This is a genomic window from Flavilitoribacter nigricans DSM 23189 = NBRC 102662 (genome assembly GCF_002646595.1).
GTDB classification, from domain to species: domain Bacteria; phylum Bacteroidota; class Bacteroidia; order Chitinophagales; family Saprospiraceae; genus Flavilitoribacter; species Flavilitoribacter nigricans.
This window is the reverse complement of record NZ_PDUD01000030.1, coordinates 115,344-173,014: the sequence shown is the minus strand read 5'-3', so window position 1 is coordinate 173,014 and position 57,671 is coordinate 115,344. Positions and strand designations below refer to the sequence as shown.

Here is a 57,671-nt window from a genome sequence, read left to right as displayed (position 1 = left end):
CAAAAATAGGATTTGCACTATATAAGTATCAATGGATGGCAATACTAGTCTGCAAATAGTTGCTGAGGCCTATCACAAAAAGATCAATAAATTCAAATAGTCTGACTAAACAGATAAATAGAAAACTGCGCTACCACCCATAAATAGCTCAGTATAGGTTTTAGAGGCACTTAAACCTTCACGCCTTCGTTTTGTTTTCAAACTAATTATTCGCGATCAGAAGCCTTGTGCTAGAGAATAATTACCTTAATTTTGCAGAGCTAAAGCATAGAAGGAAATTCCTTCAAAAATTAAACCTTCGAAAAAACGGTCAACTGGAAGTTGGCAGCTATCAATATGGATTACACAAATTCACGTCTGGTAATTGAAACGACTAAGATTGAACCCGGCTCCGTGAGCTGGCGTAGCCCTTCCAATATCGCCCTGATTAAGTACTGGGGGAAACACGGTCGGCAGTTGCCCCAAAACCCCTCCTTCAGTTTTACCCTGGATCAGGCCTTCTCCGAAACGACTCTGGAGTATACTACCAAAACCGGAGCCGACCAGGGGATAGCACTCGAATTTCTATTCGAAGGAAAAGAGAACGATGCCTTTCGGGAAAAGGTAAAAAAGTACCTGGAGAGCATCACCGATATATTTCCCTTCCTGCGTCAGTTCAATCTGAAGATCCGTTCTTCCAATTCCTTTCCCCATTCGGCGGGTATCGCTTCTTCCGCGTCGGGAATGAGTGCACTGGCGCTCTGCCTGTGTAGTCTTGAATACGAACTGTTCGGCACGCTGGAAGACGATCTGGCCTTTCGAAAGAAAGCATCCTATGTAGCCCGCTTAGGTTCGGGAAGTGCCTGTAGATCGATCTACGCCAAAGCGGCCATCTGGGGAGATAATCCGGAAGTTGAGGCTGCATCCGATCTCTACGCGATACCTTACTGGGAAGAGATCGATCCCGTATTCCATTCCTTTCACGATGATATCCTCATCGTCAATAAAAGTGAAAAGAAAGTATCCAGTCGGGCCGGCCACGGTTTGATGGAGGGCAATGTCTACGCCGAAGACCGGTACCGGCAGGCACGACAAAGATTCCGTCAGCTGATCGGTGCGTTGAAAAAAGGAGATCTGGAAACCTTCGGAAGGATCACGGAAGGAGAGGCCCTGACCCTCCACGCCATGATGATGGCCTCACCAACTCCTTACCTCTTACTGCACCCCAATACGATCAATATCATTCAACGCCTGCAGGACTACCGGGCTACCAGTGGACAACCGATCTATTTCACCCTGGATGCCGGACCAAATCCCCACATCCTTTATCCGGATTCCATCGCCAGAGAAGCCCAGCAATTTATTCGGGGAGAGCTCAGTGAGTTTTGTGTAGACTGGATAGAGGATCAGGTAGGCGAGGGGCCGCTGCAATTGGAGGAAAATTAGAGCTGGAAATATTTTTACGGTCCCTGTAACTTTTCTCATTAATCCCGTCCAATAGATAATTGCCTATGATAAAATACATTCTTTCCGTAGTGATCTCATTTCTGACGATGGCCTTTGCCTGCGGACAGCCGGCTCCGGCAGATCGTCCTCATTTGGAGAATCCGAACTTTGATAAGAAGGTCGAAAACCTCCTTCGATTTTCGGTGCCCTTAATTGGAGTGAAAGAATTGAAAAATATTCAGTCTGAAGTTCATATCTTTGACACCAGAAAAGAAGAGGAATATGAAGTAAGTCATATTCCGGGTGCGACTTATTTAGGATTTGATTCGTTCGATGCCAAAAAGCTGGCGGACATTCCCAAGACGGATACGGTTGTCCTGTACTGCTCCGTAGGATACCGCAGTGAAAAGATCGGCGAGCGGCTCCAAAAGATGGGTTACACCAATGTCTTCAATTTGTACGGTAGTCTTTTCGAATGGGCCAATCAGGAATATCCCTTAGTGGATAAAAATGGAAAGCCTACGAAGAAGATACATACCTACAATAAAAATTGGAGTCAGTGGGTAGATGACGGAAAGGCTGAGAAAGAATGGTAGTATAGATGAGGTATCAATCAGTTCCCTAATATTTTATATTGGGGCTTCCCTTCTTTATGCTATCGGTAAACGGGCCAAATAGAAAGTAAGGTAAAACCAGACCGGCCCCAAAACCCAAAATCTCTCCTCAAACTCAATATCCAGGAATTTTTTAAGTTCGAGAATTAAAACCATTATCATATGGATCTGTACGCTAAATTTAAAGACGACCGGGGCCCACTCGGTAAATATTCGGATGTAGCACACGGCTATTATGCCTTCCCCAAGCTGACCGGTGAGATCGGTCCGCGCATGACCTTCATGGGGAAAGAAAGAGTAATCTGGAGTATTAATGATTACCTGGGATTGGCCAATCATCCGGAGGTTCGCGAAGTTGATGCCCAGGCGGCTAAAGACTGGGGTCTGGCGTATCCGATGGGAGCTCGTATCATGTCCGGTGAATCCGACTACCACGAGCAACTGGAAAGTGAACTGGCTGATTTCATTCAGAAAGAATCCGTTCTGCTGCTGAACTTTGGTTTCCAGGGTATCATGTCTATCATCGATGCACTGCTGTCCCGCCGGGATGCAGTTGTTTACGATAAAGAAAACCACGCCTGTATCTACGACGGTATCCGTATGCACCTCGGATCTCGTTTTGCGTTTGAACACAACGATATCGACAGCTTTAAAAAGCAAATGGAAAAGGCAAGCGCGAAGGTTGCCGAAACCGGAGGCGGTATCCTGGTAGTTACCGAAGGCGTATTCGGTATGCGCGGTGAGCAGGGGATCCTGAAAGAGATCGTTGAACTGAAGAAACAATACGAGTTCCGCCTGTTGGTAGACGATGCTCACGGATTCGGTACCATGGGTGAGACCGGTGCCGGCGCCGGCGAAGAGCAAGGCGTTCAGGATGAGATCGATCTTTACTTCGGTACTTTCGCAAAATCTATGGCGAGCATTGGAGCGTTTGTTGGTGGCGACAAAGATATCATCAACTACCTGCGCTACAATACCCGTTCTCAGCTTTTCGCAAAGACACTGCCGATGCCGCTGGTAATCGGAGCACTGAAGCGCCTGGAAATGGTACGGACCATGCCGGAGCTTCGTGAGAAACTGTGGGAGAATGTACACGCCCTGCAGAACGGTCTGCGCGAGAATAATTTCGATATCGGCCAGACTACAGCCTGTGTAACGCCGGTATGGCTGCACGGTACCGTAGGGGAGGCCGGAGCGCTGGTACAGGACATGAGGGAAACGTATGACGTTTTCTGCTCAGTGGTACTCTACCCGATGATCCCGAAAGGAACGATCATCCTTCGTTTGATCCCAACCGCTGCTCACTCTTTGGAGGACGTGAAATACACGATCAATGCCTTCAGTGAAGTTCGGCAGAAACTGGAAGATAAAGTTTATTTAGAAAAGGGTGCAGAGATCACGACTGACTAGTCTTTTCTCAACCTGATAAGTCATCAAAGAGCCGCTCCTGGTTTAGGAGCGGCTCTTTTTTTATGAAATCCACAAATGTGGAAAACATGTTAGTACATCCACTTATTCACAAGCTTATCCACATCGTTTTACACCTTTCCGGGTCGCATTTGATAGCGTACAAATAACACTATGGTCAGGAGTAATAATGCGCCGGCCTGATGCATAACTCCCAGACCCACAGGTACATTACCCACACAGTTGATCAGGGTAAAAATACCGAGTAGCACCTGAATTATCAACATACTTACCAACAGATATATACTCGTTCTGAAAAGTTTGGTTTCACGGACCTGAAAAGCTCGGTAAGAAAACCATAAAACAATGATTGTCAGCAAGTAAGCTGTATTTCTATGCAAGAATTGAATGAGTGCCGCCATAAAGGGTCCCGAATCGTAATGCACAAAGTTATCCACATTCCATTCGGCACTGTTTAACAGTACTGCCGGTAGATAGGAACCGTTCATATCCGGCCAGGACGGATAGAATAACCCGGCCTTCATTCCGGACATAATTCCTCCCAATATGATCTGCACGGAGAGAATAACAATAATTAGCCCACTTACACTTTTCAACAGCTTATTGTGGATAACTCTTTTTTCGGGAAAAACAACCAGATAAGTAGTCCACAATAAATAACTGAACAGGATGAGTGCCAGCGATAAATGGATCGTCAGCTTGTAGGCATTCACCCAGGGCCGGTCTACCAGTCCGCTGGCAACCATGATCCAGCCGAAGGACGCCACCACGGCTGCCAGCAGCACCGTCACGCCCAATCGGCGCATCAGGGGCTTATCGATCCATCCTTTGGCCCAAAAGAACAGAAACGGGAAAAGGAACACAAAACCCATACTTCGCGCCCAGAGGCGATGAAAATACTCCCAGAAGTAAATAAACTTAAAATCGGACAGACTCATCCCTTCGTTGATCTTCTGGTATTGCGGGGTCTGTTGGTACAGTTCAAACTCTTCCTGCCACTGGGCGTGGTTGAGCGGTGGAACCGTTCCGGTAACGATCTCCCATTTGGTAATGGACAGTCCGGATCCAGTCAGGCGGGTAACCCCGCCGATCACTACCTGGAAAAAGATCATAACTAATCCAATGATCAACCAAACTTTAACGGCCTTTTTGTATTTAAAAGAAGTGTGCGCCATGAGTAGTTCCTATTGCATTGGAGAAGGACCAAAGGTTTTGAATGTAACAGATTATTTTGTTTCCGGCCCCGCAAACAAAATAGATTGTTTCGAAGGCGAAAACGGGATTTCAAAACTTCTGATCTCCCTTAATAGATTATAATTAAAAATTTTTAAAAAAACCTTATCATCATCAGTGCTGTGGATTTGTAGATAAAATTCCGTGTAAATTTTAGGTTAACTCAGTATTAAGATATCTGTAAGGGATTTCCACAATTTATGCACTCCTGAAATGCTTGTTTCCCAGCTTGATGCAAACTTATTCACAGCCTGTGGAATTTCTTTACACAGGAAAACTTTTTTCCTCAACACCCTTAAAATTTTACTTTTTGGTGTCAATAACTACTGTGGATATCCACGAAATCGAGTTCCGGAGATCGATGCGTTCACAATTTTCCGGATGAATCTTGGTAAGTGTTTAAAAGTACCGCCTTAATTCACAAGTTATTCCCAAATTGATGTGGAAAACGGATGGAGGTAAAAGCCTCATTTTTATAACTTTACAGAAAATACCGTTTTACCCCTGTGGAAAAACTATTGGGCCCGTTCCAAAAGAATTTGTTTCTTAGAAATGGCTGGCTTTGTTTTGAGTTTATTCGGGAAAATGGTTAGTATAGCGTTAGTTAGCTGTTAATTGGCTGAGCCTTAACCGGAACGAACTCCGGACTGCCATCAAACAGTTCGTTAAAACTGAAAAAACATGTGTGGCCGATATTCCTTTGTAGCATCGAAAGAGAAAATACAGCAACAGTTGGGGCCGGAAATGGAGACCGGCGCCAATCTACGGATCAACTTCAATGTGGCACCCACCCAGCACAGCTATGTGATCACCGATGAAAAGCCGAATGCACTGCAGTATATCACCTGGGGACTGATCCCGTATTGGTCGAGGGACAGCAAAATTGCCGGTAAACTGATCAATGCGCGCAGTGAGGGTATCGAATCCAAACCTTCTTTTCGCGTGCCCATCCGAAAAAAGCGGTGTCTGATTTTAGCCGATAGTTTCTACGAGTGGAAAAAGATCGGCACCAAAAAACAGCCCTACCGCATCATGCTTAAGAACGGAGATCTGTTATTGATGGCCGGTATCTGGGATGTCTGGTATGACGACCAGTACGCCGTAAAAAGTTTCTCCATTATTACTACGGCGCCCAACAAGGATGTGGATAGCGTGCACGATCGGATGCCCGTAATCCTGCACAAAAGAGAGGACCAGGAAAAATGGTTACAGGAACAACCGCTGGAAGATGTCATTTCCATGCTGAAAACACCGGAAGACGGTATACTGGAAATGTACCGGGTTTCGGATAAGGTCAATTCGGTGAAAAACAATTCGCCGGACCTGCACCAGCGGATCCCGGAGTCCCCTACCTTATTTTAGCACCAACCGGCCGGATCCTTCCGGATTCTATTTTTTGATTTGATCTGACTCTGACCGCGGGTCGGAGCCTAATAAGTGTATATGAGAATTGTAATACAACGAGTGAGTGAAGCATCAGTGACCGTAGAAGGAAAGATAACCGGTGCTATTGAGAAAGGATTATTGATCTTTTTGGGGATCGAGGACGAAGACGATCAGGAGGATGTTGACTGGCTGTGCCGCAAGATCGCAAAACTCCGCATTTTTAACGACGAAGACGGAATGATGAATCTGTCGGTACAGGATGTAGGCGGCGGCCTGCTGGTGGTAAGTCAGTTTACGCTGCACGCCAGTACCAAGAAAGGTAACCGGCCCTCCTTTATCCGGGCTTCCAAACCCGAGGTGGCCATCCCGATGTACGAAAAATTTGTCAAAATACTGGAAATCCGCTCCGGCATCTCGGTCGCTACCGGTGAATTCGGTGCGGATATGAAAGTTCAGCTGCTCAATGACGGTCCGGTAACCATTACCATGGATTCCAAAGCCAGGGAATGATCTTCACAAGCAGTTTCTCCGAAGAGGATTAGGGACTATTGCCAGGTAAAAAATGGGTGAAACAAGGTAAACGGCCTACCGGCTGCAATGGTTAGTACCAGATCCAGGAACATAAGATCGTGGAAATAGGCAGATAGGATCTGGGGATAAATTTTTTCACGCCTAATGTACTCCAAGGCCAGCCGAATCAACGTCTTATAGCCGATAGATATTTATCTTACATCGCCGGGTTTCCTGAAATGGTAAAATCGGGACTCGCAACTATTACCAATTTGCACGATATGAAACTGCCTACCTTATCCTGTTTTTTCAGTTTACTGCTGTTATTTTTTGCTGCCTGTTCATCGGAGGTCGACGTGACGCAACCGTCACTGGCGGACGAAGATGGTGAAGAGGAGCAGAAAGAGATCGTTTATAATATTCCCGAAGGGTTCGAACTGGAGATCCTGTTTAGTCCGCAGGAAAGTAACCAGGGATCCTGGGTATCGCTGGCCGAAGGCGAGAACGGTACCTTTTATAGTAGTGACCAAAACGGAGATCTGTATCAATTCAAGATACCACCGGTCGGATCGGTACTGGATTCTACCCAGGTGGACAGCATTGATCTGGATATCGGGCACGCACAGGGTTTGCTCTGGGCTTTCAACAGTTTGTACGTCAGTGTGAACGATCGCTGGGAAGATAGCGACGGCGAACAACTTACCGAAAACGGCAGTGGAGTATACCGCTTGCAGGATACCGATGGGGACGGCGAACTGGATAAGATCACCCCTCTGATCCGGCTCGAAGGGGACGGCGAGCACGGTCCTCACAGTCTGGTACTGGCTCCGGACGGCGAAAGTATCTACCTCATTGCCGGTAACCATACGGATATTCCCGAAAATGTGGCTAAGAACAGCCGGCTTCCCAACAATTGGGATGAGGATAACCTGTTCCCTCCATTTCTGGATGCCCGGGGGCACGCCAATCATGTAAAGGCTCCCGGCGGCTGGATCGCCCGTTTTGATCCGGACGGAAAATCCTGGGAACTGATCGCCGCGGGATTCCGCAATCCCTTTGATATGGCCTTTAACGAAGCTGGAGAATTATTCGCTTTTGATTCGGATATGGAATGGGATATCGGTATGCCCTGGTACCGGCCCATCCGCGTTTGTCATGTAACCAGCGGCGCTGAATTCGGCTGGCGGACCGGCTCCGGAAAATGGCCGGATTACTATCCGGATAACTTACCCGCTGTGGTCAATCTCGGGCAGGGCTCCCCAACCGCTGTGCTGATGGGAAAACAACTGGATTTTCCCGCTCGTTACCGCAATGGCCTGTTTGTTTTTGACTGGAGTTTCGGCACTGCCTATTTTGTAGATCTGCAGGAAGACGGCAGTACCTATTCCGGCCAGGTGGAAGAATTTTTCTCCGGCACTCCTCTGCCGCTGACGGACGCAATTGCCGGCTCCGACGGCGCACTGTACTTTGCCACGGGCGGCCGCAAACTGGAATCCCATCTGTATCGGCTGCGGCATACCGGCCCCAGGGACGGAGAGGCCAAACTGATTGCTTCCGAAGGAACATCCGAGGCCCGCGAATTGCGCCGGCAACTGGAGCAGTACCACGGTAAAGCATCAGCTTCGGCTATTCCCACTATCTGGGAACAATTGAATAATGCCGATCGCTTTATCCGCTACGCTGCCCGTATTGCTCTGGAGCACCAGCCCTTCGCTTCCTGGAAAAGTAAATTAAGTGCCGAAAAAGATACGGATCGGATCATCCAGTCCAGCATTGCTGCGGCGCGCAAGGACGAAACTTCCGCAAAACCACTGATCACTCAAAAACTGCTCGGCCTGGACTGGGCCGGATTGTCCGAACGTCAGCAAAAAGATTATTTGCGGGCAATTGAATTATTGGCCATCCGCCTGGGATTGCCGAAGAGCGCCGAGCAGGCTGAATTTATCAATAAGCTCAGTTCGAAGCTTCCTTCCGGAGACTATCAGTTGGATCGCGAACTTACTCAGATACTGATCGCTTTTGGCGATGCGAGTGCGACGGACAAAGGCCTGGCCCTGCTGGAAAAACATACGTCCGAAAAAAGTTCGACCCACCCCCAGATGCTCAGTGCTGAGGTGAGTAACCGTAGTGAACAATACGGTAAGACCATTATGGCGGTATTGGAAAATATGCCGCCGACGGAGGCTATATTTTACGGTACCCTGTTGAGCCACGCAGAAAAAGGCTGGTCAGAGCCGGCCTGGGAAAGATATTTCAACTGGTTTTACGATGGTATGAACGCTAAAGGTGGAATGAGCTTCAAACCCTTTTTGGAGAACATCCGCAGAACGGCCATGAAGCAGGTACCGGATTCCCTGCAGGCCTATTACGAGGAACTTTCCGGTATCTACCAACCCGGTGCCGATCTGATGAACCTCCCGCAACCCGAAGGGCCGGGAGCAGAATATAACTCCAGTGATATCAGCCGAATATTGCGGGATGGCCTGGAGGATGAAGACAATGAATATAAAGGGAAGATCGAAACCGGCCGTAATATCTATTCCGCCGCTCTTTGCGGTACCTGTCACCGCATGCTGGGTGAAGGAGGATCCTCGGGGCCCGATCTCACTCAATTACACACACGTTTCAAACGCAATGAGATCATCACCGCTATTTTCAGTCCGAACGATGAAATATCCGATCAGTACGCTAACACTTTGCTGCATCTGAAAGATGGTAAAAGGACGGCCGGTAAGATCGTATCCGAAACGGACGACAAGATCATCCTGCTGCCTAATCCGTTCGATCCGACTTTTAGAACGGAGATCAATAAAGCAGATGTAGCCAGCCGGGAATTATCCCCGGTATCTCCTATGCCGCCCAATTTGTTGAATCGTCTGAACAAGGAAGAGATCATCGACCTGTTCGCATTCATTCTTGCCGGAGGTGACGAGGAACATTATTACTACGGTGGAACCAAGGGATTGGAGGAAAAAGAAAAGGATTAAACTTCGATCTTGCAACCGATAAAATCAACTGGTGGTAATCCACTAAATTCTATCCATCCGAATGGTCCGGTACCATTCGGATGGATCTGCATAACCGGCATTAGGTTCCTATCTCTTCAACTTCAGCTCTGATTTCTTTTTCTAAAAGAATACCTTTACGTTGCATTGGCCTCCACCTCACCGGAGCGCCCGGGATCATTACATCTTATCAGCAATATCACCAACGCATTATGACGATTAAGGAAGCGCAGCAGACCGTAGATCACTGGATCAATACCATCGGAGTGAAGTATTACCACGAGCTCACCAATACCGCTATTTTGATGGAAGAAGTAGGCGAAGTAGCCCGGCTGATGGCCCGGTTGTACGGCGAGCAATCTTTTAAAACCAAGGAAAAAGAAGCCAGTGCACGTACCGATCTGCCGGATGAAATGGCGGATGTATTGTTCGTGCTGATCTGCCTGGCCAACCAAACGGGCATTGATCTGGAGGAAGCGCTGCGAAAAAACCTGGAAAAGAAAACGGTGCGTGATAAAGACCGGCACGCTAATAATGAAAAATTACGATGAATTTTCGTCCCTTCGGGAGGTGAGAAACTTTATCTTTAATTGGAAGTACACGCACCTGTTCCGATCAGTAGGCTAACTTTCAGCATCAAACACCGGTAGACATGAAAAAATACTTTCTTCACGGCAAATTACAGGCTAAAGCCGGCAAAGGGGAACAACTGGCAGAGATCCTGCTGCAAGCCGCAGCTTTATTATCCGATGCGCCGGGCTGTCAGATCTATCTGATCGGAATGGATCCGGATGATCCGGATGCCGTTTGGGTAACCGAAGTGTGGGATACTAAAAAGGACCACGATGATTCCCTTCGGGTAGACGGTGTCAGAGCTTTGATCGGTCAGGCGATGCCGATCCTGGATGGTCCGCCGACCAAAGGCCAGGAACTCGAGATCCTGGGAGGGCAGGGGATCGGGTAATTACGACCACCAACGCCTCACAAAATTTCTTCATACTTACTTTGATCTTATTTTTCCGCTTGCTGGAGGTAAAGCGGGAACGGGCCTATCCATGGTGGAGCGCTAGAGTTTTTTAACTGCGTATTACCAGGATTAATACACAAATGATTATATTGTGTCATTATGACGCATTGTAATTAATCGGATGAAGCCAATATGAAGAAACAAGACATACAATCCTACCAATTTTTGTGCCTGGGCCTGTTCATTGTAATGTTGTACAGCTGCGGACCCAAATGGACAGAAAGTGAAAATGCTTCAGGGTTTCAGATAGTCCATAATGACGGCGGAAAAACGCTGGGCTACTCGTCGGGTTCAGGGGTAAACATCCTCACGGTAGACCGTTTTGCTTTCAAGGACCTGAATAAAAACGGTACGCTCGATCCCTACGAGGACTGGAGATTAAGCGCTGAAGAAAGGGCCGCTGATCTTGCCGGCCAAATGACGATCGAGCAGATCGCCGGATTGATGCTTTACAGCGGACACCAGCGCATACCCGGCGGTGGATTTGGCCAGGGAGGTACCTACGACGGTAAAACTTTTGAGGAAAGTGGTGCAAAAGCTTCCGATCTCACCGATCAGCAGGTCAAATTCCTAACGGATGATAATCTTCGGCACGTATTGATCACCTCGGTGGAAAGCCCGGAAGTGGCGGCGACGTGGAACAACAACGCCCAGGCTCTGGTAGAAGGGCTTGGATTGGGAATACCCGCCAATAACAGTTCCGACCCACGGCACCAGGCTGACTCCGATGAAGAATACACGCTCGGAGCCGGCGGAGATATTTCACGCTGGCCGGGACCGATCGGCCTGGCCGCCAGCTTCGAACCCGATCTGGTGCGCCGATTTGGAGAAGTCGCCTCCCGGGAATACCGGGCTTTGGGGATCGCTACGGCGCTTTCGCCGCAGGTGGACCTAGCTACTGATCCACGGTGGTACCGGTTTAGTGGCACCTTTGGCCCCAGCCCGGAACTGGGTACGGATATGGCCCGGGCCTACGTAGATGGTTTCCAGACTTCTTCGGCGGAAGGTGGCTGGGGATTCGAAAGCGTGAATGCAATGGTGAAGCACTGGCCGGGAGGCGGTACCGGTGAAGGTGGGCGTGATGCCCACTACGGTTTCGGTAAGTTTGCCGTTTTTCCGGGAGAAAATATTCAGACCCACATGAAGCCCTTTATCGAAGGTGCCTTTGCCCTGGAGGGTGGAACCGGTATGGCTTCCGCGGTGATGCCCTACTATACGATCTCTTTTGAACAGGATCCCAATGGTGAAAATGTTGGTAATGCTTTCAGCAAATATATGATCACGGACCAGTTGCGGGGCAAGTACGGTTTTGACGGAGTTATTTGTACCGATTGGGGCGTTACGCGGCCCGACGAGGGCATGGCGGTTTTCGGTAGAACCCCCTGGGGCGTAGAAAACCTGACCGAAGCGGAACGCCATTATAAGATCCTCATGGCGGGTTGCGATCAGTTTGGCGGCAACAATGAGGCCGGGCCGGTGATCGAAGCGTACCAGATGGGGGTAAAGGAACACGGTGAAGCCGAAATGCGCGCGCGTTTTGAAACTTCTGCGGTGCGACTGTTGAAAAATATCTTCCGGGTCGGATTATTTGAAAATCCCTATCTGGATGTAGAGGCCACCAAAACGCTGGTAGGCAATGCAGACTTTATGACGGAGGGTTTCGAAGCGCAATTGAAGTCGATCGTACTATTGAAGAACAAGGATGGCGTGCTGCCGGTAGCCAAGGAAAAAACGGTTTACATTCCCCAACGATATGTCCCGGCTTCTGAAAACTTTTTTGGGGCACCGATCCCCGCGTATTGGGAAAAACCGATCAAACCCGAAATTGCCGCCAAATATTTCAATACCACGGATGATCCGGCAGCCGCTGACCTGGCTATTGTCGTGATCAATAATCCGGAGAATGGCCGCACGGCCGGATACAGCGAAGAAGACGCAAAAAATGGGGAAAACGGTTTTCTTCCGATCAGCTTACAGTACGATACCTATACGGCAACCGAAGCCCGTGATCCCAGCTTGGCCGGTGATGCCCGCGAAGGGGACGTGCTGAACCGGACTTACAAAAACAAGACGGTCAAAGCCAATAATGTCTCGGATCTGGAAGCGGTGCTGGAGACCAAAAGAAAAATGGGCGATAAACCCGTATTGGTAGTCCTGCGTATGTCCAATCCGACGGTAGTGGCCGAATTTGAAAAAGAAATTGATGCACTACTGATCAACTTCGGGGTGCAGGACCAGGCTATTCTGGATATTGTTTCCGGAAAAGTTGAACCTTCCGGTTTACTGCCGCTGCAAATGCCGGCCAGCATGTCCACGGTAGAAACACAAATGGAAGATGTGCCTTTTGATATGCAACCGCATGTGGATGCGGAAGGCAATGCGTACGATTTCTCCTTTGGTCTGAACTGGAAAGGAGTGATTAGCGATACAAGAACCGACAAATACCTCAGAAAAAATATGTGATAATTGCGCATAAAACCGACTTACGGTCGGTAAACGTTTGCCGACTGGCTGGAAGCCGGCACTACGTTTTCTAAAGATTTCCGATTAAATTCATTTTTGATGGCGCCATCTGCTCGTGGGGAGTTAGATGGCGTTTTTTGTTGAGGGTGAATAAGTCCTATTTATCATCAGTAAATTTCACCAGCTGGTAGTGCCGGTGTATCGGCGGTCAGTCATCCAGTTCTTCAATTTCCTCTAGGCTGAAACTGGCTACGTGCTGATTGTGTTTCAGGAAATTGCACCAGGGGCAGTTCTTCTCCCCGCATCCATCGTAAAAATCCTGGGCCATAATGCGTTCGTAAGTTTGCTGAATATAAGCTTTGACCTGCCGCACATCCTCCGCGGTAAAGGTGATGTGTTTGGTTTGGAATTGACCTTTCGTATCGGGATCCAAATAGGCGATACTGCCTTTATCCACTTTTCGGCCGGATTTATCGTAGCTTTCAAAAAGGATTTTATAGAACACGAGCTGTCGCCAGTAATTACCGCCGTATGGATAGGTTTTGTTGGGACGGCGCAGTTTCGACGCATCCTTTGATCCCGTTTTATAATCCACGACCTGGGCGTGGGCCGAACCGTGCAACTCCAGTTTATCGATCATCCCATTGATCGGAACGCCCTGGATCTCCGTATTGCGAATGGTGAGTTCCACGCGTACGGCCTTATGCCACTCTCCGACGTGCCGGCGATAGTAGGCACTTAAATTTTGCCGGCCGGATTCGAGTCTGCGCTTATAATCTTTGGGAGAAAAGAAGGGACTTTGTTTTTCCATTTCCCAGTCGAACAGTTGCAGAAACTGGGCCTCGGAGGGAAAGCGTTTTTCCTTGCTGAGCTGCATTTGTTCGAACAGCCGTTCGAGCGCATTGTGCATAGCCAGTCCGTAGCTTGCAGCCTCGCTCTGCAGCACGGGTACCCGCAGAATATGTTGGTAGTAAAACGCCAGTGGGCAGCGCAGATAGCTGTTCATGGCTGAAACGCTCAGCGAAAAATCTTCCAGCAGCGTAGCGACGAGTTGGGGATCCTGGGCCGGCAACTGCGGCCGGGTATTGGACGTCATCTGCAGGACTTCGGCCAGCTCCAAAATTTCGGGTTCCGCCTCTTTATCTACTTTCTGGATGATCTCTTCCAGAGGTAATTCATCAATGAATCGGCTGCGCTGCAGCGGCTTGCTCTGATCTTCCAGGCTGTAGGAAATTTGCAGTTGCGTACGTGCCCGGGTGATCGCCACGTAAAACAGACGCCGGCGCGCTTCCAGTTCGTCCTCTTCACCGGAGAGCGTCAGGGTATCCGGCAGGCTAAAGCTGTAACTACTGCGCCGGCTGCCCGGTTCCCAGTGATCTTTGACGACATCGAGCAGAAAAACGTGTTCAAACTCCAGTCCTTTGGCACTATGGGCGGTCAGGAACTGGACTCCTTCCGTCACTTCCAGCGTTTTGCGGAGCGGAACCGCCAGTCGGTTGGCATCCATACTGCGCAGGATCTCCAGCAAACGGTGTAGCTGGAGCCGCGGGCGGCGAGCGGCTTCCTCCCGGACGAAATCAAAAAAAGTTTTGACCACCTGCAAATGCCAGACCTTATCCGGATGACTGAGAATAAAGCGTAGTAAGCCACTTTGATTGATGATGAGTTCCAGTAGATTTGGCAATCCGGTATTGTGGACGGCCGCGATCATCGATCTCAAAAATGCGGATAATTGCAGGACGGGTGCGCCGTCGACACCGATCTGTTGAAGCAATGCTTCATCCGCGATAGCGTCCCGCCAGTGTGGGCGGTCTTCCGGTGGAAGGTTGGCCAGCTTCCAACTCAGCTGAGCAATTGTTTGCGGATCTATGCCCAGAAAATCGATATGGAGAATGCGGAACAAGAGGTGCTCCGCCCGGTAGGGGCGCTGCGATTCCTGGGAAATATACTCGAGCAGGATGCGCAGATTTCGGATCATTGGCAGATCCAGCACGTTGATTTTGCGTCGGGTCGTGTAGGGAATATGTTTCTTTTCCAGTAGCGAAAGTAGTGCGGCGGCCTGCCGGTGGCGGGCGTAAATGACTGCGATCTCCCGGGCCGGCACTCCGTTCGCCAGGAGTTGCTCGATCTGTCCGGCAATGTCGGCTTCCTCGTGTCGCCGGTTCGGATATGCCACCACTTTGGGCGGATGGGGAAAATCAGCCGCAGCGGGATTACTGGCCGTAAGGGATTTTTCCAGACCGAGTTCCTGCAGGTTGTTGATAATCCGGCGGTCGTTGTATTGGATCAGTTCGCGCGAGCTGTCCAGTATCATCTGGGAAGAACGGTAGTTATTTTTGAGCACAACCAGATGCAGGTGTTGTTCGTAGCGATAATAGAAGTCCGTAAGATTTTTCAAACGTGCACCCTGAAACTCGTAAATGGACTGGTCATCATCCCCGACAATAAAGAGGTTGGGATTCTCCCAGTAGGCAGTCAGGTGGTTCAGGATCTCATTCTGAGCTCCATTCGTATCCTGAAATTCATCGACCAGAAAGTACAGGTACTGTTCCTGGTAGGTACGCAGTAAAGCCTCGTTCTCCTCAAAAGCCCGCAGTACCCAGAGGATCATATCGTCGTAATCATAGCGATGTGCATCCCGCATGGCTCGCTCGAAGCGAGGGTAGAGCGCGGCCGCGGCCCGGAGTTTCTCCATTTTTTCCACCGCTTCTTCGTAGCGGGCTTCCTTGAGGTCGCCTTTTTTGAAATCTCCGCGGGATACCTGGTAGATGAATTCCCGGCGCTCGGGTAATCCAGCCAGATACTGATCGATGCTTTGGTGAACCGTTTCCACGCTCCAATCTTCCGATTTCATTTTTTTAAAAAGATCGTACAGATGGTTTTCGTAGAAATAGCCATCCAGTCGCCCGCGTTTGAGTGGGTGATTATTATCCAGTTCATCCAGTATGGTGCGGATGATCTCTACCCGTTCCAGATCACTGATGGGTTCGAGATCGTGCCGCCCGAAAAATTCGAGATTTTCCTGGATGATGTTATTACAAAAGGAATGAAAAGTGAAAATGTGTACCCGGTGGGCTTCCGGGCCGATGAGGTCCAGCAGTCTCTGGCGCATGGCCTTTACCCCGGCATCCGTGAAAGTTAGGCAGAGTATGTTCTGGGCCTGGGTATCGGTCTCCAGCAGGATCCGGCCGATCCGCGCGCTGAGGATATGGGTTTTCCCCGTACCGGGGCCGGCGATCACGAGTACCGGTCCTTCCAGTTGCTCTACGGCCTGGCGTTGCTCGGGATTGAGCCTTTCCAGCTCCTTTAGAAAGGAGGCATTATACTGTTGCAGAACCGATGACCGGGAGTCGGACATGGAGTTTGATCGTTTTAAAAACAGGTCTCGGTCGGATAGCGGAATAAACTATCTCCTATTCCGTTATCCACATTTCCTGCCACTTTAAGTAATTTCCTGCCGCAGCGCATCCAGGTCTCGGATCAGCAGACGACGGCGGTCAAAGGTAAGGAGATTTTTGTTGCGAAGCTCGTTCAGGACGGTAGTAACGGTTTGCCGGGAGGTAGCGGTGATGTTGGCAATTTCCTGATGTGTGATGAATTTTCGAACGACGTACTCGTAACCGACCCGCTGGCCGCGTTTTTCGGCCATTTCCAGAATGAACTCCACGATGCGGGTGCGGGAATCTTTAAATACCAGCGATTCGAGGCGTTGTTCCATTTGCAGGACGCGCGAACCCATGATCTTCATCAGGAAAAGGTTGAGGCCTCCGTGATCCCGCATCAGATTTTTCATTTCATCTACCGTCAGCACACAGCAACTGGTTTTTTCCATCGCGTAGGCAAAATCGCGCCGTTCCGTCTGGCCGATCAGGGAAAGCTCGCCGAATACCTCACCCGGTCCCAGAATGGTCTTGGTGATCTCTTTACCGGAATCTCCGTAGTTGCCGATCTTGACCCGACCTTCCGTCAGAAAATAGACCTTATCGGCGTGCTCCTCGGGCAGGTAGATGTAATCTCCCTTTTTGAAAGTCTTGTGCGTTTGTGCTTCGTGCGCCGAGTCCATCTTTTTAGGACAGAACAGCCCGGAGATGTCAATATTTTCTAAAAACCACAGAGATTTTGGATCATTCATAGTTTGGTTGTTTTGCGGGTACGGGGCCCAAAGGCATGGAGCGGTTCATTTATACCCAGGTCACTTTCTCTTCGATCGGACTTCTCCTTCCCGGAAGATCCGGCAGTGCGTGGTAACCCATGTAGAATAAGCCCAGACAAAGTTCACCATCCGCTAGATCCAAAAATTCCCGCGCTTCGATGATGGACCGGGGCGAACTCCAGTACGAACCGATGCCGTATGCGGTGCAGGTCAGCCACATATTTTGTACGGCACAGGCTACTGCGGCCACTTCTTCCCACTCGGGCAGGCTTTCTTTCGGATCGCGCTGCATGCAGATGGCAATGACGCAATCCGAACGCAGTGGTTTATTTTGGGTCTTTTCGTATTTCTTGGCTGAAAACTGCTCGGGAGGGGTGTTTTCGCGGTACCAGTTGGCCAGGTAATCCGACAGGCTCTGCAGCGCTTTTCCCTGGTAAATCCTGAATCGCCAGGGTTCGGTAAGTTTATGGTTGGGGGCCCAGTTCGCATTTTCCAGAACCTGCTCAATGATCTTTTTTTCAATCGGTTTTTCAATATAGGATTCGGGAAAAATTGACCGGCGTTTCCGGATCAGATCATTCAAAAGTGCTGCGTCCATAAATAACTTATATTATTTTCAATATTTATTGAAAGTTTTGATTTTATAATGTATATTTGTCTAGCAAGCTACCGTATGAACCGCTGATCAATGCTGGTGACGGGTAGCTTCCCAAAGCATTTACAGTTACCGAACTGTATGACCCTGAAAGCCCGAGACTATGAAAATCATCAAAACCTTCCAGTTGCTGGATCTGCTGTTGCAGTCAGCTTTGATCGCTGCAGTTACTTTTTGTTCGTTCTTTTCCCTGATCGGACCGGATAATAACCTGATAATGGGATTATTCTTTTTACTGCTGCTGGGGGGCTGGCAGTTATTTTCAGCCCTCTTACTGGGATTTGGACTGAATGATCATTACCGGCGCATATACTTGATAACAGCTATTACCTTCAGTAGTTTATTTTTTAGCGTAGGTTACATTCTGAACCAGTTGGATTTGGGTAACAACAACGATTTTATTGAAATAGCTTTTTTTGTAGCTATCTTCATTAGCTTTGTTGCCGGGGTCATTTATATGATCTATTCCTATAAAAACTATTGTTTAGCAGGCAAGCAAGCAACACATGATATCGCGTAATGAAATGAAGGTCGATCTGACCGGGCAGATCATTTTGCTCCTCCTGGGGATCCTGCTGCTGATATTCAGTCAGAGTCCCTTCGAAAGCGCCAATTGGGGACTGGGTCTGGTATTAGCCTGGCAGGCGGCCAGTGCTGCTTTTTTCTGGCGGACCTACAAATACCGGCAGCGCGGACCGGTATTCTGGACATTACTGATCGTATTCATCCTGATCTTTTTTATCGACTTATCCCTGCTTTCCGCCATATTACTTTCCGTACCGGTACTGGCTTATCTGCTGATCACGCTGAGGGATACCTTGCGCGTTTACCGTCGGCCGCGTTCGTTTTGGGATCTGGGGCAATAAGTTTTTGTCTCTGAAAATTGGTATTTTGCTTTATCATAAAATACCTCAAACCCATGTCCCAAAAATGGACCAATGAATTACTGGACCGCAAACGCCTGATCGGCGATCCGAAAGCCGATGCACTCATTGCCGAACTGGTCACCGAACAGGGCCCCGCGGGTGCCCGGAAGATCTTCGAGCAGTTGATCACGAATGTCGAGATCCCGGTCCGCGAACTCACTCCAAAATTACAGGACTTCATCCATGCCCACCGGGAATTGCCCGCCCATGCGAATTGGGAACAGGTGCGCAAAGCCAGCGAATTATTCATCGATCACGGTCCCAAGTTTTTGCTTTTCCTCTACTATAAATCATTGCCGCAGCTGTATCTCAATGCCAAAGGAGCCGTTGTGCTGGAAAAGACCAGCCGGCTCACGCATCAGGGCAGCGATATGAAAATTTTTGCCCGCCGGGTTGCGGAAACCGGCCAGTTTCTGCTGGATGTAATGGCTCCCGGTAATCTGGCTCCGGGGGGCAAAGGATTGCAGGCTATTCAAAAAGTCAGACTTATCCACGCTTCGGTGCGTCATTTCATGCCGGCAGACCAATGGGATACCACTGAGTTGGGAGTACCGATCAATCAGGAGGATCTCGCTCAAACCCTCATGACATTCAGTATCAGCCCACTGGATACGCTGACGGATTTCAATGTACCGGAATCCGAAGAGCGGTTGAAGGCCTACCTGTTTACCTGGAATTACATCGGTGAACTATTAGGCGTAGACGTGGATCTGCTTCCCACGGATCTCGAAGACGCGCGAGATCTGCTGCGGACCATCATGAAACGGCAGGCGGCTGCTTCCGAAGCCGGCCAACTCCTGGTGAAAGCCCTCATCGAATTTACTAAAACCAATCTGCCCACTGATTTCGAACGGACTCCGGAACTACTGATGATCCATATGATCGGACGAGAGCAGGCCGCGCTGCTGGGCGTGACAACCGAAACCGGATGCCTGGGCGCCCTGATCCCCGAATTCATCAAAGCCTATTTTAACTGGGGAGAACGTCTGGAGGACAAACTCCAGGGGCCGCTCCATCTATTCATTCAGCATCTGGCGCGGCGGACCACACAGGCTATGGTCAACTATTTTGACAAGTACAAGGGCCGGAACTTTGAGATCCCCGAATCTTTACAACGGGCCTGGGCGATCCGGGAGTAGGGTTTTAAGACAATTTTAACGGAGCGGCAAAGGGGGAGCCGATCACTAAGCAGCATCTAATGAGTAAAACCACTACTCATGAAGATCAATATGTTTCTTATCGCACTTAGCCTGCTCGTATTTACCATCCCTTCCTGCCAAAGACCACTGGAAGACGATGAGCTCATTTTTTTGGGAGCCTGGAGCTCCAATAAACATTTTATCGAGATCGCTGCCAATGGTTTCGGGTTTTACCAGAGACGCAACCGCGAACTGCAGGACTGCCGGGTCAATATCACCAACCGTCGGATCATCTTCGACTGGGACGGTGGTCGCAAAAGTTTCCGGATCGACACGCCTCCTTCCATCGAGATCACTACCGGCCGGGTGTACATGACCCTGGATGGCCGGGATTTCTACCGACATTAGCGCTTATTTTGATTAAAGTGCGAATTTTTTCACACTTAACTTGCTTTTTCAATTATTATCCCTGATATTTGAAATGTGAATTTTTTCACACTTTAAATATGTTTTGATGGAAATACCCGATCCCCACCAGCTTAGCCGCAGAGAGCGGCAGATCATGGACCTGTTCTTTCAGCACGGAGAACTCTCCGCGCAGGCCGTACAGGAACAACTACCCGACGCGCCTGGATACGCCACGGTACGTTCGCTGTTGCGCATTCTGGAAGAAAAAGGGCATCTGAGTCACTCCAAGTCCGGCCGGCAGTTTATTTACCGGCCGGTTGCCGGGGTGGAAAAGGTAAAACACCAAAGATTGAACCATCTGCTGCGCACCTTTTTCGGAGGTTCCATTTCGGAAGCGGTAGCCGCTTTTATTCAGGATCCGGATAATGATCTTCGCCCCGAAGAGCTGGAAGAACTGGATAAGATCATCCGCGAAGCCAGAGATAAGTAATACTTCTGTTGTTAAGTCCGAGCTTTTATCATTTCTCAAAATCCACTGTGTCATGGAATTTGCGCTGGAAATTATTGTCAAAGCAAGTCTGATCCTATTGCTGCTGATCAGCCTGTTATTCATTTTCCGAAAGGCTTCGGCCGCCCTGCATCACTGGGTGATCAGTGTGGGGATGATCGCCCTATTGCTGCTGCCGGCATTAAATGTATTGCTGCCGGCGTGGCATCTCCGAATACTACCTCCTGCAGAAACGCCTACGCGATCGGAGGCAATACCTACACAATTATGGCTGGAGGTTGCTTCGATTAAATATACTGCGCCGGTGGAGGTACCAAATCCGGTAGCATCCTTCAATAATTATGAACCTTACCCGACACCGACAGCGGAGGCCGCTCCGCTTACCGTAGAAAAAGCCACACCCTGGACAGCCATACTGTTTGCGATCTGGCTGTTGGGAATGGCCTGGGTCATTATCAGAATGTTGGTGAGTCTCTTGCAACTGGAACATTTTCGGCGGGAGGCTACCCTACTCAGTGCAGCAGATACTCCGCTAATTGGGGCGATAGCTAAAGGATTGGGTATTAAAACCTCTTTGTCCATCTACCAACATCACTCGATCCGGAGCCCAATGACGTGGAACAATCCGGAGCCCATCATTTTATTACCGGCTGGAATAACTGCCTGGAAAACCGAAGAATTCGAAACCGTATTACTGCACGAGATGGCGCATATCCGCCGCAATGATTTTTACTTTCACCTTTTAGGTCAGCTCGTTTTGGCTGCCTATTGGTTTCATCCCCTCTTATGGTGGATAAATCGTCGCTTTCTGCTGGAAAGAGAAAAGGCCTGTGATGAGATGGTGATCCACAGCGGAGTGGATCGGGCGGACTATGCCGCAATCCTTTTGGCTGTAGCCAAAAGATTAGTCAGGACTTCCCGGGCGCGAACGACCCTGGCGGTGACCATGGCCCAGCCATCTATGGTAAAACAGCGGATAATTGCTGCTCTGGGAGTATCAGCTTCCGGGAAAAGTTTGTCCAGCCGGTGTCGCCTTGGAATTCTGCTTATTGGTTTGCTGGCATTACCCTTGCTGGCCGCGGTCAATCCCCGCGAACTTCCGGTCATAGACCACTTCCCTATTCTACAAAAAATTAGAATGCAAATACCACAAGAGTCAACCACCGCTGTTTTGGAAACGAACGCGCCGGTAGAAAATGGGGCTCACTCCCCTATCCCTGCGGAAAGCGAAACCACTACGACGCGGGAATGGGATGACTCACCAAAATCGTCTGTCGAAGGAAATACCCTGCCGGACATCAGTATAGCCAGTCTCGCTACAGTTGCTTCGTACGGGGTACGATCATCCGAAGTAAGAGCGCTTGAATTCGCTCCGGTACCGGTTTCCCGGCCCCAAGGTTTGTACGGACAATGGCAGGAAGGCAGAAGTCAGTTTACCGTCTGGGTAAAAGGGGATTTTGATCTGTACGCCGCCGACCCGTATATAGCCGCCCGTACGCCTGAGGATATGATCATTATCCAGGAGGTAAAAGGTGGTAAAACCTACAGATTGGTGATCTCAAGAGCAGCCTTTGATGGTGGACTGATCCAGACCTATCTCAATGGACAGCCCAATTCGTGGTCGGGTATACCGGCGGGAGAAAACCTGTATCTCTGGACGGTAGATGGGGAGTGGAAATTCCTGGCTAAAGGGCTGGACCGCTGGAAACAGGAAAAACTGGAGGCCGTTATGATCAGACTAAGAGATAAAAAAGATACTGCCTGGCAGTCGATCGGATCCGGTGATGACCAGTGGTCACAATTCATGGCATCCCAGGAGGCATTTATGGCCCGGCGGTTTGTACCACGGACGGAGCTGCCAAAATGGGGATCGGAGGATGATAAATTGTCATCGCCGGTTGCAGTTCCGGTTCCGGAATTGCAACTGCACGAATTGCCGGTACGAACCCCACATCAATCCTCAAATGCTACAAATGATCCGATAGAAAGGATCGGAAACGACCGCGTCTCGCGGGTCAACAGCGGCTGGAGTGGAACTCACGGTAAGGGAATGCGCTATGGAGTATTGATCAATAAACCAGCCGGCATCGATCAGCTGACCTCCTTTCAATTTCATCTGGCTCATAACCTTTGTCGCAATGCTACGCTGCAACTGTTTTTTTACGAGGTGGAGCAGGGGCGTCCCGTTTACCAATTGTCCACAGATCCGGTCTATGTAGAGACCGGCGACCGGACCGGCTGGATCAGTAAGGATCTGCGGGATCTGGATCTACATGCAGAAGGCGACGTACTGGCAGTGATTGAAGTGATCAGCTACGAAGGAAACAAGCGGGAAAAAGGCGGCCTGTTCTTTTCCCAGAGTAGCGGTGGAAAAAATCCATCGAGTGAACTGACCGGAGCTTACCGCTGGGACTTTACGTTCGTGCCGCTTGCCGCCTATTTCGAAATCAGCCCAGAATAGAATTACCGTCCGCCCGGAATCGATCCTTCTTGCGTCATTTTACTACTTTTGGCAAACAAAAGATAGTTTGGAGCATTCTTATTGAGTGATCTGAACTGAAACTGTAAAATGACGCCGGATGACACGCGAAGAAAACCTGGGGCAACTAAAAACAGAAACCTTTGATATCTGTATTATCGGAGCGGGAGCCAGTGGTGCCGGTTGTGCACTGGATGCTGCACTCCGGGGATTCAAGGTGGCGTTGATCGAGAAAAAAGATTTTTCATCCGGTACCTCTTCCCGTTCTACCAAACTGGTGCACGGCGGGGTTCGTTATCTGGAGCAGGCTTTTAAAAAGTTTGATTTTGCCCAGTTGCGGCAAGTCCGGCACGGCCTGGAAGAGCGCCATTATGTGATCCGGAACGCTCCCCACTTGGCGCGTCCGCTGGCTCTGCTCACTCCGGTAGCCACCTGGTTGTCCGGATTGTACTTTACCATCGGGTTGAAACTGTACAGTTGGATTGCGGGAAGACGGGATACCTTACCGAGCAGTGAATGGCTGAGTAAAAAGCAGGCCCTGAAGCGTATGCCCGGTCTCAACGGTAAGATCCTGCACAGTGCCGTGCTATATTACGACGGGCAATTGAATGACGCCCGTTATTGCCTGGCTCTGGTACACAGTGCCGACGAAGCAGGAGCCGCCGTACTGAATTATGCCGAAGTAACTGGATTTGATAAAGACGATTCCGGCCAATTGGAAAGCGCGCGAATCCTGGACGGGCTTTCCGGAGAAGAATACCGGATCAAGGCTAAACTGTTCATCAATTGTACCGGCCCTTATTCGGATCACATCCGACTGATGGCCAACCCGGAGCAGGAATCACGGATACGCCCCAGTAAAGGGGTACATCTGATGCTTCCCTACGACACTTTGGGCAGTGAAGCGGCCATGCTGATCCCGGAAACTAAAGACGGGCGGGTGGTTTTTGCTATTCCTTTCGAAGATAAGGTCCTCTTAGGTACTACCGATACGGATTATCGCCAGTTAGACGAAGAACCTATTCTGGAAAAGCAGGAAGTAGATTACCTGCTGGAAACGCTCAATCGTTATCTGGACCAACCCGTGAAGACATCCGATGTGAAAGCCGGGTTCGGTGGGCTTCGGCCGCTGGTTGCTGCTTCTTCCCGGGAGGATACCAAAAGCCTGCTGCGGGATCACATGGTAGAACACGATCAGGCTTCCGGCCTGCTGAGTCTGTTGGGGGGCAAGTGGACCACCTACCGTCTGATGGCAAAAGATACCATTGACAAAGCCTGCCGTATCCTGGATATAGACGCAGATTGCCGTACCAGTGACCACTATTTAGTAGGCGGCGAGGGCTATGATTTTGCAGAATGGAGGCAACTGGCCCGGCAGTACGGATTTGGCGAAGATACCGCCCGGCATCTTTTGCATAACTACGGGAGCCGTGCCCGCCAGGTAGCGGCCTACTGCGATGCTGATCCGACCTTATCGGTACGACTGCACGAAAATTATCCGTACATCAAAGCGGAAGTTGTCTATCAGGTGGAAGAAGAGATGGCCCGCACACCCCGGGATATCCTGGCGCGCCGCATCCGCTTGGAGATACTGGACTGGCGGGTGGCTCACCAGATAACTCCGGAAGTATCCGCACTGATCGGTTCGAAGATGGGCTGGAGTGAGGAGGAGGTCCGCAGCTACGCCCGGGCTTACCAGGAAGAGTTGGAAAAATGGATGAAGGCCGCGGAATTGCCGGAGCTGGTATCCGGTAGCTGATTACTCCTACCCTACAGCAGGCCTATTCGTTGTAAGTATCCGGAAGATCGTTCTCGTAAAGCACGACATCTCCGGCTTTCAGTTGCGGCCGCAAATGCCCGTTAGCATCTTCCAGATTACGGGCCACGTAAAGTTTTTCCTCCGGATAGCCGGCTTCCCGTAGTCCATCCTGGATGGCTTCCGTTTGTTTGGGCCCTACCAGGATCACATAGTCACAGGCGTCGGCGATCTGCCGGCCAAATTCCTTATTCAGATCATATTGCTGAGGCCCCAGTTCGATCATACCCGGAGTAATGATGATCTTCCTATTGCCTTCCAGTTGTTGTAATACTTCCAGCGCCATTCTTGCACCGGCGGGATTGGAGTTGAAGGCATCATCCAGGACCGTGTACCCTCCCGGGAAGTTACGCAGTTGTAAGCGGTGTTCCACCGGCTGCAACTGCCGGACGGCGTAGGCAATACGTTCGGGAGCCACACCAAAGTCAAGCGCCACGGCGGTACAGGCCAGTAAATTGGATGCATTGTGCTGTCCCAGCAGTTGGGTTTCCAGGGCCATGAGTTTATTCCCATTGCGTACCACATCAAAATGCAGACGTCCCTTTTCGTAGCGCAGGTTTTCGGCCTGGTATTCTCCTTGCTCGTGTTCCACTGAATAGTATATCGCCTCTACCGAATCCTTAACCGGATAGGTGCGCACGTATTCATAATCGGCATTGAGGTAGGCCGTGCCTCCGGAAGGTAATGCCTCTACAATTTCGAACTTGGTCTTCTGGACATTCTCGATCGAGCCAAAGGTTTCCAGGTGTTGGGGACCGACGGCGGTCAGGATGGAGCGGTCGGGAGGGGTGATCTCACAGATCTCCCGAATATCGCCGGATTGTTTGGCACCCATTTCCACCACAAAGATCTCGTGGGTGGGCTTGAGCATTTCGCGAATGGTCCGCACTACTCCCATGGTCGTATTGTAGCTGCCGGGCGTCATCAAAACGTGAAACTGCTCGGACAGCATGGCGGTCAGGAAGTGTTTGACACTGGTTTTGCCGTAGCTTCCGGTAATGGCTACGATCTTCAGGTCCGGCATGGACTTTACGATCCGGCGGGCATCATTGATAAAGCTATCGTTGATCCGCTTTTCGACGGGTCTCAGTACGATATTGGCCACCAGGAGGATGGCCGGGGCGCACAGACCCAATATCCAGAGGGCCAGCAGAAAAGAACTTTCGTCCGTAGGTAGGAAAAATAAGATTCCTAATGCCAGACTGATCACGATCATGGTGATCAGCAGGCGGGTGGCTCTTTGGGTGAGTACTAGGGGTTTTTTCTTTTTTTCACTGTAGAGCAGAAAAGCGGCCAGCAGACTGGCACCGGTCCAGGTCCAGTCCGGTAAACTGCTCAGGTCATAAAAATTCCAGATGGCAGCAAAGAGCAGTAGCAACATACCCGGGAGGCGCCAGTTGCGACCTACTGGTCCGGGCCACCAGCGGAGGTAGCGTTCATTGCGATAGGAATTGAGCTGTAAGTGGTGCAATTCCCGCAATAATACAATGATGAGATAAACGGCAAAAGCAATTGTGGTTAGCCAAAGCATCATAGCTCGATCTGCTTTTCTTTTTCCAGAAAATGATTGACAATGGTCAGGAATCGGGGCGCCTGTTCCAAAAAGGCATAATGGGTGCCGCCGTCAAAAACGACCAGGCCGGCATCCGGAATAAGGGTTTCCATCAATTTGCCATCCCGTAGCGGGGTTGCGGTATCCCGTTCTCCCCAAATAAGTAAAGTAGGCGCCTTAACCGAAGATAATAACGGACTCAGATCTTCATTTACGGCCTTAACCAGTACTCCACGCATGACCTCGGAAGCCTGCTGGTAATCAGACGATCCGGATTTTCGGCGGTACTGTTCCATGGTACCCGCCAGCAAAGACTTCAGGACGGGTAAACCGGCCAGCCATTTCATAGTCTTGTAACTGTACACTTTCACATAATAGGACAAAGGTCGTACCGGTTTAATACCGGCCCCTCCGGTGATGATGACCTTCCGTGGTTGTACCCGTTCGGCCAGTCGAATAATGACCCGGCCCCCGAAAGAATGACCGATCAGAATGGGATGCCGGATATCCAGCGCATTTAGGAAATCAATGGTGAGTTCAGCGTATCGCTCTGTACCCCAGGCCGAATCCGGTTCGGGCGATTGACCAAAGCCGGGAAAATCGAGCCGGTATACCGTGAAGTGCTGCTCGAGATCCGGTACCAAACGATCGAAAATATGTAGATCACAACCCCACCCGTGGAGCATGACCAGAGGATATCCGCTACCCTGTTGCTCGTAGTGAAGCCGTTGATCTCCAATTTGTACGAATTGACTCATATTATACTTGTCGCTTGGTGGTGGGGCAAAAATAGCGTTTGTTTTAATTAAAACAGCTCAGAATGACCAGAATAGCTGGTGGCCCTCAACTCATTTTAAAAAGATTAGGCTGATCGATTACAATCGATCAGCCTAATAAAAACTTTGAACAGGCAAACATTAGCGGCGGTTCAGGCAATTGTAATATTCCTGACCCGCGGTTTCTACTTTCAGGTTATAATCCATATTTGCTTCGTAGTTACAGCGGCTTGGCCAGGATGCACCTTCGCATTTGATAATATCGCAGGCCAACTCTTCGGAAGCGCTGTTATAGGCATCGTTCCACTCGGAATAACAGCTTGCGTAAAGCGCCAGAACTGATGCACAAAGCAACAAAAAGGTCAAAATGAATTTTTGGGCTTTCATGGCTATTAATTTTTTCGATAATATAAATCGGTTGCACGTTCTTCCAGCTGGATGTAGTTGAGCTCCCGGTAGATCCGAACGATCTTAAAGGCGACGTCCTGCGGGAAAGAGGAGTAATTGAATTTTTGATCCAGCTTTTGAACCAGTTCCTGTCTTTTACATTCGTTTTCCAGATAGAGTTCACCTCCCTTCAGGTGGCTAAACTTTTCTTTGGCTTCTTCGGAAAGACAGATATTGGTGCCAAACGGCAAGGCATCAAAAATTTTCCCGATCCCTTCCATATCGTAGTTCTCGAGAACGATGTTTTCCGCATCGGTGTGGACCGTTTCCTGATAGGCAATAAACAACGGATCGTTCGCTATCTGGATGAGGAATTCTTCGGAAAACGTAGTAGGATCTTCCTGGGATTTACAGGAAAGAAATCCTCCGATAACCAGAAATGCAATAATCAGATTTTTCATAAAAAGATAATTTTTAGTGAGGTAATCAATACTCGTACTGCTCCATGCAATTATGATATTTTACTTCAGCAACCGCTGCCGCTAAAGCGGCTACAGTTACGCATTTGGAGATGCTGAGCAATTCCGGCGGCGAATAGCCCAGGCAAATGGCCAAGCCGGCGGTTACGGATGCCATTTGAAGGTCCCAGGCATCGTAGCAGGGGGTGCCTAATGATTTCGCGGTTTCGCTAGGTTGCGGTTTTTTTCGACAACCGAGCTTTTCCAGATAAGCTTCAAATAGCGATTCATTCTGATAATAGGAAAGTGATTTGAGGTTGGTAACCAGCCGTACCTGTAGGCTTTGGAAAGGGGCGGAAGAGAAGTAAGGATTGATCTCTTCGTATCCAACACCATTTTCAAGCTGATCTTTTGCCGCCATCAGCTCCTTTTTCGGCAACTGCTTAAGGTGGTTTCGGATGGAAGTGGTCAGTTCATTGAAGTCCGCTTCGATAACAACTTCCAGTTTTTGGTCATTATCAAACGGCGGGGCACTTAGCTCCGTATCTTTTACACAGGAGGCTAAGGAAAGGCAACACATCAGAAATAAAGCGCATTTTTTCATAACATCAGAATTTAGATTGATGAGATCGTTCAGACTTTGCCGAACATTGAATCATTTTACTGATGTCCAAGTTGCAAACTTTATCAGCGCCTGTCACGGACAGTCCACACGCTATTCTTTCCCGCGATTTTTTATGTAGGGATCTATTTTTAGTTGAAAGACAGGACTTTGTAAGTTTTTATTCTTACCTGAATTCTTTACTTGGCAATACTATGAAGAAACTTTTTTTTAAAAAAAAAACAGCCGGACTGCAAAAGCAGCCCGGCTGGTAACAAGTCTTAATAATCCAATTTCCTATTAATCCTTGGTAATGACTACTCGTTCCAGTAGTCTTTGGTTTTCCTGTATGGTAATGATGGTGTAGATTCCGGTTGGGAATCCTTGGATAGGTACCACCAGGTTGTTGGCACCTTTAGTAACGGGGAACTCGCCATCAAACACATACTTTCCACTTGGATCAACCATTTGTACTCTGGTTACGCCCATTTTCTCAGAATCGAAATTCAGAGTCAATTGCTTGGAAGCCGGGTTTGGCCAGATTCTCAGTGGTTGTTCCATGTCGGTTTCGAGAATGTTTTTATCATCCTCTTCTTCTTCCTCTTCCTCATTTTCCGATCCAAGATCCACATCCAGACCAAGGTCCAGCAGATCCAGGCCAAGGCCACATTCGTCAACGGCTACTTCCGTACATCCGTCAAAGAATTCATTGATCGAAGAAATAAGGTCGGTCAGTGAGCCGCTCAGGTCCTTGCTGGTTTCAAGTGTACCACCGAGGTACAGATTGACGTACGCAAGCAATTCGCTGACGGTTTCTACTGAATCCGGTAGTATTTCCGTGCCTTCCAGTGCCAGAGACTCGAGGGTGAGTTCACCCAGTTCTGATCCGGAGACTTCGGTCGTATACCAGATATTCAGTTGCAAACTAATTGCATGTCCGGCCAGTGTGTTTTTCAGGCGGCCGGAGCCGGTGAAGTGTTCCGGAGTGTAAGGAGTACAATCGTTATCGCTGGATGCGGACACATCGCCTTCGGGCAGTACGTCCGGAGAGCCACCGGCCGGCAACAGGCTGATAATGCATTCGGGATCAGTGATCCGCAGTACATTAGCCAGCGTATCTCCGATGATGACATCGCCGTAAGTATCCATCAGGCCGGTAATGATCTCGGTCGTTGTGGCTTTTTCTCCATCTTTCCATGGGTATTTGCCACCGGCATTGCCCCAGCCACCCGGAGTGAGGGTACAGAAAGTCTGCTCTTCACCCGGAGTACCGTAGCAGCTGCCACCGTACGTAACGGATATCTCGTCACAATTTCCACATTCGTCACACACCTTAACGGTGTAAGTATAGCTGAAGCTACCGTCAATACATTCGGGAGATCCTTCCGCAGAAACCATGATCGTCGGTTCTTCATCACAGTTGTCGAAGAGGTATAGCGCGACGAGTGCTTCCAGTCCTTCCGGAGTAGGAATGTCCTCGATACAGGTAACCAGTTCGATATTCAGATTCGGAATAGACAGGAACGGCGGCGTTTCGTCGAAACGACGGGTTACTTTCGTAGTCGTCATGGCGTCTTCTCCACAATCGTTGTGGATGGTGAAGGTATAGATGCGATACTGATAACAATCGTCGATCGTCATGATCTCACCCGGTACACCAACTACTTGTCCGTCGCCACCACAGTCATCCCACCATTGGGTTTTCAGGGTAGGCCACTCGGCACCACATTCTTCCAGGGTAATGTCTTCCAGATCCTTGATCTCCGGTGTACATGCCTGGTCGCATGCTTTGATGCTGAAGGTAGCCGTGCAGTATTCGTACTGTCCGCAGTCGTCAGTAGCAACATACTTGACCGTTACGTATTCTCCGCAGGCTTCGGGAGCACTGTATTCCATGTCGAAGTCACCCATTCCGGTTCCGCAACCGCCGCTGAAGCCGAAGCTTTCGAGGAATTCGGCAAAAGCTGCGTTCACTTCCGAAGGAGTGAGGCATGGGTCTATTGCTACATCATCCGGGCACTCTACTACCAGTTTGTGGCGTACAATATCTACCGTTTTTTCGCAGTAAACCAGAGGACAGTTATCACATTTGATGGTGGCTTTGAGGGTAAACCAACCTTCACATTCGTCAGTAGCAAGTACGGTTACCTGACCGTCACCGGTTGCGGTAATTTCGGCGTCACCGTCGATGGTCCAGATGATTTCCGGTTCGGCGCAGGTACCGTCCAGGTCCAGCGTGTAAACCAGTTCCTCATTCGGGCAGGCGGCCATTTTGCCGTCAATCAGGCAACTGCCTTCACAGGTGTTGCAGCTTCCGTCTTCGCAGATACCGATCTTGAAGGTCGCCTTGCAGTTTTTGCTTTCACCGCAGGATTCGGTTACCGTGTAGCTTACTTCCACAATACCTCCACACTTATTCGGAGCGCTGTATTCGGCATCGAACTCACCTTTGGCATCACAGCCACCGGTGAAGGAGAAGGACTCCAGGAATTCGCCGAAAGCGGCATCGATGTCTTCCTGACTGCTGCAGGGTTCGAGTACCACATCATCCGGGCAATCGAGCGTCAGTTGGGTCAGTACTACATCGATCGGGTATTTGCAAACAACCGGTTCGCAACCGTCGCACTTGGTCGTGGCGATCAGTTCTACCCATGCGTCGCAGTTATCGTCGATCTTCAGTACTACGGTATTGCCATCCGTACTTACGATGGTTGCATCGTTGTACGTTTCGTTCAGTGACCAGATGATCTCCGGATTTTCACAACCTGCGTCTACCGCAACGGTGTAAACAACGATCTCGCCGGGGCAAACCAGCTGATCACCGGAAATTGAGCAGGCCTCGGGGCACTCGCCGCAATCACCTTCTTCACAAGGTTTGATGCTGAAGGTTGCCGTACAGGTTTCGTACTGTCCGCAGGCATCGGTAGCAATGTACTTCACGGTTACGGATTCGCCGCAGGCATCGGGTGCGCTGTATTCCATGGCAAATTTGCCACTTCCGGTTCCGCAGGCGCCGCTGAAGCCGAAGCTTTCCAGGAATTCGGCAAAAGCTGCATCTATTTCGGAAGCAGACAAGCATGGGTTTACTGCTACGTCATCGGGGCATTCCACCACGAGTTTGTGACGTACGATATCCGCGGTTTTCTCGCATACTACCGGTGGGCAGTTATCACACTTGATGGTTGCCTTCAGGGTGTACCATCCTTCGCACTCATCAGCCGTAAGTACGGTCACCTGACCGTCTCCGGTCTCAATGATCTCGGCATCACCGTCAATCGTCCAGATGATCTCCGGTTCGGCGCAGGTACCGTCCAGGTCCAGCGTATAAACCAGTTCCTCATTCGGGCAGGCAGCGATATCACCGCTGATCAGACACTCACCTTCGCAGGTGTTGCAGGTACCATCTTCGCAGATACCAATCTTAAAGGTCGCCTTGCAGTTTTTGCTTTCACCGCAGGATTCGGTTACCGTATAGCTCACTTCCACGATGCCACCGCACTTGTCGGGAGCGCTGTAAACCGCGTCGAAATCACCTTCGGCGTCACAGCCTCCGGTAAAGGAGAAGGACTCGAGGAATTCGCCGAAAGCGGCATCGATATCCTCCTGACTGCTGCAGGGTTCGAGTACCACATCCGCCGGGCAATCGAGCGTCAGCTGAGTCAGTACCACGTCAATCGGGTATTTGCAAACTACCGGTTCGCAGCCGTCGCACTTGGTCGTGGCGATCAGTTCTACCCAGGCATCACAATTATCATCGATCTTCAGTACTACCGTATTACCGTCCGTACTTACAATGGTTGCATCGTTGTACGTCTCATTCAGGGACCAGATGATCTCCGGATTTTCACAGCCTTCGTCTACCGCTACGGTGTAAACAACGATCTCGCCGGGGCAAACCAGCTGATCGCCGGAAATCGCGCAGGATTCAGGACATTCGTCACAGCTACCTTCTGTACAAACGGGTACCGTGAAAGAAGCTTTGCAGTTTTTACTTTCACCGCAGGATTCGGTCACCGTGTAACTTACTTCTACCGTACCGCCACACTTATCCGGAGCGCTGTATTCGGCGTCGAAGTCACCTTCGGCGTCACAGCCACCGGTAAAGGAGAAGGATTCCAGGAATTCGCCGAAAGCGGCAGTGATATCCTCCTGGCTGCTGCAGGGATCAAGTTCGACATCCATCGGGCAATCCAGGACCAGATCAGTCAGCACTACATCGATGGGGTATTTGCAAACTACATCTTCGCAACCGTCGCATTTGATGGTGGCGATCAGTTCAACCCATGCGTCACAGTTATCGTCAATTTTCAGTACCACGCTATTGGTCATAGGATCTTCGCCTACGATCGTGGCATCGTTGTAGGTTTCGTTCAGGGACCAGATCACCTGAGCGTTTTCGCAACCTTCTTCTACGGCTACGGTGTAAGTTACGATCTCGCCGGGGCAAACCAACTGGTCGCCGGAGATCGCGCAGGATTCGGGACATTCGTCACAGCTGCCGTCTTCACAAGTCTCGATGGTGAAAGTCGCACTGCAGGTTTCGTATTGTCCGCAGTCATCGGTAGCGATGTATTTCACTGTTACCGAACCACCACATTTATCAGGTGCACTGTATTCTGTTTCAAATTCACCCATGCCGCTGTTGCAGGCACCACTAAATCCGAAGGAGTCGAGGAAGTCCTCGAATGCTTCGTCAATAGCAGAGGCCGAAGCACAGGCTTCAATCACTACGTCATCGGGGCATTGTACTACCAGTTTGTGGATGACGATGTCAACGGTTTTTTCACAAACTACCGGCGGGCAGTTGTCGCAATTGACCGTTGCTGAAATTTTGAACCAGCCTTCGCACTGATCTTTGGTAAGTACTGTCACTTGACCGTCGCCGGTCTCGATGATCTCGGCATCGCCGTCAACCATCCAGATGATCTCCGGATCTTCGCAGGTACCGTCCAGATCGATGGTGTAAACCAGTTCCTCACTCGGGCAGGCCGCCATGTCGCCACTGATCAGACATTCTCCTTCGCAGGTATTGCAGGTGCCGTCTTCACAGATACCGATCTTAAAGGTCGCCTTGCAGTTTTTGCTTTCACCGCAGGATTCGGTTACCGTATAGCTCACTTCCACAATGCCACCGCACTTGTCGGGAGCACTGTATTCAGCATCGAAATCACCCTCAGCGTCACAACCTCCGGTAAAGGAGAAGGACTCCAGGAATTCGCCGAAAGCGGCATCAATATCCTCCTGGCTGCTGCAGGGTTCGAGTACCACATCATCCGGGCAATCCAGCGTCAGTTGAGTCAGTACTACATCAATCGGGTATTTGCAAACTACGTCTTCGCAACCGTCGCACTTGATGGTGGCGATCAATTCAACCCAGGCGTCACAGTTATCGTCAATTTTCAGTACCACGCTATTGGTCATAGGATCTTCGCCTACGATCGTGGCATCATTGTAGGTTTCGTTCAGGGACCAGATCACCTGAGCGTTTTCGCAACCTTCTTCTACGGCTACGGTATAAGTCACGATCTCACCGGGGCAAACCAGCTGGTCGCCGGAGATCGCGCAGGATTCGGGACATTCGTCACAGCTGCCTTCTGTACAAACGGGTATAGTGAAAGAAGCCTTGCAGGTCTTACTGTCGCCGCAGGATTCAGTTACGGTATAGCTTACTTCAATAGTACCGCCACACTTATCCGGAGCGCTGTATTCGGCGTCGAAGTCGCCTTCGGCATCACAGCCACCGGTAAAGGAGAAGGACTCCATAAATTCACCGAATGCAGCATTGATATCCTCCTGGCTGCTGCAGGGATCGAGTTCTACATCCATCGGGCAATCCAGCACCAGATCGGTCAGTACCACGTCGATGGGGTATTTGCAAACAACCGGTTCGCAGCCGTCGCACTTGGTCGTGGCGATCAGTTCTACCCAGGCGTCACAATTATCGTCGATCTTTAGTACTACCGTATTACCGTCCGTGCTTACGATGGTTGCATCGTTGTACGTCTCATTCAGGGACCAGATGATCTCCGGATTTTCACAGCCTTCGTCTACGGCTACGGTGTAAGCCACGATCTCACCCGGGCAAACCAGTTGGTCACCGGAGATCGAGCAGGATTCGGGGCATTCTTTACAACTGCCCTCTTCACAGATCTCGATCGTGAAGGTAGCGGAAGTAGAAGATACCTGACCGCAATCGGCCACTGCATTGTAAACAATCTCAATGCTGCCACCGCAAACTTCCGGCAGGCTGTATTCTTTTTCGAATTCACCCATGGCGTTGCAGCCACCGCTTACGCTGAATTCTTCGAGGAATTCTTCGAAAGCCGTCTCGATCGCCATCGCATCGGTGCAGGCGTCAATTACTACATTTTCGGGTGTTTCAAAAACGATATCGGTCAGTACCACATCGATCGGGTATTTGCAAACTACATCTTCGCAACCTTCACACTTGATGGTGGCGATGAGTTCTACCCAACCTTCGCAGTTGTTGTCAATTTTCAGGGTGATGCTGGCACCATCCTGGGAAACGATAGTCGCGTCGTTATAGGTCTCGTTCAGCGACCAGATTATTTCCGGATTCTCACAGGCATCTTCAATGTCTACAGTGTAGACCACGATCTCATTCGGGCAAACCAACTGGTCGCCGGAGATCAGACAAGCTTCGGGGCAACTACCGCATTCTCCGGTAGTACATTCCGGTACGGTGAAGGTGGCCTTGCAAGTCTGCGGATCACCACAGTCCGCACTGGCGGTATAGCTAACTTCTACGGAGCCACCGCATTTATCGGGCGCGCTGTACTCGGCATCGAGCATTCCGCTGGCATTGCAGCCACTTTCCACTTTGAAAGCTTCCAGGAAGTCTGCGAAGGCCGCATCGATGGCTTCCTGAGAAGCACAGGCATCAATGGTTTTATCTCCCGGGCAGGCTACCACCAACTCATCGAGTTTGCGGGTTACGGTCGTTGTTGCCATGGCCGTATTACCACAATCATCGCTGATGGTAAAAGTGTAAACACGGGATTCCATGCAGCCGTCGACCATGATCTCGCCGGGCACGCCGTCTACCTGTCCTCCGCTACCGCAGTTATCGGACCATTCGGTGCTCAGTGTAGGCCATTCGGCTTCACAGTCTTCCAGGGTATAATCTTCAATTTCTTCAATAACCGGCTCGACCTCATCGACAAATTCGATAATTTGTTCGCATTCGGTCATATTACCTTCATTGTCCTTGAACGTCCAAAGCCGTTTGATTGTAAAGTTTTCTGCGCATATGCCGGCAATTATGTCTTTGTAATCAAGTTGCAGATTAGGGCAGTCGGAGGGATCGAAAGGCAGACCCAGGGTGATGGGATCAAAAGGATCACCGCAGGAAACCTTTGCCGTTTCGGGGCATTCGATCAGCTCCAACGTACATTCTTCCGTAGGAGGAGTCTCTTCACTGCAACCGAAACGAGCTTTGAAATTATTGAGCGACAGATCCCCGTCAGCGTCCTGGTCCCAGATGGCCAGGTAATAATTGGTCGGTTGTTCAAAGTCCGGTACGGGAAGCGTATTCCAGGTGTTAGAGCTTTCCACACCACAGGCGACCAGCACCAGATTGGAGCAATCGCCACTGAATCCGTCCTCGTTAACGCCGCTCGTTGGGTCGGCGGAATAATATAAGGCAAAACCGATCTTATCGCCGGAGTTGTCATTGATCTGCACTTCAAAATTGTTGGAGTGCGGACGTACATCAAAATTAAACCAGATGATCGGCTCCCCTTCGGTGGGGTTCTCTACCGTTACCGTTTCTCCGGTACTCGGATCGATACAGGTAGATCCGGATACATCAATACTGAATTCGGAGGGCTTGTAGGTGCAACCGTTCGGTTTAATTTGGGATTGGGTCTCCGCTGCGTTAGCGCAACGGATCACCCCCAGTGGTTTAGGGGCATTTGGGGCATCGTCGATCGAGCCGTCTTCGTTCCAGTGAGCGCCACCATCCCACCTTTGCACACATTCACAGGGCGAATCGTCCTGCGCTTGTAAGGAAAATGGCATCCCAAAGGATGTAATTAGAACTAAAAGCGGAATGAGCAACTTTTCGCAACATCGCCGGAAAGTCGTCTTCCAATGTGGACTGAATCGCACATTAAGCAGCTTTAAAGTAACCATGATTTGTTGTTTGATTGATCCTAAATAATAAAATGCAAACTACTCCCTGTCCGCAATGTGTCAACCCAAGAGGTTGATGCAGATACAAACAGGTTTATAGGGATTAACCTGGGTTAATGCCGAACCGAAAAATGTGCGACAGAGGAGAATGCTAGAATGTAGTAGTGGATAATTGAGTTGTGCGGAAAATTCAGTTTCAGCTCAGATCGTACGCCGGTAACTGAATAAAATGGAGTTTTTCGAAAACGTGTTTAGCAGAAATCTTTAAATACAGTTTTTGGTTGTTCATGAGAATTCGGTTTAAGTGATGGTTGTACCTAAAATATATTCAACTTACCGTTGCATAGCACGGTGCTATACCCGGTTGATAAACGCAAGTTGCTGTAAGTAAAATGTGGGAAGATGTCTAAGAAATAATAAATAAAGAAACTGAATTGGGGAGGGGACGGCAGTTTCTTGTGTTTTTTGTATCACCTATCTTCCCCAAAGATATGGAATCGCGTTCAAATATCAAATAGTTCTCGGTCTTAACTTCATTCTTTAACAATTCTGCCACGTTTTTTGGAAGCTCAAATATTGGCTAAAGATCAGCACATTTTTGTCTGAGCCCCTTTGTTTATTGGGCAAAGAAGGCAAGGGGTGTGACTTTCTACATTGAGATAATATATTTAAAAAAATAAATAATAGGTAAAAATATGTGTCCCAGTAAATTACCGGATATGGGTGGGGACCTGGTCAAAGCTTTTATCGGCATTATAAGCCTTAATTACATATTTGATCCTCAGGGTACCAGAAGCGGTCAGTATGCTGGTACTGGATATTTGCGGCGCAGGCCCCGGTCGCTTAATGAGGTGATGTGGGCATTAGGATCAGGAAAGAAAACGAAAATAGTCTGCCCGGTGCAAGAATTCCAAAAAGAAAAGCGGTACCGATCTAATTCGGTACCGCTCTTTGGATTATAGCCGGTCATCCATTGCTGACTCATTTTTGCTTTGACTCAGCATGCGGAATGGGGCTTATTTGGAAGTTTCTTTGTCTACTGTGCTTCGCCGCGTACGGCTGCCACTTCCGCCGCAGTCACTTCGCCCGCTTCGTTTCCAAAACTACCGCGGATATAAGTTAATACTCCGGCGATCTGTTCGTCCGACAGGAAATTGTGGGGAGCCATAGCGTTCTGGAAGCTCTCGCCATTGATCTCGATCGGTTCGCTCAATCCGTTCAGCACTACTCCGATCAGCCTTTCCTTATCACCGGTCACCCAGTCCGTGCCTTTGAGCGGAGGATTGAGATTGGGTACACCGCTACCGTCCACCATATGACAGACTTTACAGTATTGATCGTAAACGACCTGGCCGGCCGCCATCGCCTCACTCATGGCTTCGTCCGGCTCCGAGTCTCCAGCATCAGCAACCATTTCTTCGGCCGGTTCACTGGAAATACCGGAATTTTCCCCGTAATAGAAGATCCGCCATACGCGTCCTTTCTGGGAATCCACTACATAAATTGATCCATCCGGCCCCTGGGCCAGACCACAGGGACGGAATAAAGCGTCGCGGGTGCTCACTACCTGCTGGGGGCCAGTAAAGCCGTCGGCAAAGACTTCAAATTCACCGGTAGGTTGTCCATTTTCCATAGGAACAAAAGCGACCTTAAAACCAGCCTGCTCAAAGTTCAGACGGTTCCAGGAACCGTGGAAAGCGATAAATGCGCCATTCTTGTAGCGCTCCGGAAACATATCACCGGTGTAGAACATGAGGTCATTGGGTCCCCAGTGACCGGGAAAAGCCACCAGCGGGGATTTGATCCCTTCGCAGCGTCCCTGGGTTTTACCGTCACCTCCGTATTCGGGAGCCATCATTTTCTTTTCCTGAAATGGATCGTAGTAACAATACGGCCAGCCGAAATCGTCTCCTTCCTCTACCATTAAAAATTCTTCGGCCGGCATATCCCGGCTTTGTTCCGGTGTGTAAAGATCCGGCCAGAACCGGTGAAGATCATCCCGGCCGTGTTGCACGGCGTAGAGGTTACCGTTGAACCAGGTCAAGCCCACCGTATTGCGAATACCGATACCATAGGGCTCTCCATCATCCTGTACCTGACCGATCTGGTCGGCTTTGAATTTCCAGATCGCAGCGCGGAAAGGCACTTCCGGACAGGGATCTTTCCCTTTGGAACCCGGCGAGCGCGCTACCTCCTGGCAGGCATTGGAACGGGAGCCGATGTTGACGTAGATATTGCCTTCTCCATCGAAAGTAAATGACTTGGAGGAGTGGCCCTGGGCGGTGGAATCGGGAAAGGTGATAATGGTGTCTATCGCACCCTGGGGGATCAATTCGTCTTCCTGCATGGCCATACGCATGACGTGGGTCGGAGAAGAAAAGTAGAGGTAACCGTTATGGATCTTTACTTCGGTGCCGGCGGAATTTTCCACGAATGATTCGCGGATATCGGCCCGGCCGTCTACGGAGGTATCCCGCAGCGCAGCGATGCCCATTCCATTGTTGGAGCGGAGACGGACATAGATGTCGCCGTTATCGTTTACGGTGATGTGGCGGCCGCGTCCAAGGGTATCGGCTACCACGATGGCCCCGAAATCATCGGGCAGCTGAATGCCGCCGTGGTCGGCTTCCGGCCGGGGCAGGTCAGCCATCTGATCTTCCGGTTGGGATTTGCACCCCAGGAACACCAAAAGCAGCGATAAGGCAAAAAAGCTTAAAAAGGAATAAGGCTTGAATTCCATGCTAATGAATTTTGGGTAGTGATGATTGAATGCGCGCAGTTTGCGCCTAGCTAATTTAGGGAATTATCCTTAGTTCCTATACGTCAGTATAAATGCATAGGCCGGAGATCCTACCCTCAGCAATTTTTTAAAATTGCGAAGTACAGGTCTCCGGCCCTTTTGTCTAAAATGAATTAGAAATGGCGGTCCTCCACTTCTAAGGCCCGCCGCACTTCCTGCACCGTAGCGGGAGCGTCAAAGCGGAAAAGTCCGCTCTTTTTTCGTTCTACCCGCGAAGACCGGATCGCATCTTTGATGGCGAAGAATACGCTGGTGGCCAGCACCAATGGCGGTTCTCCGATCTCTTTGGAGGAGATCAGCCCGTTCGGATTTTCCGGGATCTCAGACGACCGGTCCCTCGGATACAGATACGTGTTCAATTCCAGCGGGATGGTCGTGATGGCGGGCGGCTTGTAGCGCCAGGTATTGAGGGTGTTAAGCCGGCCCTGCTCCTCTCCTTCCGGTTCGAGTACCAATTTTTCCGTCATGATGTAACCGACGCCCTGCATGAAAGCTCCTTCTACCTGTCCGATATCCAGCGCCGGATTCAGGCTCCAGCCCATATCGTAGACCAGATCGGCGCTAAGGATCTTGGTCTCTCCGGTCAGGATATCTACTTCCACCATAGCGCAAGCGGCGGAGAAAGTGAACCCATAAAATGAATCCACTTCTCCACTGATTGCCGGTGGATTACTCAGGGGAATACCCGGCACTTCCGGTTGTTCGTCCGGCGACTTAAAAGTCATGACGGGCACTGGCGTGGTTCCACCCGGTATTTTGGCGTTAAAGGTGGCGACAAGTTCGACCCGGTACTGGAAAGCCAGGGCGACCAGGTTTTGCCAGATCAGATTTTCGTGATCGGCGCCCTTTTTCTTAACGGAGGCGGCCCAGCCTTCCTGTTGGTGATTCCAGAAATCCACACCCTGATCCCGGCACCATTGGTCTCCGTGTTCTTTCAGCAGATCGTATCCGAAATTGAGTAGCCGCTGACGCATGACCTCACAGACCTGACGCACGGCTTCCCCGTTGTAGGCCGTACCGGTAGAACCACCGGTACTGGTCGGGTTGGGGATCACGCTGGTACGGGCACTCAGTACCTGGATCAATTCCATCGGCACATTGAGGATGTAGGACGCCACCTGCTCGATCTGGGTGATCACCCCCTGCCCCATATCTACCCCACCCTGGTTGATCACAATGGATCCGTCACCACTGTAAATGGATACCATGGCGGCAGCCTGCTCGATCATGACCAGGTTATAACCGGAACCGTATTTGACGGGAACCATGTAAACGCCACGTTTTCGCCAGCGGTTGTTGTCATTGAATTCCTTTACCGCCTTGACCTTGTTGTCGTAGTCGCTTTTTTCCAGGGTGTATTCCCAGACATCCCGCATGTAGCAGTAGGAAAGCGCCTGGCCGAATGGCGTTACATCTCCCTGGCGGTACATGTTTTTCAGACGCACCTGGTAGGGTTCCATGTTTATGGAAAAGGCAGCATCATCAATGGCGTTTTCCAGGATCAGTTTTCCCTGAATATCTCCGAAAGCCCGCATGGCGGTATTGGGAGCCGTGTTGGTCCGGCAGACATCGAGCTGGCTTTCAAAATTTCGAATGTTGTAAGCATTATCGGTCCGGAGCTGGATACAGTTGGAAACGATGAAGGAGCAGTCGTAAAATGCACCGCCGTCTCCCCAGAATTTCATGTTGATGCCCCGGATCAGGCCGCGATCATCTTTCTGGGAAAAGCCATCGTCAATGGCGATCTGATATTGGCCGTAATAGGCATGTCGTTTACCGATCATGGCGGTATCCTGCTCCCGTTTCATGATCAGACGGATGGGTCGGTTCAGTACAATGGCCGCAATGGCGGTCGGGCCGGCGATAAAGCGGGCCTGCTCGGTTTTACCGCCGTAGCCTCCGCCTAGTTGACGAATGGCGATTTCCACCCGGTTGTGTTCGAACCCGATGGCCATGGCGCTGGTCTGATGCATGGCCGTCGGACTTTGGGAGGAGGGGTGAATAACGATGCGGTTGCCGTCCTCCGGATAGGCCACACAGGATTGCGTTTCCATATAAAAGTGCACCTGACAGCCGGAGACTTGGGTATTCTCGATTACCCGTACCCGGTTATTGTCCACTTTTCGACGATGGGAATCTGGCTTCTTATCCAGTGGATCTTTCCCGGCGGTCATCCAGTCGAACTGGCTACCGGGGCGGGTCACTTTCCAGATGTGGGTCATGAAAGGTGCACTTTTGGGTGCATCCGGAAATATACTGCCCTGTTTGATGGCTTCGTCGATACTAAGGATCGGTTTGGTCCAATCCGGGGCCCATTTTTTTGGCAACTTTACGGGATGGTAGCCAATACAGTTTTTAGAAGCATAGGCGGCGATCCGAATCGCTTCCTGTTCGGTATCGGCGATCACCATCGCGATCACCTGGCCTACATAACTCACCTGATCGACGGCCAATAAAGGCTGGTCCGCACCCATACCCTGCAAATTGATACCTCCTTTGGGAATATCCCGGTAAGTCAGCAATTCGAAAAAGCCGGAAAATTTTTCGGCCAGGTGTTCCCGTACCTCGTGGATATGTACCTCCTTTTTTCCACCGGGCAGGCAGTAATGAAATTGTGCCAAAGCCCGCATACTCTGTACGAATGCGGCATTTTTTCCGAGCGGCGGCAATTCGATCTCGTGGGTATAATGTACCTGGCCCATGGCCTGGTGAAAAGCCATCAGTTTCACGATCGGTTGCCCGACGGGTGAGGTCCAGATTCGGTTCTCGTAGTATTGGGTACCCCTACTCACCGGCCAGTGTCCCCAGGTGATCTCCCCGCTGGACCGCACCGGGGGAGGTACACTCTTCGGCGCTTTTTCATTTAAGGTATTGACCATGGCCTTATATAGAAAACCAACCGCCAACTCTTCGCGGTACGCATCGGTAAATCCTTCCGACGGAAGCCCATCCATTCGATCCTTCCAGTAGTGCAGTTCCGACCGAACTTCCCGACGCAGGATCCGCGCAATACGCGGGAAATAGTCCAATGATAACCTTCGGCCTTTGAGCCAACGCTCCGTGCGGGCCGCATGCCAGGGGAAGGGCGCGATCCCACCGAAGACCACGTCGATATCCGTGACCTCCATATTTTTTGAAACTTCAATCCGCGTCGTCGCATTGACGATAGAATGGGAATTCACCTGTCGCAGGGCCACCTTTTGAGCCAGAGTGACCTCGTTCTTTTTGCCTACCGGCAGATAGTATCGCAGCAGAATGATATCATCGGCCAGCTCCGGGCGATTGCGGATATTCCGGACCAGCTCGCGGATCGTATAACGGGAAGTTCTGCCGGTAGAGATGCGCAGGAATTCGATTTCCGATCCCGTTCCGGCAAGTGCGGTGACAATGTCTGAAGGGAAAGGTTCCTGCTCAAAGATATGCTTGAATACCAGCATGGAATTTCCGCCGATGGAAGCGGCATTGCGAACGATCATTCCGGCGGTGCGACGGGCCATAAAATCAATGGCTCCCCAGCGACTGTTTTCTGCGATCTTTCCGGAGGCTACATCTGCGGCCAGGGCGTCGATCAGTTCGCTGTAGGTGGTTAGCGCTCCAAATTCGATCAGGTCCGATTTCCGCTGGATACCATACAGTTCTTTGATCAGGCGTAGATCGACCAGGACTTTAGCATTTTCAAATGCTTCCGGGTAAATACCATAGGACGTATTTCCAAATACCATCCGGGCGTCGGTACCGTGTTTGCGCAGGATCTTTTTTAGTGCGTTCAGGTTCTCCGGGCTTATCCATTGCTGCCCCGGTTTTTCGATCTGAACGACTTTGGATTGCTCGATAGATGCCTTGGGAAAGGGAATACTGATGTGGTCCTTGATCAGTACTTCCTGGCAGCGATCCTCGGAAATGCAATCCATGCGTTCGGCCTCATCTTCCTTGCTCCAGTCGGAAGCGAAAGTCTTCATGCCGGTAAGGATGGCCCGATAACCGGTACAGCGACAGATATTGCCGTCGAAAATATCTTCGATCTGCTTTTTGGTTGGTTTGGGGTTGGCCGCCAGGAAAGCGCTCATATTCATGACGAATCCAACGGTACAATAGCCGCACTGCGTACCGTTGTTCATAGCCAGCCGGTGCGCCACGGGATTCATTCCTTCGTGTTCGTCGTGCGGCTCATCCTTTTTCTTTTTCTTCTTTTTACCATTTTCGAATTCCAGCGGATTGCGGACCGCAAAGGCCTGGACTTTATTGGCCTGCTTCAGCAGTTTTTCCGTCTTGGCAATTTTATGTTCCCGGTGCTCTTCCAATTCCTCCCGCACTTCTTTCCAGTGGTCGGGTGGATTTATCTTACTGAGACTGACACCGCCCCGCGAAAAAGTAGGGGCAAAGTTGAGGTGCCTGGCGGATACGTGATCGACGCCGCCCGTACCCTCGATCGTGGTGACGGACAAACCGCCGAGCGCACAGACTGGTCGCAGGCAGGAATTGATGGAACGGTGCTCGGCTTCCCGTTTTTCGGGATTCCACTGGGATAGGATAATGGTGCATGCGCCGCAGCCTCCCTGGCCACAGCCCTTTTTAGCTCCGGTGAGACCAACTTCCGGAGATCGCAGGTAATCAATCAACAGGTAATCGGGATCCGGATCATTAACCGTGACCGGATCGCCGTTAAGGAAAAAGGTTACGTTATTAGGCATTTTCGGATTTTTTTGTGGATAGCAAATCGGACGCGATTACTTCACTTTGGTAGTTAGCTTTAGCTTTTTCTTCTTTTTGGCCTTTTTACCAGAAGCCACCGCTCCCGGAAACAGACGATTGTAGTTCTTCTGGATGAATTCCATAAAATCAGCACTATCGGCTTTCTTCTTCCCGGTGAGCGCTTCTACGATGGTGACGATGATCCGGTGTAGATCATTGATGTGATCTTCATCGATGGTCGTATTCCATTTGAGCGGTTTTACTCTGGGGATATCCTTTTGCCGGGGAGTGTCGAGCAGCAGTAGGCCCGAAAGATCCGGTGCATTTTTATCCCTCTGGGTGAGATACCCTTTCAGCCGGAAGCAGTTTTGCACCGTTTTGATAATGGAAGTATGATCGTAGGGGATGTAACCGGAAGGCCGTGCGATCAGTCCGGCGGGGATGTGGGGGTTGACCACCACGCAGGGCACCCGAACTCCAAATCGATTGAACTGAAAACCGTGCTGCCCGGCGGTATTAGCCGCATCGGGATTGCTGGCACCACCGGGAGGTGGAACGTGATCATAACAACCGCCGTGTTCATCGTAGGTAATGATAAACAGGGTCTCATTGAATTTCGGCGACTTCTTGATGGCATTGTACAGGTCCGCCATCAATTTTTCACCCGGCCGGATATCCGCCGGCGGGTGCTGATCGTTTTGATCCGGGCCGCCGTAGGTAGGCTCAATAAAAGAATAGCTCGGTAGTGTACCTTTTTTACAACGTTTGAGAAAATCGTCTATCGTACCGAAATTCTGGTCAAAACGTGTGTCGTGGAGCTGGGTCATACACAGACGCGTCAGCGAGAAATGGTCATCGCCAAATTTTCCCGGCAGATCATCTTCCCGTTTTTTGCCGGAACTGGGCAGCGGGTTGTTGCCAAATATGCCCCAGCTCAGTTCGGTGCGGCCGCCGTCGATAGCATCCTGGATCTGATTGTAGATGGTTTTGCTGGTGGTGAAGGGCGTTGGCGTATTATTCACACTCCCGTCGGAAGTGGCAGCGTGTACAAAGGCCCGGTTCGGCAGAGTCTGACTGGGAACGCTGGCGTGGTAATGATCGCAAACCGCAAACGACCACGCCAGTTCACTCAGCACCGGTGTTTGCTCCGGCGTAAAACACTTCATGATATTCCGTGGATTCGTCGGATCGTCACCAAAGGAATAACTCCCGTAGAGCATCGCCTTTTGGTAGTTATTTACGAAACCCATATTGGTCGGTTCCGGAGTGTATTGTTGCGCTACCTGGTAGCTGGAAAACAACTGGTCGTTAGTATCCAGAAATCCTTCGCCGGGATCGGGATCCGGTAAACAGAAATTGGTCGGATTGGGAACAGGCTTGCCGTAACGCTTTTTTTTCTGCCCGTTCATTTCGACCGGAACTTTTTCAATGAAAGGGATACCGTCGGAATCGATGTTGTTCAGTGGGTTCCAAAGGTTCCAGTTCAATCCTTCGAATTCCTGCTTGTTGTTGGGCGTCCGGTCGGAATAAAGCCAGCCGAGCAGGTTATCGAAAGATCGGTTTTCCAGCATGACGACGACAATATGATTGATTTTTTCCTGCAGTTGTCGGGGCTGAGGTTTTAAGTATTGACTCATAATTTGGGTTTTTCTATTTCATATTTAAGGCCTTGAGATGCTCGGAAGCACCGCGGTGAATGGGGCGATCGGCCTGGAGAAAATCGTGGTACCACTGTCCGGCTTCATCCTGCGATTTCCACTGGTAGAAATATTCCAGTGCCAGGGATACCTGGAGGGAAAAATCGCAGGAAGTAGCTTCGGAATCGTAAGGCGTACCGCATCGGAGGTTGGTGTAGTATTTTTTCCACTCCGGAGCGTCAGTCTCGGTGAGTTTCACCATTACCCCGTTCTTATTCTTAATGCCGATAAAAGCCTCCGCGGGAACCAGCGCTCCGATCTGTGGGAATTCTGCCGTGGCGTGGCAGGACATGCAGGAGGCCGTATTCAGATCTACGGGACCATCCAGCCGACCTCCCCAGCCGAGGTGTTGCGGGGGTAGTTGGGTGGAATCCGGGTTGATGCGGGTCTGCTGGAGGTTCGGATTGATGATGGTGCGCAGCGGAGGATAGGGATTGATAAAATTAGTGGTATCCTGCGGGTCATTTCCCCATTGAATACCTACGGGCACCAGGTTCTCGGCGCGTGCCGCTCCGGTTTTTCCTTCGTTCAGTTTTCCGTTATAGCAGTACGTGCCGAATACCCAGCCGGTACCGTATTGATCGGCACGCGGATCACGGACCATAAAATCCATCTGAATGAGCTGCATGGGTTTGACCACCCGTACCGAATCGGACCAGGTGCGGGTAACGTAGCCGTTCCAGACGAAGGGGTTGGTCAGATAATCAACCTGACTTTCGTCGGCGTCGGTGAAGAGTAATTTGAAAATGACGGTACCGACAGGAAAACCGCCTTCCGGGGCCTGGGTAGCAGCCGGATTGGGGTTGATGGGATCTTGCCACATCTGGGCCAGGGTATAGCCGGCAAAGCTGTTGTAAAACCCCAGCGCATAAACCTGATGGGCGTCCGTTTGCTCGGGCGTTAGCTGAAGCGGACTGATCTGGGCTTCTTTGGCCAGTCCGTTGAACCCTTCGGTGGCCTGATCTCCCCAGTGCATCCAGGGCATGTGGTACCACTGGCGCTTTTCGTTCTTATTGGCGTCAAAATCAACCTCGATCATCCCCTCAAAACAGTAATCGCGGACGGCCTTGGCGTAGTCCATCCATTGATCTCCTTCGTCAAATGGAATATCGAAAAAAGGTGGGATCTCGCTGTCCGGCGGCATATCCAGCGGATAGTCCTGTTTGAGTTTAAAGACTTCCTCCCCCGGATATTGCTCGGAAAAGTCCTTGGGACTGATCATCTGGCCGAAATCCGGAAATTTATTATTCACAAATCGGGCAGCAGCTGAGGTAGAATGGTCCGTGGTAGCCTGGGCTTCGGTGCTGTCGATACAACTTTTGAGGCTAAATACTACAGTTCCTCCAAAGATCGCCCACACGGCGATCAGGATCCATTTTTGGATACTCATAATTCGCAGGTCTTTAAGAAGTTAATAGGGGAACGGCTTCAATCAGGTATAGGAAACTGAAGACTCAGAGGGTTTGCGAAAAAAATGAGGAACTGTTTTGATAGGGACTTAAATATAGCGAAAATTGTTAAATCATTCTATTTCACTAATCTTTTTTAGGCGAAAAATTATAGCGGTATAAAGGTGTTTGCTGGATTCGTCATCGTCAAAACGATAACCAACCGGATCCTATAGCAAAAAAAAACTATATTTGCCAGGTTAATAGCGCTGAAAATTGATTTTTTAAACCGAAATAAGCCAACTGTAGTTTGTAATCGGCAAACAAGAATGGTTTTCCTTCCGTTTCAATGACACGCTTTATTTCCCAAAATCTCATGCAAACGACCTCCTGAATGGGAACTGTTACCCGTTCAGTTAAGTAAACACGCTGTATTTTCATTAGGCACTACCGTAGTTCCTGGTAGAAGATGCAGTTATTTTTTCCCTTAAACCGGTATTATAATGAGCAACTTGAAAAATCTGATCACTCTTGCCTGCTTTCTGATGGGCGCTAATTTTGCTTTTGGGCAGACGTTAACTATTACTGACGCTGCCCCAAGTGGGGAATTTTCTCCCAATAGTACTGAAGAAGTTACTATTACTATTACAGGAGCATCCATCTCTGATCCTGTGTGCACAGGAACATGGGATCTGGATATCGTAACTACAAGTAATTATGAAGATTTCACTGGAGAAATCCTCGATCTTACGCTGGAAGTTGATGGAACTGGTACGGGATCAATCATGGTTGATCTTGCTACTCCCCCCACTGGTAATTTAACGATTAACGTGGTGGCATCTAAAACTGGTTGCAATGCTCCGAACGAAGTAATGACTTTGGATGTAGCGGCAGCGGCCGGACAAGTTTGTGGTACTGCCTTTTTGGAGGATTTTGAAGGTGTTCCTGTTAATACGGGTTTAACAAATAATACTTCTTCACAAGCTACCGTTGGACAGGGAACTGCTTTCCGTAACGGAGCTAGTCTAGGTGGTAATAGTTACTTCAGAGTACAGAATCAAAACAGTAGTAAGCAATTGGTCGCTAGAAATGTCGGGGGAACAGAGGTATATTGGGTATCAAACGATATCATTGTGGAGGAGTGTTGCCCAAGGGATATTTCCGTTGATATTTTTGGTGAAGCAGGAGACGCTACCGGAACAGTGGATTATGTACGGGTCTATTATCAGATAGACGGAGGAGCAGAACAATTGCTTGGTGAAGGATTGGGAGCTTTTACAAGCACGGTATCGGCAAATACTCAAGATCTTATGGGAATTGGAGAATCCAATATACTAAATTTAGTGGTGAGGGTAAGAAATGATGCAAGTAATGAGTACCACGGTTTCGATAATGTCAGTGTGACTCAGGGAACACTTGTAGAAGCACCTCAATTATTGACCATTACTTGTAATGCTGAAGGAGGCGGATCCACGGCAATAGTTTCTGCTGAATCCTCTTCAATGTCTACCATAAGCTATCAATTCAATGGAGGCACTGCGGGGCCTAACAATGAAATTAATGTGCCCATTGGATCGACTAATACGATCGTTTTATCAAATACCGACTTTCCTAATTGTGGTACAACGGAAGGTAGTTTTACTATAAATTCCGATGGTACCTGCGATATCTTACTCCCCATCGCCCTGCTCGACTTCTACGGTCGCGCCGAAGCGGATGCCATTGGTCTTTACTGGTCGACCACTACGGAGATCGACAACGATTACATAGCGGTAGAGCGCAGCCTGAACGGGGTTGATTTCGAAGAGATCGGTCGCGTGGAAGGCAATGGGACCACTACCGAAAAGCAGAACTATACTTATGTCGATAACTATCCGGTATCCGGTACGAATTACTACCGCCTGCGCCAGGTGGACTACGACGGTGCGGCCGAATACCATCCGGTTATTTCCGTATTGTTTGACCGGCCGCTGGAATTCAGAGTGAAAGTGTCGCCCAACCCGGCTCGCGAAACCCTGTGGGTAGACTGGACACTGCCTGAAAAGCAGGACGGCGTACTACGAGTATACGACATGCAGGGACAGCTGATGAGCCAGCGGGCGATCGCTCAGGGTAGCGGTCGTTACAATCTGCCGATCGGGGATTTGCCGGCCGGTATGTATGTGCTGCAAATGGAACAAGGTGGAAACTTGGAGACTTTGCGCTTTGTGAAAAAATAAACCTTCGAGTTTGCTAGAAACGAAAGGGGCAACTGCATAAACCGCAGTTGCCCCTTTCGTTTCTAATATCCATAGGTCATTCATCGGATTCTGCTTTCAATACCCGTAATACTGCCAGCAACAAAGCGCCGCTCATACGCTGCTTATAGTTGGGATTGATGTACTCAAATTCGATCAGCCCTTCCTGATTGACAATAAATACGGAAGGCACCGGTAAGAACCCATCATTTTTCCCACCTGACCAATCTAGTAGTCGTTCTCCGTAACGTTCCGGTGCTTTAAAAGCGATCCCAGTAGCCTGCATTAATTCACCCGAAGCATCTGAATACAGACGGTAGTTGATGTCATCCATGAGTTCGATATCCTTCAGTTTGTCGATGCGGTCCGGGCTCACGGCAATGACCTGATAACCCAGCTCAATAATGTCCAATTCAATCTCCCCTAAATCCTGCAGATGAGCGCTGCAGTACGGACACCATCCGCCCCGGTAAAAGATCAGAACGGTCGGCTTTTTACCAAGCACTTCCAAGAATCCGATGGTTTGCTCGTCCGTACCGATTACTTCGATGTTGGGAAAGGTTTCACCGACCAGCAGCGGGGCAACATCTTCCGCCTTTTCGGCAATTTGGGCGTGGATGCTGTTGGCAAAACTGAAGGTTATCGCCGCAATGAAGAATAGAGATCTTATAAACATGGTAATGAGATATTATTTAAGAGCTTTTGTAAATAGGTCGATAAGCAGGAAAGAGATCATTTCACTTTTTTACCGTTGAGTTCCTGTCCACCCTGAAAAAGTGTCAGGCTTTCGACTTTACCGTCCTTGACCATGAATTGTACCTGTGCGTTCACTACTTTGAGGTAGAATTCCGTTTCGGATTTGGCGTATAATGCAAATTTCTCCTGGCCGGTAGCCTGCCCGAATAGCTGCGGGCCCTCCCGGCTAATGACTATATTGAAGCCCGGTTGCAACTGATAAGTTCCGACATAGGTTTGCAAAGTAGCTTTGTCAACGGTTACTTCCTCCAATTCCGGTTTAGCGCCCATCTTAGCCAGCATGTCGACGGCATTGCTGTTAGCGGGATTAAGTTTTAACGATTGCTGGTAGTTTTTGATGGCCGCTTCGTTCTGTCCGTCCTTCATCAGCGCTTCTCCGTAGCTGTCGTATACGTTAGAAGATTCCGGAAAAGCATCCGTGTTGATCTTGAACACCGCAACGGCTGCCGGAGTATTACCACTTTCCAAGTAGTAATAGCCGAGATTATTTATTTCATTTTCATTGAGATCATAAGATTTCAGATCTGTCTTTTTAATCCGCATATAAGTCGGCCAGGCATCTTCGGCACCTTCCGCCTCAATGGCATTTTTGACAGTCACTGCCAGAGATTTTTTCACTTCGATTAGTTCCGCCCCGGGATTAAGCAGATGAAAACCGATATCATCGGCTCCTTTGGTAGAGTTGGTGAGTACCACAACGCCTTTACCGGATTCATTCACAAAACCCGCAAAAGTCCGGTACCCTCCGGTGCCTCCGTTGTGCCAGATCACGTCCCCTTCCGAACCTTCGGTAATATGCCATCCCAGTCCCACCCGGTTATTGCCGGCTTTATCGTGCCGGGCCTGGTGGGACAGTTGCATTGCCGGGTAAAGATCACTCTTTTGCAGCCCCAGATTGGCCGATAGATAAAGGAGCATATCGTGGAGCGAGCTGCGAATGGCTCCGGCGCCGGCCAGTGTGGGGATGTCCCAGTTAGACACTGGTCTACCCATGCGGTGGCCCGGGGCCAACTGTTCCCGCTGGGATGGGTTCAGGGTGATAGTGGTTTCCTGCAGGCCGAGTGGCTTCGCGATCTTTTCGAGCATCAATTCCTCGTAGGATTTCGCAGCGCTTCTCGCCAGTACATGGCCCAGAAGGCCCTGGGCCAGATTTGAGTATTCGTATTCCGAACCTATCTCCCGACGCAGCTGATGATTCTTTAAGAAATGGTACATCTGCTCTACGGTATAGTCGGCGTAGGGATTGGCCCTGTCCGCCGGTTCCATGTTATCCGGCAACCGGGTAAGCGAGGACGTATGATCCGACAAATGCCCCAAAGTAATGTATTGCTCTCCCCACATTGGCATCGTTACGGATTCCGGTAGGTATTTCTTAACCGGATCATCCAGTTCCATTTTACCTTCTTTTACCATTTGAGCCAATAAAATTCCTGTGAAAGTTTTCGAAATAGAGCCGATCTCGTAGATGGTATGTTCATCGACAGCTTCTCCGCCAATGGTAGCAGTACCGAAAGTATAATACCGAGGTCCGTCGGCGTCGATCACCCCAATTGCGATACTGGGACTGTAACCATTATCGATCCGGGCCTGAATATTTTTGACAACCTCATCGGACAGGTCGGTTTGGGCACAGAGTAAGGATTGTAAACAAAAGAACAGTAATAGGAAAGCGTATCTCATTTTACACAATTTAGGGTTAATCAGGATAGCTGATAACACGCACACGCTTGCAACGGGCGGTTGGAGATTCAGCCTATAAAGGGTTGTTTTTATAAAGGTACAACCCCTCTGGTCAATTGTGGTGAATGAGATCCGGAAAGGAAAAATAAAAATTGGAAGCAAAAAAAATCCTTCGTTCCGGATTAGACACCGAGACGAAGGATGATGATAAGATTTATACCTAATTCGTGTTTAGGATACCTGGGGGTATTTAGCTTTGACGAACATGAACAGGCCGTACAACAAAAGGCCTAATGCTACCAGAGCCACTAAAATAGTGCCCATGGTCTGTCCGCCCAGATATTCAAGTACGCCTTCAACGCCCCGGTATTGGGAAGGATCACTGGTGAGTGCAACGCGGCCGAGGAAATAAGCCATAATACCGTATACTACCGACCGGCTAATGAAACCGGCTTTTCCGAAGTTGCGATACAATTGACGTTCCTGACTACTTACACCGGTGTGATTAATATCTTCCATATATTTCTCTTTCAGGCCTTTATTCAATTGATAAATACCGACACCGACCAGAATCAGTGCGATAATACCGACCACGATCTGGCCCCAGGACTCCTGTAGGATCTGTCCCAGCATATCCTGTTTTGAACTACCACCGGAACTACTGCCGGTAAGCAGAGTAATGGCGTAAACGCCGAGCAATCCGTAGGCGGTACCACTGGCGGCATAGCCCGTACGCTTGACCAGACCTTCGGCATCGTTGCCTTCGTTGCCGGTATCTTCCAGCGATTTAATCCAGCGCCAGGCACAGTAAGAAAATAAACCGATTGCGATCAGCACCAACAGGATCTGACCAAAGGGCTGATTCTGGATCCAGCGGATAACATCCTTCATCCCACCGGGACCGGAAGCTTCTCCGATCACAGCGGCCAGCGCCACTCCGCCCAAAGCAGAATAAACCACACCTTTCGCTATATGTCCAAAAATGTAAAAATTTCGTTTCCAGTCGTTTGATAAAGTAGCTACAGTACTCATATAATATATTTAGATCAGTAAAGGGAATAAGCATTTGTCACTTTTATAACCATTATTTTAAGGCAACATGTTCGTTATCAATTGAATCGATCTTTCCATCTGCTTTGAAATCAAATTTTTCTTAAAAAAATATATACCTGCCGGAACTATCCAACAGGGTCTTACAGTTGTAATGTTCGAAATAAATAATCAACCTACTTCGATGATCTTTATGCAATATCATATCAGCTTTTTTCCTGCTCAGGAACAACTATCCGGTGGTCTGCTACCGGAGGGGCTGGATCAATATGGTATGGAACCGGTCCTCCCGGATTTTCATGATCATCGCTATCCCGAAAGGTTCTAACAACCTCGTGCTTTTTGCCCGCGGTTGTGGAAAACAACTGCGGCAAAACCATTTTCATTTTCTCTTAGTTTTCGCTCGTAGTCTGTTTTTTTCCAAGATCATTTCGGACCTATTTAGTATTCAGGTGGCGTAGTTCAATGGTAGAGCAGGGGATTGTCTATCCTCAAGTTACGGGTTCGAATCTCGTCGTCACCGCTGATTATGCAGGAGTAGCTTAATGGCCAGAGCGCGCGGTTTGGGACCGTGTAGGTATTCGTTCGAATCGGATCTCTTGCACTTTGAGGATCATTCGCAGCCATGCGATCATTGCAATTGTGAGTCATTAACGGTGGATCTAGTTTATCGGGTAAAACACCAGATTGTGGTTCTAGAGAACAGGGTTCGAGTCCCGGGTTCACCCAAGCGTCATGTGCGGATGTGTTGAAGTGTTGATGTGTGAAGGTTAGTAGTTGAAAACTGATGGGATCAACGCCTACCAACATGCAAACTTTAGCACCTTAACACATCAACACGTTGAGAATTGGCAATCAAGCTCTCGGGGTGAGAGCGTCCCGTTGAAGCCGGGAAGGGCAGGGTTCGACACCCGGGTTGCCACTAATATTGCGGAGTGTCCGAAGTTGGTATCGGGGAAGTCTCATAAGCTTCTGCCTTTGTGCCTCGTGGGTTCGAGTCCCATCTCCGCGACTATACTGACGTAAAAGTAGTTTGGACTTCCCAAACCACTTTGCGTCGAGTATAAATACGGGAAAGTAGCGCGTAACTGGTAGCGTCCCGGACTGTAAATTCGGTGCCTTAACTGGCCTTGCAGGTTCAAATCCTGTCTTTCCCCCAAATTGGATTACCATACCGGATCGCCCTGGTGGCCGTCAAATGGTAAACAGCATCTTAATAATCTACCTCAGTAGCCCAATTGGAAGAGGCGTCCCGCTCAGACCGGGGATGTTGGGGGTTCGAATCCCTCCTGAGGTACACTGCGGGAAACTGCATGATTGCCCGGTCGTCTAACGGCTAAGACACCTGGTTTTGAGCCAGGGAATGCAAGTTCGATCCTTGCCCGGGTTGCTGAGCGTTATTAAGAATTGCTTGTGTAACATATTGCTCCCGTCGTCTAACGGCTTAGGATACCTGACTTTCTATCAGGCGATACGGGTTCGATTCCCGTCGGGAGTGCAGATTAAGGCAGCTTTAATTAAAAAAGTACCGAGCTTCCTGATTTACAATATTCTTCAATATCAATATGTGCTGCACTCAACTTGGTTTAATCCTTCAGAACTAAACCGATTTTCTATTAGTACAGATTGAAAAGCTAATGTTTGGTCTATAATAGAATGATTCGGATTTATAACATTAAACTCAAAAAAGGTTGAACAGGGCGCTTTAGGACCGCAAAAACCTGCCTATCTTCATCATTAATCAAATGATAATATTTAATGGAATCTAACGGATGGGTTTCACTGCCTATAGCTTTGATTCGCTATTTTTTTCTAACATTTTTATTTCGATCTCGGCCCAAAAGGACGAGCTAAAATTGAAATTATAAAAAGCATTGCACTATCTGTCTATGCTTTCAGTAATTGCGGCATAGCCGATATACTTACGGTTATTTGATTTTTATGGACCCACAATCGAAGAAAAATTTGGAGTTTGAATTCGTTCGAATATTCGTTAAATCTTTGAATCCAGATTTAAAAGATGCTGTAAAAGAATTTGAAGAACCTGATGCAATTATCCAAATTAATCCTCTAACTGGAATTGAAGTGACCCAAGTTTTTAACCAAGCGCAAGAAGGTGAGCTTCGGGTAAAGTTTGAGGGAAGTTGGGAGCGCATTATAAGTAATGCCACAAGTATTTGGAATACAATTGGGCTACCCTCTGCTCACGTATCAGTTTATTTCTCAGGAAATTACTATGTGTCTAAAAATAATTCATGGGTGGTCGCAGAGAATTTGGTTAATTTCATAGCTAATCACATACCGCAAAAAGGTGCATATTATAATTCGTCAGATTCAATGAATATTGAACGCTTTGGCATTACACGTTTTTCTATCGAAAGGATCATAAATTATGATAAAGTAGTTTGGAGCTATAATGATTCGATATGGGTGCCAAATCTAGAAATAGATTCTATTCAAGAAGCGATCGACAAAAAGGAGGCAAAAAGAAATTCTTACCTTAAAAGTTGCAAAAAGATATGGTTACTCCTTGTATTAAATAGCAGAAAGGGATCTGGAAGTTTTGAGATTAGAAAAGAGGTTATTAGACATATATATGACTTTGCATTTGACCGAGTCTTTATTTTCGAATCTCTGACACAAAAATATTTTGAACTTCATAATGAGGTATCATATAATAGCCTCTAGCCACTCAGTCATTGCTGTAGGTGCGACCGATTGTCTAGCGGAACTTAGTCAAAAAAAATGATTTACCACACATCCAATAAGGAAATTTCTCGCATCAACTTATGGAAAGTTGACGATGACACTTTTAGGATCATTGAGTACGATAAGTTGATGCCAATCATGACCGGTTCAGATTATACCATTGTCAGCAAAGAATTAGTTGTTGCTTTTGAGGAGCTTCTCGCAGATGAAGTCGAAATAAGACCAATAAAAATCATTCGAAAGTCTACAAATGAAGAATGGAACGGATTTTATGAGTTAATCATAAAAGAACATATCGATCCTGAAAAGATCAAAATAACCAACGAAAATGAGCGAAGTGTATGGCAGTACCACTATCAGCTATTTGTTTCAGAAACTTTGAAAAATAAAATTGAATCAGAAATTAGAGGAGCATTTGAGTTTTCCGAAGGATTTAGCCTATTCATATAGGGATGCGTAGATACGGAATAAGAGTTGGCCCACAGGCTGATCTTTTCTTGAAGAAACGGCCCCCGGATGAAATCCCAAAAAGATGAGGATTCCATCCGGAGGATTAACGGCCGTCAGGCCCCCATCGACTTGAGGGCATTCACAAATACATCCAATTCTTTCGGCGTGGTGTAGATATTAGGCGTGATCCGGCAGCCACGTACGCCGGGGCGGTTGATCGCAACCGTCCAGATCCGGTGTTTTTTCATAAGGGTGTCCGCCAGTTCGGCCGGCTCCATGCCTTTGACCCCTACGTTGGCGATACCGCAGGAGCGGTGCGGTTCTACGGGCGTATTGACTTCAATGTGCGGCAGATCGCGGACCTGTTTGGTCCAGTATTGCTGCAGGTAGCGCAGCCGGGCTTCCTTCCGGTCGGGCCCGAGGCGCTGGTGATATTCCACCGCGTTTCCGATGGCGAGATCCGTATGTACCGGATGGGTGCCGAGGTGATTCAATCGCAAGATATCATCGTCTTTGCGTCCCATCTCGGCAAACAGGGGCCAGATGCCGGGTACCTTACCTTTCTTGACGTACAGCATACCGGCGCCGAGGGGGACGCTGAGCCATTTATGCAGGCTGGTCCCGTAATAATCGCAATCCAGATCGCGCATGTTGAAATTGATGTGGCCAAAAGCGTGGGCACCGTCCACCATGACGTCGACCCCCTTGCTGTGGGCCATATCACAGATCTTGCGAATGGGCAGCACCTGTCCGGTGATGTTAACCAGGTGGCAGACCATCAGCAGCCGGGTTTTGTCGGTAATAGCATTGGCGTAGAGTTCTACGATCTCGCCGTCCGAACGGGGATGATTGGGGACCGAAACTTTTTTATTGACTACCCCGTGACGTTGCGCCTGCAGCTCAAACATATCCAGCATGGCACCGTAATCCTGGAGGGCCATAACGGCTTCATCCCCGGCCTGCCAGTGTTGTCCGCCGATGATCAGGTCGAGCGATTCGGTCGTATTGCGGGTGATGACCACCTCTTCCGGATCGCAGCCGGCCAGTTCGGCCAGTTTGGCGCTCATTGCTTTTTTGTTGTCCCACTGCACTGTGCGCATATAGTAAGA

37 protein-coding genes and 8 tRNA genes (1 of these 45 only partly in view) are annotated in these 57,671 nt (G+C 49.5%); 27 read left to right on the top strand and 18 right to left on the bottom strand.

Annotated features, from left to right (window positions below):
- The first annotated feature begins 321 nt into the window (after positions 1-321).
- The 3 genes from CRP01_RS25870 (at position 322) to CRP01_RS25860 (ending at position 3,449) form a co-directional block, all read left to right on the top strand.
- A complete protein-coding gene (locus tag CRP01_RS25870; RefSeq protein WP_233752762.1) occupies positions 322-1,425 on the top strand; it encodes a diphosphomevalonate/mevalonate 3,5-bisphosphate decarboxylase family protein in 1,104 nt (367 codons plus the stop codon).
- Between the two features lie 65 nt (positions 1,426-1,490).
- Positions 1,491-2,021 (top strand): rhodanese-like domain-containing protein, encoded by a 531-nt coding sequence (locus CRP01_RS25865; RefSeq protein WP_099153012.1) that lies wholly within the window; start codon positions 1,491-1,493, stop codon positions 2,019-2,021.
- Between the two features lie 180 nt (positions 2,022-2,201).
- Positions 2,202-3,449: an aminotransferase class I/II-fold pyridoxal phosphate-dependent enzyme gene (locus CRP01_RS25860; protein ID WP_099153011.1), complete on the top strand. Its 1,248-nt coding sequence runs from the start codon at positions 2,202-2,204 to the stop codon at positions 3,447-3,449.
- A 128-nt stretch (positions 3,450-3,577) separates the two neighbouring features.
- Here CRP01_RS25860 and CRP01_RS25855 read toward each other — a convergent pair whose 3' ends face one another.
- Positions 3,578-4,642 carry a COX15/CtaA family protein gene (locus CRP01_RS25855; RefSeq protein ID WP_099153010.1) on the bottom strand — a complete coding sequence of 355 codons (1,065 nt, stop codon included), beginning with the start codon at positions 4,640-4,642 and terminating at the stop codon, positions 3,578-3,580.
- Positions 4,643-5,381: 739 nt separating this feature from the next.
- Here CRP01_RS25855 and CRP01_RS25850 point away from each other — a divergent pair.
- The 6 genes from CRP01_RS25850 to CRP01_RS25825 all read left to right on the top strand — a co-directional run bounded on the left by CRP01_RS25850 (position 5,382) and on the right by CRP01_RS25825 (position 13,091).
- Positions 5,382-6,062 carry an SOS response-associated peptidase gene (locus CRP01_RS25850; protein WP_099153009.1) on the top strand — a complete coding sequence of 227 codons (681 nt, stop codon included), beginning with the start codon at positions 5,382-5,384 and terminating at the stop codon, positions 6,060-6,062.
- 81 nt (positions 6,063-6,143) lie between these two features.
- Positions 6,144-6,596: a D-aminoacyl-tRNA deacylase gene (gene dtd / locus CRP01_RS25845; RefSeq protein ID WP_099153008.1), complete on the top strand. Its 453-nt coding sequence runs from the start codon at positions 6,144-6,146 to the stop codon at positions 6,594-6,596.
- A 281-nt stretch (positions 6,597-6,877) separates the two neighbouring features.
- Positions 6,878-9,583 carry a c-type cytochrome gene (locus CRP01_RS25840; protein ID WP_170110541.1) on the top strand — a complete coding sequence of 902 codons (2,706 nt, stop codon included), beginning with the start codon at positions 6,878-6,880 and terminating at the stop codon, positions 9,581-9,583.
- Between the two features lie 230 nt (positions 9,584-9,813).
- On the top strand, positions 9,814-10,152 hold the full coding sequence (locus CRP01_RS25835) for a nucleotide pyrophosphohydrolase (RefSeq protein WP_099153006.1): 339 nt from the start codon (positions 9,814-9,816) through the stop codon (positions 10,150-10,152).
- A gap of 101 nt (positions 10,153-10,253) precedes the next feature.
- Positions 10,254-10,565, top strand: coding sequence for a putative quinol monooxygenase (locus CRP01_RS25830; protein WP_099153005.1), 312 nt, complete (start codon positions 10,254-10,256; stop codon positions 10,563-10,565).
- Between the two features lie 195 nt (positions 10,566-10,760).
- Positions 10,761-13,091 carry a glycoside hydrolase family 3 protein gene (locus tag CRP01_RS25825; RefSeq protein ID WP_099153004.1) on the top strand — a complete coding sequence of 777 codons (2,331 nt, stop codon included), beginning with the start codon at positions 10,761-10,763 and terminating at the stop codon, positions 13,089-13,091.
- A gap of 208 nt (positions 13,092-13,299) precedes the next feature.
- Here the strand turns inward: CRP01_RS25825 and CRP01_RS25820 are convergent, their stop codons facing one another.
- From CRP01_RS25820 to CRP01_RS25810, 3 genes are all read right to left on the bottom strand, one after another.
- The gene (locus CRP01_RS25820; RefSeq protein ID WP_099153003.1) at positions 13,300-16,449 is read right to left on the bottom strand and encodes an ATP-dependent helicase; all 3,150 of its coding nucleotides are present in this window, start codon (positions 16,447-16,449) and stop codon (positions 13,300-13,302) included.
- An 84-nt stretch (positions 16,450-16,533) separates the two neighbouring features.
- Positions 16,534-17,223, bottom strand: coding sequence for a Crp/Fnr family transcriptional regulator (locus tag CRP01_RS25815; RefSeq protein WP_099153002.1), 690 nt, complete (start codon positions 17,221-17,223; stop codon positions 16,534-16,536).
- Positions 17,224-17,272: 49 nt separating this feature from the next.
- Complete coding sequence (locus tag CRP01_RS25810) at positions 17,273-17,842, bottom strand: nitroreductase family protein (protein WP_099153001.1); 570 nt, start codon at positions 17,840-17,842, stop codon at positions 17,273-17,275.
- A gap of 160 nt (positions 17,843-18,002) precedes the next feature.
- On the opposite strand from CRP01_RS25810, the gene CRP01_RS25805 reads away from it, so the two are divergent.
- The 7 genes from CRP01_RS25805 (at position 18,003) to CRP01_RS25775 (ending at position 25,118) form a co-directional block, all read left to right on the top strand.
- Positions 18,003-18,419 carry a hypothetical protein gene (locus CRP01_RS25805; protein WP_099153000.1) on the top strand — a complete coding sequence of 139 codons (417 nt, stop codon included), beginning with the start codon at positions 18,003-18,005 and terminating at the stop codon, positions 18,417-18,419.
- Entirely contained in the window at positions 18,406-18,765 is a 360-nt protein-coding gene (locus CRP01_RS25800) for a hypothetical protein (RefSeq protein WP_099152999.1), read from the top strand. Before CRP01_RS25805 ends, CRP01_RS25800 begins: the two co-directional genes overlap by 14 nt.
- A 53-nt stretch (positions 18,766-18,818) precedes the next feature.
- Positions 18,819-19,964 (top strand): oxygenase MpaB family protein, encoded by a 1,146-nt coding sequence (locus CRP01_RS25795; RefSeq protein WP_099152998.1) that lies wholly within the window; start codon positions 18,819-18,821, stop codon positions 19,962-19,964.
- Between the two features lie 78 nt (positions 19,965-20,042).
- Complete coding sequence (locus CRP01_RS25790) at positions 20,043-20,372, top strand: hypothetical protein (protein WP_099152997.1); 330 nt, start codon at positions 20,043-20,045, stop codon at positions 20,370-20,372.
- 106 nt (positions 20,373-20,478) lie between these two features.
- Positions 20,479-20,862: a BlaI/MecI/CopY family transcriptional regulator gene (locus CRP01_RS25785; protein WP_099152996.1), complete on the top strand. Its 384-nt coding sequence runs from the start codon at positions 20,479-20,481 to the stop codon at positions 20,860-20,862.
- 52 nt (positions 20,863-20,914) lie between these two features.
- On the top strand, positions 20,915-23,341 hold the full coding sequence (locus CRP01_RS25780) for a M56 family metallopeptidase (RefSeq protein ID WP_170110540.1): 2,427 nt from the start codon (positions 20,915-20,917) through the stop codon (positions 23,339-23,341).
- A gap of 118 nt (positions 23,342-23,459) precedes the next feature.
- On the top strand, positions 23,460-25,118 hold the full coding sequence (locus tag CRP01_RS25775) for a glycerol-3-phosphate dehydrogenase/oxidase (RefSeq protein ID WP_099152994.1): 1,659 nt from the start codon (positions 23,460-23,462) through the stop codon (positions 25,116-25,118).
- Positions 25,119-25,140: 22 nt separating this feature from the next.
- Here the strand turns inward: CRP01_RS25775 and CRP01_RS25770 are convergent, their stop codons facing one another.
- The 10 genes from CRP01_RS25770 to CRP01_RS25720 all read right to left on the bottom strand — a co-directional run bounded on the left by CRP01_RS25770 (position 25,141) and on the right by CRP01_RS25720 (position 47,682).
- Positions 25,141-26,709, bottom strand: a complete 1,569-nt coding sequence (locus tag CRP01_RS25770; RefSeq protein WP_099152993.1) for a UDP-N-acetylmuramoyl-tripeptide--D-alanyl-D-alanine ligase — start codon at positions 26,707-26,709, stop codon at positions 25,141-25,143.
- Entirely contained in the window at positions 26,706-27,485 is a 780-nt protein-coding gene (locus tag CRP01_RS25765) for an alpha/beta fold hydrolase (protein ID WP_099152992.1), read from the bottom strand. Before CRP01_RS25765 ends, CRP01_RS25770 begins: the two co-directional genes overlap by 4 nt.
- Positions 27,486-27,644: 159 nt before the next feature.
- Complete coding sequence (locus tag CRP01_RS25760) at positions 27,645-27,890, bottom strand: hypothetical protein (protein WP_099152991.1); 246 nt, start codon at positions 27,888-27,890, stop codon at positions 27,645-27,647.
- Between the two features lie 5 nt (positions 27,891-27,895).
- On the bottom strand, positions 27,896-28,351 hold the full coding sequence (locus tag CRP01_RS25755; RefSeq protein ID WP_099152990.1) for a hypothetical protein: 456 nt from the start codon (positions 28,349-28,351) through the stop codon (positions 27,896-27,898).
- A gap of 25 nt (positions 28,352-28,376) precedes the next feature.
- Complete coding sequence (locus CRP01_RS25750; protein WP_099152989.1) at positions 28,377-28,952, bottom strand: hypothetical protein; 576 nt, start codon at positions 28,950-28,952, stop codon at positions 28,377-28,379.
- A 297-nt stretch (positions 28,953-29,249) separates the two neighbouring features.
- The gene (locus tag CRP01_RS25745) at positions 29,250-36,989 is read right to left on the bottom strand and encodes a T9SS type A sorting domain-containing protein (RefSeq protein WP_099152988.1); all 7,740 of its coding nucleotides are present in this window, start codon (positions 36,987-36,989) and stop codon (positions 29,250-29,252) included.
- A gap of 1,150 nt (positions 36,990-38,139) precedes the next feature.
- A complete protein-coding gene (locus tag CRP01_RS25735) occupies positions 38,140-39,843 on the bottom strand; it encodes a PQQ-dependent sugar dehydrogenase (protein ID WP_099152986.1) in 1,704 nt (567 codons plus the stop codon).
- A gap of 173 nt (positions 39,844-40,016) precedes the next feature.
- A complete protein-coding gene (locus CRP01_RS25730) occupies positions 40,017-44,594 on the bottom strand; it encodes a molybdopterin cofactor-binding domain-containing protein (RefSeq protein ID WP_099152985.1) in 4,578 nt (1,525 codons plus the stop codon).
- 36 nt (positions 44,595-44,630) lie between these two features.
- Positions 44,631-46,232, bottom strand: a complete 1,602-nt coding sequence (locus CRP01_RS25725; RefSeq protein ID WP_099152984.1) for an alkaline phosphatase family protein — start codon at positions 46,230-46,232, stop codon at positions 44,631-44,633.
- Positions 46,233-46,245: 13 nt separating this feature from the next.
- Entirely contained in the window at positions 46,246-47,682 is a 1,437-nt protein-coding gene (locus CRP01_RS25720; protein ID WP_099152983.1) for a hypothetical protein, read from the bottom strand.
- Between the two features lie 501 nt (positions 47,683-48,183).
- Here CRP01_RS25720 and CRP01_RS25715 point away from each other — a divergent pair.
- Complete coding sequence (locus tag CRP01_RS25715) at positions 48,184-49,899, top strand: T9SS type A sorting domain-containing protein (protein ID WP_099152982.1); 1,716 nt, start codon at positions 48,184-48,186, stop codon at positions 49,897-49,899.
- Positions 49,900-49,975: 76 nt separating this feature from the next.
- On the opposite strand, the gene CRP01_RS25710 is transcribed toward CRP01_RS25715, so the two are convergent.
- From CRP01_RS25710 to CRP01_RS25700, 3 genes are all read right to left on the bottom strand, one after another.
- A complete protein-coding gene (locus CRP01_RS25710) occupies positions 49,976-50,593 on the bottom strand; it encodes a peroxiredoxin-like family protein (RefSeq protein WP_099152981.1) in 618 nt (205 codons plus the stop codon).
- Between the two features lie 56 nt (positions 50,594-50,649).
- Positions 50,650-52,353, bottom strand: coding sequence for a serine hydrolase (locus CRP01_RS25705; protein ID WP_099152980.1), 1,704 nt, complete (start codon positions 52,351-52,353; stop codon positions 50,650-50,652).
- A gap of 231 nt (positions 52,354-52,584) precedes the next feature.
- Positions 52,585-53,385 carry a DUF1206 domain-containing protein gene (locus CRP01_RS25700; RefSeq protein ID WP_099152979.1) on the bottom strand — a complete coding sequence of 267 codons (801 nt, stop codon included), beginning with the start codon at positions 53,383-53,385 and terminating at the stop codon, positions 52,585-52,587.
- A gap of 469 nt (positions 53,386-53,854) precedes the next feature.
- Here CRP01_RS25700 and CRP01_RS25690 point away from each other — a divergent pair.
- The 10 genes from CRP01_RS25690 to CRP01_RS25645 all read left to right on the top strand — a co-directional run bounded on the left by CRP01_RS25690 (position 53,855) and on the right by CRP01_RS25645 (position 56,562).
- Positions 53,855-53,926 (top strand) — tRNA-Asp (locus tag CRP01_RS25690).
- Positions 53,927-53,934: 8 nt separating this feature from the next.
- Positions 53,935-54,007: transfer RNA gene (locus CRP01_RS25685), tRNA-Pro, on the top strand.
- Between the two features lie 51 nt (positions 54,008-54,058).
- A tRNA-His gene (locus CRP01_RS25680) sits at positions 54,059-54,131 on the top strand.
- A 201-nt stretch (positions 54,132-54,332) separates the two neighbouring features.
- Positions 54,333-54,415: transfer RNA gene (locus tag CRP01_RS25675), tRNA-Met, on the top strand.
- A gap of 59 nt (positions 54,416-54,474) precedes the next feature.
- A tRNA-Tyr gene (locus tag CRP01_RS25670) sits at positions 54,475-54,560 on the top strand.
- 66 nt (positions 54,561-54,626) lie between these two features.
- A tRNA-Leu gene (locus tag CRP01_RS25665) sits at positions 54,627-54,700 on the top strand.
- A 22-nt stretch (positions 54,701-54,722) separates the two neighbouring features.
- Positions 54,723-54,793, top strand: a tRNA-Gln gene (locus CRP01_RS25660).
- 35 nt (positions 54,794-54,828) lie between these two features.
- A tRNA-Glu gene (locus CRP01_RS25655) sits at positions 54,829-54,901 on the top strand.
- Between the two features lie 503 nt (positions 54,902-55,404).
- On the top strand, positions 55,405-56,091 hold the full coding sequence (locus CRP01_RS25650) for a hypothetical protein (RefSeq protein ID WP_143473535.1): 687 nt from the start codon (positions 55,405-55,407) through the stop codon (positions 56,089-56,091).
- A 57-nt stretch (positions 56,092-56,148) separates the two neighbouring features.
- On the top strand, positions 56,149-56,562 hold the full coding sequence (locus CRP01_RS25645; RefSeq protein WP_099152976.1) for a hypothetical protein: 414 nt from the start codon (positions 56,149-56,151) through the stop codon (positions 56,560-56,562).
- 113 nt (positions 56,563-56,675) lie between these two features.
- Here the strand turns inward: CRP01_RS25645 and CRP01_RS25640 are convergent, their stop codons facing one another.
- On the bottom strand, positions 56,676-57,671 hold the 3' portion of the coding sequence (locus CRP01_RS25640; RefSeq protein WP_099152975.1) for an aminotransferase class V-fold PLP-dependent enzyme. It continues 267 nt past the right edge of the window; the window shows 996 of its 1,263 coding nt (coding positions 268-1,263); its start codon lies off the right edge, out of view — the gene reads right to left on this strand; its stop codon occupies positions 56,676-56,678.

Bases quoted from the DNA above. Each gene is read 5' to 3' on its own strand.
- CRP01_RS25865 (WP_099153012.1), top strand. From the start codon at position 1,491: ATGATAAAATACATTCTTTCCGTAGTGATCTCATTTCTGACGATGGCC.
- CRP01_RS25860 (WP_099153011.1), top strand. From the start codon at position 2,202: ATGGATCTGTACGCTAAATTTAAAGACGACCGGGGCCCACTCGGTAAA.
- CRP01_RS25855 (WP_099153010.1), bottom strand. From the start codon at position 4,642: ATGGCGCACACTTCTTTTAAATACAAAAAGGCCGTTAAAGTTTGGTTG.
- CRP01_RS25850 (WP_099153009.1), top strand. From the start codon at position 5,382: ATGTGTGGCCGATATTCCTTTGTAGCATCGAAAGAGAAAATACAGCAA.
- dtd (WP_099153008.1), top strand. From the start codon at position 6,144: ATGAGAATTGTAATACAACGAGTGAGTGAAGCATCAGTGACCGTAGAA.
- CRP01_RS25840 (WP_170110541.1), top strand. From the start codon at position 6,878: ATGAAACTGCCTACCTTATCCTGTTTTTTCAGTTTACTGCTGTTATTT.
- CRP01_RS25835 (WP_099153006.1), top strand. From the start codon at position 9,814: ATGACGATTAAGGAAGCGCAGCAGACCGTAGATCACTGGATCAATACC.
- CRP01_RS25830 (WP_099153005.1), top strand. From the start codon at position 10,254: ATGAAAAAATACTTTCTTCACGGCAAATTACAGGCTAAAGCCGGCAAA.
- CRP01_RS25825 (WP_099153004.1), top strand. From the start codon at position 10,761: ATGAAGAAACAAGACATACAATCCTACCAATTTTTGTGCCTGGGCCTG.
- CRP01_RS25820 (WP_099153003.1), bottom strand. From the start codon at position 16,449: ATGTCCGACTCCCGGTCATCGGTTCTGCAACAGTATAATGCCTCCTTT.
- CRP01_RS25815 (WP_099153002.1), bottom strand. From the start codon at position 17,223: ATGAATGATCCAAAATCTCTGTGGTTTTTAGAAAATATTGACATCTCC.
- CRP01_RS25810 (WP_099153001.1), bottom strand. From the start codon at position 17,842: ATGGACGCAGCACTTTTGAATGATCTGATCCGGAAACGCCGGTCAATT.
- CRP01_RS25805 (WP_099153000.1), top strand. From the start codon at position 18,003: ATGAAAATCATCAAAACCTTCCAGTTGCTGGATCTGCTGTTGCAGTCA.
- CRP01_RS25800 (WP_099152999.1), top strand. From the start codon at position 18,406: ATGATATCGCGTAATGAAATGAAGGTCGATCTGACCGGGCAGATCATT.
- CRP01_RS25795 (WP_099152998.1), top strand. From the start codon at position 18,819: ATGTCCCAAAAATGGACCAATGAATTACTGGACCGCAAACGCCTGATC.
- CRP01_RS25790 (WP_099152997.1), top strand. From the start codon at position 20,043: ATGAAGATCAATATGTTTCTTATCGCACTTAGCCTGCTCGTATTTACC.
- CRP01_RS25785 (WP_099152996.1), top strand. From the start codon at position 20,479: ATGGAAATACCCGATCCCCACCAGCTTAGCCGCAGAGAGCGGCAGATC.
- CRP01_RS25780 (WP_170110540.1), top strand. From the start codon at position 20,915: ATGGAATTTGCGCTGGAAATTATTGTCAAAGCAAGTCTGATCCTATTG.
- CRP01_RS25775 (WP_099152994.1), top strand. From the start codon at position 23,460: ATGACACGCGAAGAAAACCTGGGGCAACTAAAAACAGAAACCTTTGAT.
- CRP01_RS25770 (WP_099152993.1), bottom strand. From the start codon at position 26,709: ATGATGCTTTGGCTAACCACAATTGCTTTTGCCGTTTATCTCATCATT.
- CRP01_RS25765 (WP_099152992.1), bottom strand. From the start codon at position 27,485: ATGAGTCAATTCGTACAAATTGGAGATCAACGGCTTCACTACGAGCAA.
- CRP01_RS25760 (WP_099152991.1), bottom strand. From the start codon at position 27,890: ATGAAAGCCCAAAAATTCATTTTGACCTTTTTGTTGCTTTGTGCATCA.
- CRP01_RS25755 (WP_099152990.1), bottom strand. From the start codon at position 28,351: ATGAAAAATCTGATTATTGCATTTCTGGTTATCGGAGGATTTCTTTCC.
- CRP01_RS25750 (WP_099152989.1), bottom strand. From the start codon at position 28,952: ATGAAAAAATGCGCTTTATTTCTGATGTGTTGCCTTTCCTTAGCCTCC.
- CRP01_RS25745 (WP_099152988.1), bottom strand. From the start codon at position 36,989: ATGCCATTTTCCTTACAAGCGCAGGACGATTCGCCCTGTGAATGTGTG.
- CRP01_RS25735 (WP_099152986.1), bottom strand. From the start codon at position 39,843: ATGGAATTCAAGCCTTATTCCTTTTTAAGCTTTTTTGCCTTATCGCTG.
- CRP01_RS25730 (WP_099152985.1), bottom strand. From the start codon at position 44,594: ATGCCTAATAACGTAACCTTTTTCCTTAACGGCGATCCGGTCACGGTT.
- CRP01_RS25725 (WP_099152984.1), bottom strand. From the start codon at position 46,232: ATGAGTCAATACTTAAAACCTCAGCCCCGACAACTGCAGGAAAAAATC.
- CRP01_RS25720 (WP_099152983.1), bottom strand. From the start codon at position 47,682: ATGAGTATCCAAAAATGGATCCTGATCGCCGTGTGGGCGATCTTTGGA.
- CRP01_RS25715 (WP_099152982.1), top strand. From the start codon at position 48,184: ATGAGCAACTTGAAAAATCTGATCACTCTTGCCTGCTTTCTGATGGGC.
- CRP01_RS25710 (WP_099152981.1), bottom strand. From the start codon at position 50,593: ATGTTTATAAGATCTCTATTCTTCATTGCGGCGATAACCTTCAGTTTT.
- CRP01_RS25705 (WP_099152980.1), bottom strand. From the start codon at position 52,353: ATGAGATACGCTTTCCTATTACTGTTCTTTTGTTTACAATCCTTACTC.
- CRP01_RS25700 (WP_099152979.1), bottom strand. From the start codon at position 53,385: ATGAGTACTGTAGCTACTTTATCAAACGACTGGAAACGAAATTTTTAC.
- CRP01_RS25645 (WP_099152976.1), top strand. From the start codon at position 56,149: ATGATTTACCACACATCCAATAAGGAAATTTCTCGCATCAACTTATGG.